Annotated in this window: 57 protein-coding genes and 1 pseudogene (2 of these 58 running past the window's edge); 29 read left to right on the forward strand and 29 right to left on the reverse strand. The window is 73.8% G+C overall.

Going from position 1 to position 55,587, the window contains the following annotated elements; all coding sequences use genetic code 11:
* The 8 genes from lepB to glgA form a co-directional block, all read right to left on the reverse strand.
* A protein-coding gene (lepB, locus tag BLW63_RS17615; protein WP_211517157.1) for a signal peptidase I crosses the window boundary here: on the reverse strand, positions 1–436 show its 5' portion. Its footprint begins 125 nt before the window's first position; 436 of the gene's 561 nt are visible here — the first part of the coding sequence; the start codon lies at positions 434–436; the stop codon falls past the left edge of the window.
* A 101-nt stretch (positions 437–537) separates the two neighbouring features.
* Complete coding sequence (locus BLW63_RS17620; protein ID WP_091159069.1) at positions 538–1,194, reverse strand: hypothetical protein; 657 nt, start codon at positions 1,192–1,194, stop codon at positions 538–540.
* Complete coding sequence (locus BLW63_RS17625) at positions 1,191–3,158, reverse strand: multicopper oxidase domain-containing protein (protein ID WP_091159072.1); 1,968 nt, start codon at positions 3,156–3,158, stop codon at positions 1,191–1,193. Before BLW63_RS17625 ends, BLW63_RS17620 begins: the two co-directional genes overlap by 4 nt.
* Positions 3,159–3,292: 134 nt before the next feature.
* Positions 3,293–4,630, reverse strand: coding sequence for a sensor histidine kinase (locus BLW63_RS17630; RefSeq protein ID WP_091159075.1), 1,338 nt, complete (start codon positions 4,628–4,630; stop codon positions 3,293–3,295).
* Positions 4,620–5,297: a response regulator transcription factor gene (locus BLW63_RS17635; protein WP_170856834.1), complete on the reverse strand. Its 678-nt coding sequence runs from the start codon at positions 5,295–5,297 to the stop codon at positions 4,620–4,622. The genes BLW63_RS17630 and BLW63_RS17635 overlap by 11 nt, the downstream gene beginning before the upstream one ends.
* A gap of 227 nt (positions 5,298–5,524) precedes the next feature.
* Positions 5,525–5,932 (reverse strand): response regulator, encoded by a 408-nt coding sequence (locus BLW63_RS26935; RefSeq protein WP_170856835.1) that lies wholly within the window; start codon positions 5,930–5,932, stop codon positions 5,525–5,527.
* A gap of 188 nt (positions 5,933–6,120) precedes the next feature.
* A complete protein-coding gene (locus BLW63_RS17645) occupies positions 6,121–6,867 on the reverse strand; it encodes an ANTAR domain-containing protein (protein WP_244522643.1) in 747 nt (248 codons plus the stop codon).
* A 166-nt stretch (positions 6,868–7,033) separates the two neighbouring features.
* Entirely contained in the window at positions 7,034–8,206 is a 1,173-nt protein-coding gene (gene glgA / locus BLW63_RS17650; protein ID WP_091159268.1) for a glycogen synthase, read from the reverse strand.
* A 120-nt stretch (positions 8,207–8,326) separates the two neighbouring features.
* Between glgA and glgC the strand changes: the two genes are divergently transcribed.
* Positions 8,327–9,547 (forward strand): glucose-1-phosphate adenylyltransferase, encoded by a 1,221-nt coding sequence (gene glgC, locus BLW63_RS17655; protein ID WP_091159084.1) that lies wholly within the window; start codon positions 8,327–8,329, stop codon positions 9,545–9,547.
* A gap of 21 nt (positions 9,548–9,568) precedes the next feature.
* Positions 9,569–10,171: a 2'-5' RNA ligase family protein gene (locus BLW63_RS17660; RefSeq protein ID WP_280140541.1), complete on the forward strand. Its 603-nt coding sequence runs from the start codon at positions 9,569–9,571 to the stop codon at positions 10,169–10,171.
* Between the two features lie 59 nt (positions 10,172–10,230).
* Here the strand turns inward: BLW63_RS17660 and BLW63_RS17665 are convergent, their stop codons facing one another.
* The gene (locus BLW63_RS17665; protein ID WP_091159088.1) at positions 10,231–10,875 is read right to left on the reverse strand and encodes an O-methyltransferase; all 645 of its coding nucleotides are present in this window, start codon (positions 10,873–10,875) and stop codon (positions 10,231–10,233) included.
* Positions 10,876–11,122: 247 nt separating this feature from the next.
* Here BLW63_RS17665 and sigE point away from each other — a divergent pair, with 247 nt between their 5' ends.
* The 4 genes from sigE to BLW63_RS17685 all read left to right on the forward strand — a co-directional run bounded on the left by sigE (position 11,123) and on the right by BLW63_RS17685 (position 14,496).
* Positions 11,123–11,716, forward strand: a complete 594-nt coding sequence (gene sigE / locus BLW63_RS17670) for an RNA polymerase sigma factor SigE (protein ID WP_091159090.1) — start codon at positions 11,123–11,125, stop codon at positions 11,714–11,716.
* Complete coding sequence (locus tag BLW63_RS28625; RefSeq protein WP_091159092.1) at positions 11,713–12,306, forward strand: anti-sigma factor family protein; 594 nt, start codon at positions 11,713–11,715, stop codon at positions 12,304–12,306. Before sigE ends, BLW63_RS28625 begins: the two co-directional genes overlap by 4 nt.
* A gap of 35 nt (positions 12,307–12,341) precedes the next feature.
* Positions 12,342–13,907 (forward strand): S1C family serine protease, encoded by a 1,566-nt coding sequence (locus BLW63_RS17680; protein ID WP_091159095.1) that lies wholly within the window; start codon positions 12,342–12,344, stop codon positions 13,905–13,907.
* Between the two features lie 223 nt (positions 13,908–14,130).
* A complete protein-coding gene (locus BLW63_RS17685; protein ID WP_091159098.1) occupies positions 14,131–14,496 on the forward strand; it encodes a twin-arginine translocase TatA/TatE family subunit in 366 nt (121 codons plus the stop codon).
* A gap of 129 nt (positions 14,497–14,625) precedes the next feature.
* On the opposite strand, the gene BLW63_RS17690 is transcribed toward BLW63_RS17685, so the two are convergent.
* Both BLW63_RS17690 and BLW63_RS17695 read right to left on the reverse strand, forming a co-directional pair.
* Positions 14,626–15,777 carry an Mrp/NBP35 family ATP-binding protein gene (locus tag BLW63_RS17690; protein ID WP_091159101.1) on the reverse strand — a complete coding sequence of 384 codons (1,152 nt, stop codon included), beginning with the start codon at positions 15,775–15,777 and terminating at the stop codon, positions 14,626–14,628.
* 147 nt (positions 15,778–15,924) lie between these two features.
* A complete protein-coding gene (locus BLW63_RS17695; RefSeq protein WP_091159104.1) occupies positions 15,925–17,088 on the reverse strand; it encodes a GGDEF domain-containing protein in 1,164 nt (387 codons plus the stop codon).
* A gap of 106 nt (positions 17,089–17,194) precedes the next feature.
* Here BLW63_RS17695 and BLW63_RS17700 point away from each other — a divergent pair, with 106 nt between their 5' ends.
* Positions 17,195–17,884: an AzlC family ABC transporter permease gene (locus tag BLW63_RS17700; RefSeq protein ID WP_091159107.1), complete on the forward strand. Its 690-nt coding sequence runs from the start codon at positions 17,195–17,197 to the stop codon at positions 17,882–17,884.
* The gene (locus BLW63_RS17705; protein ID WP_091159109.1) at positions 17,881–18,198 is read left to right on the forward strand and encodes an AzlD domain-containing protein; all 318 of its coding nucleotides are present in this window, start codon (positions 17,881–17,883) and stop codon (positions 18,196–18,198) included. Before BLW63_RS17700 ends, BLW63_RS17705 begins: the two co-directional genes overlap by 4 nt.
* A gap of 95 nt (positions 18,199–18,293) precedes the next feature.
* On the opposite strand, the gene BLW63_RS17710 is transcribed toward BLW63_RS17705, so the two are convergent.
* Positions 18,294–18,908, reverse strand: coding sequence for a MerR family transcriptional regulator (locus tag BLW63_RS17710; protein ID WP_091159112.1), 615 nt, complete (start codon positions 18,906–18,908; stop codon positions 18,294–18,296).
* 72 nt (positions 18,909–18,980) lie between these two features.
* Here BLW63_RS17710 and BLW63_RS17715 point away from each other — a divergent pair, with 72 nt between their 5' ends.
* Positions 18,981–19,451, forward strand: coding sequence for a DUF4188 domain-containing protein (locus BLW63_RS17715; protein ID WP_091159115.1), 471 nt, complete (start codon positions 18,981–18,983; stop codon positions 19,449–19,451).
* 85 nt (positions 19,452–19,536) lie between these two features.
* On the opposite strand, the gene BLW63_RS17720 is transcribed toward BLW63_RS17715, so the two are convergent.
* Both BLW63_RS17720 and BLW63_RS17725 read right to left on the reverse strand, forming a co-directional pair.
* Entirely contained in the window at positions 19,537–20,070 is a 534-nt protein-coding gene (locus BLW63_RS17720; RefSeq protein ID WP_091159117.1) for a DUF1003 domain-containing protein, read from the reverse strand.
* The gene (locus BLW63_RS17725) at positions 20,063–21,301 is read right to left on the reverse strand and encodes a magnesium transporter MgtE N-terminal domain-containing protein (RefSeq protein ID WP_091159120.1); all 1,239 of its coding nucleotides are present in this window, start codon (positions 21,299–21,301) and stop codon (positions 20,063–20,065) included. Before BLW63_RS17725 ends, BLW63_RS17720 begins: the two co-directional genes overlap by 8 nt.
* 24 nt (positions 21,302–21,325) lie before the next feature.
* Between BLW63_RS17725 and BLW63_RS17730 the strand changes: the two genes are divergently transcribed.
* From BLW63_RS17730 to BLW63_RS17740, 3 genes are all read left to right on the forward strand, one after another.
* Positions 21,326–22,231, forward strand: a complete 906-nt coding sequence (locus tag BLW63_RS17730; protein WP_091159123.1) for a PhzF family phenazine biosynthesis protein — start codon at positions 21,326–21,328, stop codon at positions 22,229–22,231.
* Between the two features lie 203 nt (positions 22,232–22,434).
* On the forward strand, positions 22,435–23,295 hold the full coding sequence (locus BLW63_RS17735) for a DMT family transporter (RefSeq protein WP_091159270.1): 861 nt from the start codon (positions 22,435–22,437) through the stop codon (positions 23,293–23,295).
* Between the two features lie 87 nt (positions 23,296–23,382).
* Entirely contained in the window at positions 23,383–24,336 is a 954-nt protein-coding gene (locus tag BLW63_RS17740) for an HpcH/HpaI aldolase/citrate lyase family protein (RefSeq protein WP_091159125.1), read from the forward strand.
* Positions 24,337–24,391: 55 nt separating this feature from the next.
* Here the strand turns inward: BLW63_RS17740 and BLW63_RS17745 are convergent, their stop codons facing one another.
* A complete protein-coding gene (locus tag BLW63_RS17745) occupies positions 24,392–24,979 on the reverse strand; it encodes a DUF4190 domain-containing protein (RefSeq protein WP_091159128.1) in 588 nt (195 codons plus the stop codon).
* Positions 24,980–25,125: 146 nt separating this feature from the next.
* On the opposite strand from BLW63_RS17745, the gene BLW63_RS17750 reads away from it, so the two are divergent.
* Complete coding sequence (locus tag BLW63_RS17750; protein WP_091159130.1) at positions 25,126–26,325, forward strand: acyl-CoA dehydrogenase family protein; 1,200 nt, start codon at positions 25,126–25,128, stop codon at positions 26,323–26,325.
* Positions 26,326–26,501: 176 nt separating this feature from the next.
* Here the strand turns inward: BLW63_RS17750 and BLW63_RS17755 are convergent, their stop codons facing one another.
* Positions 26,502–27,203 carry a DUF4230 domain-containing protein gene (locus BLW63_RS17755; protein WP_091159132.1) on the reverse strand — a complete coding sequence of 234 codons (702 nt, stop codon included), beginning with the start codon at positions 27,201–27,203 and terminating at the stop codon, positions 26,502–26,504.
* 131 nt (positions 27,204–27,334) lie between these two features.
* On the opposite strand from BLW63_RS17755, the gene BLW63_RS17760 reads away from it, so the two are divergent.
* The 4 genes from BLW63_RS17760 (at position 27,335) to BLW63_RS17775 (ending at position 31,067) form a co-directional block, all read left to right on the forward strand.
* A complete protein-coding gene (locus BLW63_RS17760; protein WP_091159273.1) occupies positions 27,335–28,273 on the forward strand; it encodes an NADP-dependent oxidoreductase in 939 nt (312 codons plus the stop codon).
* A 94-nt stretch (positions 28,274–28,367) separates the two neighbouring features.
* Positions 28,368–28,688 carry an EthD family reductase gene (locus BLW63_RS17765; protein ID WP_091159135.1) on the forward strand — a complete coding sequence of 107 codons (321 nt, stop codon included), beginning with the start codon at positions 28,368–28,370 and terminating at the stop codon, positions 28,686–28,688.
* Positions 28,685–30,235 (forward strand): acetolactate synthase large subunit, encoded by a 1,551-nt coding sequence (locus tag BLW63_RS17770; RefSeq protein ID WP_091159138.1) that lies wholly within the window; start codon positions 28,685–28,687, stop codon positions 30,233–30,235. The genes BLW63_RS17765 and BLW63_RS17770 overlap by 4 nt, the downstream gene beginning before the upstream one ends.
* 1 nt (position 30,236) lies before the next feature.
* The gene (locus BLW63_RS17775) at positions 30,237–31,067 is read left to right on the forward strand and encodes an alpha/beta hydrolase (RefSeq protein WP_091159141.1); all 831 of its coding nucleotides are present in this window, start codon (positions 30,237–30,239) and stop codon (positions 31,065–31,067) included.
* A gap of 13 nt (positions 31,068–31,080) precedes the next feature.
* Here the strand turns inward: BLW63_RS17775 and BLW63_RS17780 are convergent, their stop codons facing one another.
* Positions 31,081–31,740, reverse strand: coding sequence for a class I SAM-dependent methyltransferase (locus BLW63_RS17780; protein WP_091159142.1), 660 nt, complete (start codon positions 31,738–31,740; stop codon positions 31,081–31,083).
* A gap of 168 nt (positions 31,741–31,908) precedes the next feature.
* Between BLW63_RS17780 and BLW63_RS17785 the strand changes: the two genes are divergently transcribed.
* Entirely contained in the window at positions 31,909–32,412 is a 504-nt protein-coding gene (locus tag BLW63_RS17785; RefSeq protein ID WP_091159145.1) for an OsmC family protein, read from the forward strand.
* 102 nt (positions 32,413–32,514) lie between these two features.
* Here BLW63_RS17785 and BLW63_RS17790 read toward each other — a convergent pair whose 3' ends face one another.
* Positions 32,515–33,327 (reverse strand): glycoside hydrolase family 16 protein, encoded by an 813-nt coding sequence (locus BLW63_RS17790; RefSeq protein WP_211517158.1) that lies wholly within the window; start codon positions 33,325–33,327, stop codon positions 32,515–32,517.
* Complete coding sequence (locus BLW63_RS17795) at positions 33,324–33,722, reverse strand: MmcQ/YjbR family DNA-binding protein (protein ID WP_091159148.1); 399 nt, start codon at positions 33,720–33,722, stop codon at positions 33,324–33,326. Before BLW63_RS17795 ends, BLW63_RS17790 begins: the two co-directional genes overlap by 4 nt.
* Before the next feature lie 458 nt (positions 33,723–34,180).
* Here BLW63_RS17795 and BLW63_RS17800 point away from each other — a divergent pair, with 458 nt between their 5' ends.
* Positions 34,181–36,376 (forward strand): acyltransferase family protein, encoded by a 2,196-nt coding sequence (locus BLW63_RS17800; RefSeq protein WP_091159151.1) that lies wholly within the window; start codon positions 34,181–34,183, stop codon positions 36,374–36,376.
* 104 nt (positions 36,377–36,480) lie between these two features.
* A pseudogene (locus tag BLW63_RS29005) lies at positions 36,481–36,555 on the forward strand (twin-arginine translocation signal domain-containing protein); the annotation flags it as partial.
* On the opposite strand, the gene BLW63_RS28065 reads toward BLW63_RS29005, so the two are convergent.
* Both BLW63_RS28065 and BLW63_RS28070 read right to left on the reverse strand, forming a co-directional pair.
* Positions 36,555–37,625 (reverse strand): penicillin-binding transpeptidase domain-containing protein, encoded by a 1,071-nt coding sequence (locus BLW63_RS28065; RefSeq protein ID WP_244522645.1) that lies wholly within the window; start codon positions 37,623–37,625, stop codon positions 36,555–36,557. The pseudogene BLW63_RS29005 and the gene BLW63_RS28065 overlap by 1 nt on opposite strands.
* 26 nt (positions 37,626–37,651) lie before the next feature.
* Positions 37,652–38,608: a transglycosylase domain-containing protein gene (locus BLW63_RS28070; protein WP_244522646.1), complete on the reverse strand. Its 957-nt coding sequence runs from the start codon at positions 38,606–38,608 to the stop codon at positions 37,652–37,654.
* Between the two features lie 483 nt (positions 38,609–39,091).
* Here BLW63_RS28070 and BLW63_RS17815 point away from each other — a divergent pair, with 483 nt between their 5' ends.
* Both BLW63_RS17815 and BLW63_RS17820 read left to right on the forward strand, forming a co-directional pair.
* Entirely contained in the window at positions 39,092–40,702 is a 1,611-nt protein-coding gene (locus BLW63_RS17815; RefSeq protein ID WP_244522647.1) for a peroxidase family protein, read from the forward strand.
* On the forward strand, positions 40,699–41,805 hold the full coding sequence (locus BLW63_RS17820) for a catalase family protein (RefSeq protein ID WP_091159159.1): 1,107 nt from the start codon (positions 40,699–40,701) through the stop codon (positions 41,803–41,805). Before BLW63_RS17815 ends, BLW63_RS17820 begins: the two co-directional genes overlap by 4 nt.
* Before the next feature lie 69 nt (positions 41,806–41,874).
* On the opposite strand, the gene BLW63_RS17825 is transcribed toward BLW63_RS17820, so the two are convergent.
* Entirely contained in the window at positions 41,875–42,174 is a 300-nt protein-coding gene (locus tag BLW63_RS17825) for a hypothetical protein (RefSeq protein WP_139263635.1), read from the reverse strand.
* A 187-nt stretch (positions 42,175–42,361) separates the two neighbouring features.
* Here BLW63_RS17825 and BLW63_RS17830 point away from each other — a divergent pair, with 187 nt between their 5' ends.
* From BLW63_RS17830 to BLW63_RS17855, 6 genes are all read left to right on the forward strand, one after another.
* On the forward strand, positions 42,362–45,406 hold the full coding sequence (locus BLW63_RS17830) for a BTAD domain-containing putative transcriptional regulator (RefSeq protein ID WP_091159164.1): 3,045 nt from the start codon (positions 42,362–42,364) through the stop codon (positions 45,404–45,406).
* A gap of 117 nt (positions 45,407–45,523) precedes the next feature.
* Positions 45,524–46,114 (forward strand): RNA polymerase sigma factor, encoded by a 591-nt coding sequence (locus BLW63_RS17835; RefSeq protein ID WP_091159167.1) that lies wholly within the window; start codon positions 45,524–45,526, stop codon positions 46,112–46,114.
* Between the two features lie 141 nt (positions 46,115–46,255).
* Positions 46,256–46,987 carry a TadA family conjugal transfer-associated ATPase gene (locus BLW63_RS17840; RefSeq protein ID WP_244522648.1) on the forward strand — a complete coding sequence of 244 codons (732 nt, stop codon included), beginning with the start codon at positions 46,256–46,258 and terminating at the stop codon, positions 46,985–46,987.
* 35 nt (positions 46,988–47,022) lie between these two features.
* Entirely contained in the window at positions 47,023–47,256 is a 234-nt protein-coding gene (locus BLW63_RS17845) for a hypothetical protein (RefSeq protein ID WP_139263637.1), read from the forward strand.
* A gap of 43 nt (positions 47,257–47,299) precedes the next feature.
* A complete protein-coding gene (locus BLW63_RS17850; RefSeq protein ID WP_091159173.1) occupies positions 47,300–47,635 on the forward strand; it encodes a hypothetical protein in 336 nt (111 codons plus the stop codon).
* Positions 47,632–47,880, forward strand: coding sequence for a hypothetical protein (locus tag BLW63_RS17855; protein WP_091159176.1), 249 nt, complete (start codon positions 47,632–47,634; stop codon positions 47,878–47,880). The genes BLW63_RS17850 and BLW63_RS17855 overlap by 4 nt, the downstream gene beginning before the upstream one ends.
* Here the strand turns inward: BLW63_RS17855 and BLW63_RS17860 are convergent.
* From BLW63_RS17860 to BLW63_RS17870, 3 genes are all read right to left on the reverse strand, one after another.
* A complete protein-coding gene (locus BLW63_RS17860) occupies positions 47,877–48,104 on the reverse strand; it encodes a hypothetical protein (protein WP_091159179.1) in 228 nt (75 codons plus the stop codon). The genes BLW63_RS17855 and BLW63_RS17860 overlap by 4 nt on opposite strands.
* 17 nt (positions 48,105–48,121) lie before the next feature.
* Positions 48,122–48,568: a hypothetical protein gene (locus tag BLW63_RS17865; protein ID WP_139263639.1), complete on the reverse strand. Its 447-nt coding sequence runs from the start codon at positions 48,566–48,568 to the stop codon at positions 48,122–48,124.
* A gap of 249 nt (positions 48,569–48,817) precedes the next feature.
* Positions 48,818–49,684: a phage major capsid protein gene (locus tag BLW63_RS17870; protein ID WP_091159184.1), complete on the reverse strand. Its 867-nt coding sequence runs from the start codon at positions 49,682–49,684 to the stop codon at positions 48,818–48,820.
* A gap of 286 nt (positions 49,685–49,970) precedes the next feature.
* Between BLW63_RS17870 and BLW63_RS17875 the strand changes: the two genes are divergently transcribed.
* On the forward strand, positions 49,971–50,984 hold the full coding sequence (locus tag BLW63_RS17875) for a hypothetical protein (protein WP_091159186.1): 1,014 nt from the start codon (positions 49,971–49,973) through the stop codon (positions 50,982–50,984).
* Between the two features lie 31 nt (positions 50,985–51,015).
* On the opposite strand, the gene BLW63_RS17880 is transcribed toward BLW63_RS17875, so the two are convergent.
* The 4 genes from BLW63_RS17880 to BLW63_RS17890 form a co-directional block, all read right to left on the reverse strand.
* Entirely contained in the window at positions 51,016–51,417 is a 402-nt protein-coding gene (locus BLW63_RS17880; RefSeq protein WP_091159189.1) for a hypothetical protein, read from the reverse strand.
* A gap of 1,158 nt (positions 51,418–52,575) precedes the next feature.
* Positions 52,576–53,223 (reverse strand): HNH endonuclease, encoded by a 648-nt coding sequence (locus BLW63_RS26215; protein ID WP_139263641.1) that lies wholly within the window; start codon positions 53,221–53,223, stop codon positions 52,576–52,578.
* Between the two features lie 199 nt (positions 53,224–53,422).
* Positions 53,423–54,973, reverse strand: a complete 1,551-nt coding sequence (locus tag BLW63_RS17885) for an AAA family ATPase (protein WP_091159191.1) — start codon at positions 54,971–54,973, stop codon at positions 53,423–53,425.
* 522 nt (positions 54,974–55,495) lie between these two features.
* Positions 55,496–55,587, reverse strand: partial view of a phage integrase N-terminal SAM-like domain-containing protein gene (locus BLW63_RS17890; RefSeq protein ID WP_091159194.1) — the final stretch only. The gene runs 391 nt beyond the window's last position; 92 of the gene's 483 nt are visible here — the last part of the coding sequence; the start codon falls outside the window, past its right edge — the gene reads right to left on this strand; the stop codon is at positions 55,496–55,498.

Raw genomic sequence — 55,587 nt, forward strand, 5'->3', positions numbered from 1 at the left:
AGTCGCTGAGCAGGAACAGCTGGCCGTCGGGCACCGTCACCGGCCCGAACCAGACCCCGTCGAGACGGGCCGGGTCGATCGCCGGCTCGCAGACCGCCGTCCCGTCGACGACCAGGACGCCGTCCTCGATGGCCACCTCGTCGCCGCCCAGCGCGACCGCCCGCTTGACCAGCATCCCCTCGCCCAGCGGGTCGGTCACCGCGACGACGTCGCCGCGCTCCACCGGCCCCTGCCCGTGCCGCACGAGCAGCAGGTCACCGGGCGCGACGGTCGGCGTCATGCTGTCGGAGTGCACCCGCATCGGCTGCACCGGGAGCAGGCCGGAGGTCGCCGCCACCAGGAGCAGCGACGTCCCGGCGGCCAGCCACAGGGCGGCGTCGCGGAGCCGCCGCCAGTGCCGACCGCCGGAGCCGGAGCCGGCTCCGGCGGTCGGCACTGGGGCCGCCCCGGCACGGGGGGTCTCGTGCCGGGGGGAGCCGCCGCGGTCCCTGGTGCGGGGGTCACCGGGGACCGCGGCGGCAGTTCGGGGGGCGGTCCTCACCCGAGGACGCCGGTGAGCCAGAGCAGCCACGCCGCCCCGCCCAGGGCGAGCAGGCCGTTGAGTGCGCGGCCCCGCCAGGACGCCGGCAGCAGGGCCGCCAGCGCGGCGACGCTGAGCAGCTCGGCGGCGACCACGGCGGTGCCTACCGCCTCGGGGCCGTGCCCGCCGGCAGACGTCGGGAGCCCGTCCATCGCCACGGGCCCGGCGGCGCCCAGCGGCATGCCCTGGGCGAACTCGACGCCGGTCAGCGGGTCGATCGCGGTGGTCACCCGGCCGGGGACGTCGTGCTCGTGCCCGGCCGTTCCGGCGTCGTGCACCGCGAAGGCGTCCAGCAGCCCGGTCGTGTGCGCGAGGACGTAGAGAACGAGCAGCGCCACCGTGCCCAGCAGCGCTCCGGCGACCGGTACGCGACCCGGGCGGGTGCCGGCCCAGGCGCCGAGGACCAGCCAGGCGGCCAGCCCGGCCTGGGCCAGCGCCGTCAACAGGAAGAAGCCGACCGCCAGCTGACCCGCGGACAGGTGGTCGACCGCGGCGGCCACGTGCAGCCCGCCGGCCGCGGCCAGGCCCAGGGCCGCGGCCAGCTGCCATGTGGGGGTGCTGCGGCGGGACCGCAGCACCTCCCGGGGCGCCGGGGCGGGGGCGAGGGCGGTCACCGCGACCGCCGGCGGGGCGGAGTGGTCGAGGCCGAGGTCGGCGCCGGAGCCGGAGCCGGAGCAGTGGTGGTGCCACCGCCGCCGGCGGGAGCCGACGTGGTCGGTGCCGCCGGGGTGGGCGTCGTCGGCGCGGGGACCGTCGTGGTGCCGGTGCTGCCCGTGCCGGTGGTGCCGGTGGTCCCGGTGCTCGTGGTCCCGGTGGTCGCCGGCGGCGTGGACTCGACGAGCTCCTCCGCGAGCTCCTCGGCCTCCTCCGCCGCCTCCTCGAGCGCGTCCTCCATCTCGTCCGGGGTGCCGCCCTTGGGCGGCGCGGTGTTGATGGAGTCGCAGTCGATGTCGTGGTGACCCACCTGGTACTGGGTCATCATGTCGTGGTCCTCGTGGGAGAGGTTGTGGCAGTGGATCATGTACCGCCCCTCCTCGTGGTCGAAGCGCATGAGCAGCCGGACGGTCTCGCCCTCGCCGACGTAGACGACGTCCTTGGGGCCCAGCTCCTCCGGTCGCGGCGGCCGGCCGTTGCGGCTGAGGACCTGGAAGTCGATCAGGTGCACGTGCAGCGGGTGGAACCAGCCGCCGGAGGAGTTGTGGACCTCCCAGATCTCGGTGCTGTTCGGCGCGACGTTGGCGAAGACGTGCTCGTACTTGCTCTTCACGACGTCGTCCCAGGTCTCGCCGTTGATGACCCACAGGCCGTTGCTGCGCTCGAGCTCCATCCGCCGGGTGGCCACCGCCGCGGCGGGGTCGAGCGTCATCGTCGGGTGCACCGGGCCCAGCGCGCTGGGGATGCTGTTGCCCTCGGTGCTGGTGACCGTCGTCCCGACCTCGAACTGCATGACCTTGCCGGTGTGGTCGTAGTCCCGGGCGTTCTTCACGCCGCCGTTGAGCAGCTGGACCTTCGTGCCCTTGAGGTCGGCGAAGTCGATGACGATCTCGTAGCGCTCGGCCATGCCGATGGTCAGCGTGGTGACCGTCTGCGGCTTGGGCATGAAGCCGCCGTCGGTGGCGATGACCGTGAAAGGCTTGCCGTTGCTCAGCTTGAGCGTGTAGCCACGGGCCAGTGAGCCGTTGAGCACCCGGAACCGGTACTTGCGCGGCTCGACCTTCATCGTCGGCCACGGCACGCCGTTGACCAGGATGACGTCGCCGTAGAGGCCGGACTCCCCGTCGTCGTCCCACATCAGCTGGCCGTTCCGGGCGAACATGACGTCGCTGATGATCAGCGGGAACTCGTACTGCGGCCGGGTGGTGCCGACCTTGGCCCGGTCGTAGCGGGGGATGCCCAGGTCGCGCTCGAGCTGCTCGTCGACCACGTGGTACTGGGCGGCCAGGCCCATGTAGACGTTCTGGGCGGTGTGGTGCACGCCGTGGTCGTGGTACCAGAGCGTCCGCGGCGAGCAGTTGTTCGGGTACATGTAGTTCTTCCACTCGCCCGGCTGCGTGAGGTCGCCGGCGTAGCCGTCGAACTGCGGCTTGGACGGCGAGCCGTGCAGGTGGGTCGAGGTCCAGGGGACGTAGCCCAGGGTCGGGTGCTTCGCCGGCAGCTTGTTGATCTGCTGCATGACGACCCGGCGGGTCTGCGTGCCGTTCTGGTAGACGCGGATGGTGGGGCCGGGGACCAGGCCGTTGTAGCCCCACACCGTCGTCTTGACGCCCTTGATGAACTCGACCTGCGCCGGCCGGTGCTCGATCCGGTAGTAGTCGGTGCCGACGTACGCGCCACCGGTGACGGGGGTCGTCGTCCCCGGCACGGTGCCGTAGCTGTTGCCCGGCTTGTCGTCGGACCGGTACGGCGCCAGCACCGGCGGGGCGGTGAAGGCAGCGACGTAGGGCCGCGGCATCTTCTTCTGGTCGAGCTCCGAGGCGGTCCGGGCCGAGAGGACAGCCTGGTACGGCAGGGCCATGGCCGCAGTACCGGCCAGCGACACCTTCAGGACGTCGCGGCGGTTCAGGCTGGGCGACTGCATCGGGGGGCTCCTCACTCACCATTCGTGATCGATGGAGGAACGCTCCCGCGTCCGCCTCCCTCGTCACAGCCGCGTGGTGGGGGGCGGGGGGGCCCCGCAGTTGGGGGGTCCGTGCAGGTCAGCCGCTCGTGGCGTCACTGTGCGTGGTGCAGCGGCAGCACAGCGGTCAGCAGAGCGCCGCCACCGACGCGGTCACTGAGTGTCACGGTGCCCCCCAGGTCGACGACCCGGTCGCGGAGCAGCGACAGCCCCAGGTGGCCCTCGGCGCGCTTGTCGGTGGACGCCGGGAAGCCGACGCCGTCGTCGGCGACCTCGAGCCGGACGGCGGGCGCGCCGCGCAGCTCGGTCTCCTCGAGGGTGACCCACGCGCACTTGGCCTGCGCGTGGTGGGCGACGTTGGCCAACGCCTCCTTGGCGGTGCGGTAGAGCACCGCGGTGACCTCCGGCGACGTCTCCGGCAGCGGGGCGGCGTCGATGAGCACCTCGATGTCGGCCGCGCGCAGCGGCTCGGCGACGTCGGCGATGGCCACGCCCAGTCCCGGCCCGCTGAGGTCGGGCGGGTAGATGTCGACCATGAGCCGGCGCAGCGACTGGACGGCGTGCCGGACGGCGCCCACCAGCTTGTCGACGGTCGGCTGCCGCTCCTCGGGCAGGCTGCCGCGCAGCGCGGAGAGGGCGTAGCTCACGCCGGCGAGGTCCTGCACCGGCCCGTCGTGCACGTCGGCGGCGATCGCGCGCCGCTCCCGGTCGGAGGCCTCGATGGTGCGCTGCACCAGCGCCGTCCGCTCGGTCTCCTGGCGGCGCACGCGGCGGGCCAGCGACGTCGCGATCGGCACCTGAACCAGCTGCAGGACGACGAGCGCCCCGATGGCCATCGGGATGATCTGGCCGCGCAGCCGGGCCGCCTGGCGGTCGATGCCGTCGTAGGAGAAGTACGCCTCGAAGGCCAGCTGCTCACCGGCGACGGTCAGCGGGGTGTAGACCTCCAGCAGGGTCCGCGGCCCGTCGCCCGGCGTGGTCTCGGACGCCTCGTCGACCTCGGAGACGGTGGTCCCGCCGATCGCGGCCAGCAGCCCGTCCGAGGGCGCGATGACCCGGCCCTGCTGTCCGTCCTCGCTGGAGTAGACGATCTCGCCGTTGGCCCGCCAGACGACCATGCGGGTCACCGACCCGTCGCTCATCCGGTTCCGGACGTCCCGGTCGAGCTCCTCCCACCGCCCCGGGACACCCGCCAGCGCGTCGGCGAGGACGGGAGCGACCAGCAGCTCGGCCAGTCGCTCGGCCATGCCCTCGGCCTCGTCGAGCGCGTTGTCCCGCGCGATCCGCTCGCTCAGCCACACCGTGCCCGCCGAGACGGCGAGCAGGACCAGCAGCGCGACCGCGCAGAAGGCGGCCAGCTCGCGGCCCCAGGCCGTGCGGCGACGCGCGGGAGCGCTCAGCGGGGTGGGGGAGGAGCCGGGCTCAGCGCTCATCCGCGGTGCTGAGGAGCCCCAGCTGCTGGGCCTTGACGACCGCCTCCAGCTGGGAACGGACACCGAGCTTGGCGTGCAGCGACTTCACGTAGCCCCGGCAGGTCTCCAGCGTGATGCCGAGCACCCGGGCGATCGCCTTGACCTGCATGCCGCGACCGAGGCAGTCGAGGACCTCCTGCTCCCGACGGGTCAGCTGCGGCACCGCGCCCGGCGTGCCGGCCGACGGGGTGCGCGGGGCGCCGCCGGCGAAGGTCGAGGGTGCGACGAGCATCTGGCCCGGCTGGACCCGGGAGAGGACGTCGATCATCTCGGCCAGCGAGCCGTCCTTCGGGATGAACGCCGAGGCGCCGGCCTGCGCGGCCCGGACCACCCAGTCGGGGTCGCGGTGGGCGGTGACCACGGCGACGACGGCGTCCGGGGCGACCTCGCGGATGCGGCGGGTGGCCGCCAGCCCGTCCTGGCGGGGCATCTCGATGTCCATCACCACGATGTCGGGCTGCAGCTCCTGCGCCATCGCCACCGCCTGCGCCGCCGAGTGGGCGGTGCCGACCGCGTCCATCCCGGCCGAGGCCAGCGCCCCGGAAAGGAGCTCGGCGAAGGTGCGGTGGTCGTCGACCACCAGGACCCGCGCCAGGTCGGTCGGCCGCTCCACCTGGGCAAGCGTCATGAGAACCCCCGTTGTCATCCCGTGCCCCGGCCCGCCGCTGCGAGGGAGCGTGATCATGGGACCCGACGCGCGGCTGTCTGGCCAGGCCCGTTACCCCGAATCAGGACGAAGGTCCCGGGTGCTGCCGGGCACACCGCGCGCGTCACGACTCTCCGTGAGGCGGCTGGCGGCGTTCGGTACGGGGCTGTTCACTCCCAGGAGTGAGCCGCTGGCGCCCCGTAGGGGCCTCAGTTGCCGGTCGCGGAGGCGGCTGCGGCGCTCCAGGCGGTGCCGCCGGCCGCCACGGCCCGCACGTGGCCGGGCAGCGCCCCGGGGTCATCGTCCTTGAGCAGGTACCCCACGACGCCGATCTCCCGGGCCTCCCGCACCAGCGCCGGGGTCAGCGACCCGGTCAGGACGACGACGCGCGACTCCGGGCGCTCGTCGAGCAGTTCGCGGGCGGCCTGCAGGCCGGTCACCCGCGGCATGGCCAGGTCCAGCAGGACGACGTCGGGCCGGGTGCGCCTCGCGGCTTCGAGCACCTGGGCGCCGTCCTCGCACTCGGCGACCACGGTGAGGTCGTCGCTGGCGCTGAGCAGCTCGACCAGGGAGTCCCGGACGAACGCGTGGTCGTCCGCGAGCAGCACCGTGATCACGCGTCTCCTCTCCTGTCCGCAGCGTTGCGGTCGTGTCCCAGCCCGTCGGCGGCCCCGGTGCCGGTCCAGCGGCACGAGATGAGTCTGCCCACCGGCCCTGCCCGGGGACAGCCCGACCCCCGGGGGTGCCCGACCCCCAACCTCGGGGGCCGGACCGGAAGAGACCGGTGACCCAGCGTGAGGTCGGGTCAGTCGTGGGTGGTCGGCGTGTGCCCGTCCGGCTGCAGGAGCTCGTCGGGGTCGACCCGGCCGGCGACGACGTCCCCGGCGAGGTCGTCCACCGTGCGCCCGCTCGCGCGGGCCGCGGCGCGCAGCACGTCGAGGGCCGCGGACTCGCTCAGCTGACGGGTCAGGACGACGAAGCCGATCGCCGTCCACACCAGGCCGCGGTCGCGTGCCGCCGGGCCGTGCAGCCAGGCCGGGCCGCCCTCCGGTGACCACGGCGCCCAGACGGTGGCGTCGCCGAGCGCCGCGCTGGTGAGGTCGCCCACGGCCATGGCCTCGAAGACGTCGAGGTCGGGGACGGTGCTCTCGTCGGTGAAGAACAGGTCCATGGCCCCGGGGCCGGCCAGGGTCTCGCCGATCGGCAGGGCGACCACTGCGCGGTAGGGCGTGTGCTCGGCCAGCAGCCCGGCGAACGCCCCCCACCGTCGCTGCAGGTCGGAGAACGCCGCGAACACCGGCTCCTGATACCGCTGGGCGGCTTCGCAGGGGCCCTGCCCGGCGGTGAACTGCAGCCGCTCGGCGAGCGAGGCGGTGCCCGTGCTGGCCCCGAGGGGCACCCGCGCCTCCCCGGCGCTGCCCACGCTGAGCCCCACGCCCTCGACCCCGAGCGTCCGGGCGCAGGCGCGCGCGAGCCGCACGGGGAGCAGTTCGGGGTCGGCGGGCTCGGGGACCCCGTCCAGCGCGGCACGGAAGCGCGTGGCGATCGACACGCACCGATCATCCAGCATGTCCGCGGACCGCCGGGTCCGGGGGATCCGGTTCCGCATCAGGGGGCGAGCTGCTCCGACCGGTGGGTGTGGGCCGCCTCGCGCACCGCGTCGTCGGACTCCAGCCCTCCACCCACGGCGCCGCCCACGGTCGCCGGGGCGGCCGCCCTCAGCCCCGGGCCGCGATCACCGCGCGGTAGACGTCCACGGTCTGCTGGGCGATCGCCGGCCAGCCGAACTCGGCGAGCACCCGCTCACGACCCGCGGCGCCCATGCGGGCGGCCCGCTCCGGGTCGTGCAGCAGCTCGGTGACGCGTGCGGCCAGGCCCGACTCGAAGGCGGCGGCGTCGTCGGGGTCGTAGGGGACCAGCAGGCCGGTCCGCCCGTCGGCGACCACCTCGGGGATGCCGCCCACGGCGCTGGCGACGACGGCGGTGCCGCACGCCGCGGCCTCGAGGTTCACGATCCCGAGCGGCTCGTAGACCGAAGGGACGACGAACACCGTCGCGCCGGTGATCAGCGGCACGAGCTGCTCGCGCGGCAGCATCGCCTCGATCCACACCACGCCGTCCCGCCGGGACTGCAGCTCGGTCACCGCGTCGGCGACCTGCTGCCGCTCGGCCGGGGTGTCGGCGGCGCCGGCGCACAGCACCAGCCCGGCGTCCTCGGGCAGCTGCTCGGCGGCCCGCAGCAGGTGGGCGACGCCCTTCTGCCGGGTGATCCGGCCGACGAACAGCGCGTACGGCCGGTCGGGGTCCACCCCGAGCGAGCGGACGACGTCGGGGTCGGGCACCGGCCGGTAGGCCTCGGCGTCCACCCCGTTGCCGACGACGTGCACGCGGGCCGGATCGAGGTCGGGGTAGGCGTCGAGCACGTCGTCGCGCATGCCGTTGCTGACCGCGATGACGCCGTCGGCGGCCAGGTAGGCGGTGCGCTCCACCCAGGAGGACAGCCGGTAGCCCCCGCCGAGCTGGTCGGCCTTCCACGGCCGGCGCGGCTCGAGCGAGTGCGCCGTCACCACGTGCGGGGTGCCGTGCACCAGCGAGGCGAGCAGGCCGGCGCCGTTGGCGTACCAGGTGTGGCTGTGCACCAGGTCGGCCCCGGCCAGCGCCCCGGCGATCTCGACGTCCACCCCGAGCGCCTGCAGCGCGCCGTTGGCGCCCTGCAGCCCGGCCGGGACGTCGTGCCCGGTCGCGTCCGCCCGCGGTCCGCCGAAGCAGTGGACGTCGAGGTCGGGACCGTCGGGCAACGCGCGCAGTGCCGCCGCGAGGTGCTCCACGTGCACTCCTGCGCCGCCGTAGACGTCCGGCGGCCACTCCCGGGTCACGATGCCGATGCGCACCCGGGTCACCCTAGAAGGACCCCGTCCTCCCCGCCCCTCGCGAGCTCGCGGCGGTGCCCTGGACGGGGCCGGCGCACGATTCTGCAGCGCCTGCGCCGATCAACGGATACCTTGCGACCCATGCGTGGCGGTCCTCGGGTTCTCGGCATCGTCCTGGCCGGTGGTGAGGGCAAGCGGTTGGCCCCCCTGACGCAGGACCGGGCCAAGCCGGCCGTGCCCTTCGGCGGCAACTACCGGCTCATCGACTTCGTCCTGTCCAACCTGGTGAACGCCGACATCCGGCAGATCGCGGTGCTCACCCAGTACAAGAGCCACAGCCTCGACCGGCACATCACCACGACGTGGCGGCTCTCGCAGATGCTCGGGAACTACATCACCCCGGTGCCCGCGCAGCAGCGCCTCGGCCCCCGCTGGTACACCGGCAGCGCGGACGCGATCTTCCAGAGCCTCAACCTGATCTACGACGCGCGGCCGGACATCGTCGTCGTCTTCGGCGCCGACCACGTGTACCGGATGGACCCGGGGCAGATGATCGACCAGCACCTGCGCACCGGCGCCGGCGTCACGATCGCCGGGCTGCGCGTGCCCCGCCACGAGGCCACCGAGTTCGGCGTCATCGACGCCGACGGCGAGGGCCGGGTGCGCGGCTTCCTGGAGAAGCCGGCCGACCCGCCCGGGCTGCCGGACTCGCCCGAGGAGAGCTTCGCCTCCATGGGCAACTACGTGTTCACCACCGACGCCCTGCTCGAGGCGCTGCGCAAGGACGCCGAGGACGAGGACTCGGTGCACGACATGGGCGGCTCGATCATGCCCATGTTCGCCGACGCCGGTGACGCGTGGGTCTACGACTTCTCGACCAACATCGTCCCGGGCGCGACCGAGCGCGACCACGGCTACTGGCGCGACGTGGGGACCATCGACTCCTACTTCGACGCGCACCTCGACCTGGTCTCGGTCACCCCGGTCTTCAACCTCTACAACGACCGCTGGCCGATCCTCACCCTGCCGCCGCAGCAGCCGCCGGCGAAGTTCGTGCTCGGCGGGCGGGCCGAGGAGTCGATGGTCAGCGCCGGCGCGATCATCGGCGGCGGCTCGGTGCACAACTCGGTCGTCTCGCCCGGGGTGCGCGTCGAGCGGGGCGCACGGGTCGAGGACAGCGTGCTCATGGACGGGGTGTACGTCGGCGAGGGCGCCTACGTCCGGCGGGCCATCCTCGACAAGAACGTCGTCGTCCCGGACTGGACGCGCATCGGCGTCGACCTCGCCGCCGACCGCGAGCGCTACCACGTCAGCGCCGGCGGCGTGACGGTCCTCGGCAAGGGTGCCCGAGCCCTCCGCTGAACGGCCCCTGTGAGGACCGTCGTGCCCCCCGACCCTCGCTCCGCTCGGCCCGGGCCCCTGTACGAGGGCCGTTCCAGCGCGTCACCTCTGGTCGTCACGCTGCTGCTGGAGCCCGGGGCGCAGGAGCGGTTCGACCGGCTGCGGGCGGCGCACTTCCCGGCCCGGCCCCTTCCAGGGGCCCGCCCCGAGCGTGCGAGGGGTGGGGGGGAAGGGGTGTTTCGACTCGCCGCGCACGTCACGCTCTTCCACGCGCTGCCCGGCGAGCAGGTCGACGCGGTGTCGGCCGACCTCGCCGACGCGGCCCGCCGGCCCGCCTTCGACGTCGCCGTCACCGGCCTGCGGCTGTTGGGCCGGGGCGTGGCCTACACGCTGGACGCCCCGGAGCTGACCGCACTGCGCGGGGGGCTGGCGGCCGCCTGGGATCCCTGGCTCACCCCGCAGGACCGGCAGCGGCACGCGCCGCACGTGACGGTGCAGAACAAGGTCGACCCGGCGGTTGCCCGCGCGCTGCGGGACCGGCTCGCCGCGGAGTTCGTGCCGCACCGGGTCGGCGCACGCGGTCTGGGGCTGTGGCGCTACCTCGGCGGGCCGTGGGCACCGCTCGCGGAGCACGCGTTCGGCTGAGAAAGGACCCCGTCCTCCTCACGCCTCGCACGCTCGGCGCGAGCCTCGGGACGGAGCCGTCAGCGGCGGCGGGTGGCGACGAGCAGGCCGGCCCCGATCGGGAGGACCGCGGAGGTCAGGTGCTCGTGCTCGCGGACGGCGCGGGCGACGTCCCGCCAGGCCGCCGTCTGGTCGTCGCGAGCACGGGGGTCGGCGATCCGGTCCCCGTCCAGCAGCCCGTGGCAGACCACGGTGCCGCCGAGGCGGACCAGCTCGACCAGCGCGCCGAGGTGCGCGGCGTACTGGGTGGGCGCCCCGGCGCAGACCACCATGTCGTAGGCCCCCGGTGACAGGCGGGGGAGCACCTCACCGGTCGTGCCGAAGATCATCCGGGTGCGGCCGGGCGGGTGGCCGGCCTCGGCGAAGGCGCGACGGGTGGCCCGCAGCGCCTCGGCGTCGCCGTCCAGGACGGTGAGGACGCCGTCGGGGCGCATCCCCTCCAGCAGCCACAGCCCGGCCACGCCGCCGCCGCTGCCGATCGACACCACGGTGCGGGCCGCGGCCCCGGCCGCCAGGACGGCCAGGGTGGCGCCCACGGCCGGCGTCACGGCCGGAGCGCCGGCCAGCCCCGCCGCGCGGGCCCGGGCCGACACCAGCGCGGGGGTCTCGGCGGCGAAGCGGTCGGCGTACGCGGCGCCGTCCCGCCCGGGTGCCTCGGTGCTCACCGCCGGCCCCAGGCAGCTCGCTGCGATGCTCGCCGGCTCGTCGTCCCCGCGGCGATCGTCACCGGCCGAGGGTAGTGGCCGGGTGCCTCCCGGCCCGGCCGGCTGCGCAGCTGTGAGGTCCCTGTGAACGGGAACACCGCCCCTCCTCCGGCCCGTTGGACCGGTCGTGCGCCCCGAGAGAGCCGCCCCTGCCCGACCCACCGACGTCGGGGGGTCGACGACGGCTCCGGTCTGCGATCCTGGGACCGTGCCCGACCCCGTCGACACCACCCCCGCCAGGACCGAGGCCTGGGTCGCGCCGACCTGGGAGCAGGTCGTGCGCGACCACTCCGCGCGGGTGTACCGGCTGGCCTACCGGCTCTCGGGCAACCCGCAGGACGCCGAGGACCTGACCCAGGAGACCTTCGTCCGGGTCTTCCGCTCGCTCGCCGACTTCTCGCCGGGCACCTTCGAGGGCTGGCTGCACCGCATCACCACCAACCTCTTCCTCGACATGGTGCGGCGCCGGCAGCGGATCCGGTTCGACGCCCTGCCCGAGGACACCGAGCGGCTGCCCGGGACGGCGCCGAGCCCCGAGCAGGTCTACTCCGACACCCACCTCGACCCGCAGGTGCAGGCCGCGCTCGACGCGCTCTCCCCGGAGTTCCGCGTCGCCGTCGTCCTCTGTGACATCGAGGGGCTGACCTACGAGGAGATTGCGGCGACCCTGGGCATCAAGCTCGGCACGGTGCGCAGCCGCATCCACCGCGGCCGCGTCCAACTGCGCGAGGCGCTCGCGCACCTGGCCCCGCGCCGGCCCGGGAGCGCCCAGGACGCCGTCGCAGAGGGGAGCACGGGGTGAACATCCCGGAGAGCCACCTGGCCCAGGAGGCCATCGCCGCCCTCGTCGACGGCGAGCTCGGCGGCGGTCCCGCCGCCCGGGCGGCCCGCCACCTGACCGGCTGCGCCCAGTGCCGGATGGCCGTGCAGGCGCAGCGGGAGGCCAAGGAGGCGCTCCACGCCTCGTCGGACGTCGCCGTCCCCGGTGACCTGTTGTCCCGGCTGTGCGCCATCCCGTTCACCGCCGACGTCCCCGGCGCCGGGGGCGGGCTGGGCGCGCTGAGCGCCGGCCCCGGCCAGCTCACCATCAGCGGGAGCACCGGCTCGTGGTCGGTGCCGCTGGAGCCGGGCCCGGGGGGCAGCGACCGGCCCGGGTACGCCCGCTGGCTGCGCCGCGGCTTCACCGGGGCGCTGGGCGTCCTCGGCATCGGGGTCACGGCGCTGGCGCTCAACCTGCCGGCCGGCAGCTCCGACGGCGCCCGCCCGTCATCGGAGTCGGTGGCCCGCGGCTCGTTCGAGGAGCGCACCGAGATCGTCCCGCCGGTGGTGCGCGCGACCACCGTCGGCACCGGCGGCGTCGCGCCCACCGTGCACCCGGGCGGGACGCCCTGACCAGCCGAGCCGGCACCCGCTCGGGGGAGGACCCCGTGGACCCGCGGACACCTGACCCGTCCGGCGGCGACGGCCGCCCCGAGCCGACCGTGCCCGACGAGGCCTTCGCCCGGCCCCGGGACGGTGTCGGCGGCTTCGACCCGCCGTCCCGTCCGCAGCCCGAGCCGGCGCGGACCCCCGCGCCCAGCCCCGCCCAGCAGGCCGCCTTCGGGCGGCCCGCCGCCGTGCAGGGCGGCTTCGCCGGGGACCGGCCCGTCCCGCCGGCCCGCCCGCTGCCTCCGCCGCCGCCGGAGGCGGTGCTGCGCGCCTTCGCCCCCGGAGCCGGCCAGCGCGGCCTGCAGGAGCCGCCCGGCGGCCGGCCGGGCCGGCGGCGCACCGCCACCGGCCCGTGGTGGAAGGCCGACGCCCGCTCCGACCCCTGGCGCGACCCGCACGCCCCCGCCGGTCTCACCGGCCCGGCCGTCTTCGACGAGCCCGAGCAGCAGGCCGGCCCCGTCGTCGTCGACGCCAAGGGGCGCCGGCGGCTGCGGCTGGCCGACCTGTCGATCCGGCTGTCGGTGCTCGCCCTGCTCGCGGTGCTCCTCACCGGCCTGGTCGGCGGCGCCGCCGGCTACTGGCTGACCCGCACCGCCGACGAGTCGCCGCTGCTGGCCCCGGGCACGCAGCTGAGCCAGACCGAGGAGGGGACCGCCCGCGAGCCGGGCTCGGTCTCCGACATCGCCTCGCGGATCACCCCGGCCGTCGTCTCGGTCGAGGTCCGCATCGGCGAGGCCGGCGCCACCGGGTCGGGGGTCGTCGTCGACGGCGAGAACGGCTACATCGTCACCAACAACCACGTCATCTCCGGCGCCGACGGGGTCGAGGGCGCCGAGATCCGCGCGGTGTTCTCCGACGGCAGCGGGTCCGCGGCGCGCATCGTCGGCCGCGACCCGGCCAGCGACCTCGCCGTCCTCAAGGTGGAGAAGCCCGGGCTGCTCACCGCCGCGCTGGGCAGCTCCGGCGACGTCGTCGTCGGCGACCCCGTCGTCGCGATCGGCTCGCCGCTGGGCCTGGCCAGCACGGTCACCAGCGGCATCGTCAGCGCGCTGGACCGGCCGGTCCGGCTGGCCGGCGAGGGCAGCGACACCAACGCGGTGATCAGCGCGGTGCAGACCGACGCCCCGATCAACCCGGGCAACTCCGGCGGCGCGCTGGTCAACGGCGCCGGCGAGGTCATCGGCATCAACACCGCGATCGCCTCGGTCGGCGGCGGCAGCGTCGGCCTCGGCTTCGCCATCCCCGTCGACACCGTCCGCGACATCTCCGAGCAGCTCATCGGGACCGGGCGCGCGGTGCACGCCTCGCTCGGGGTCAGCGCCCGCTCGGTCACCGACGGCACCCGGGACGGCGCGCTGGTGGTCAACGTCGAGCCGGGCAGCGCGGCGGCCGACGCCGGCATCCGTGAGCAGGACGTCGTCATCGCCGTCGACGGCGAGCCGGTGGGCAGCTCGGAGGAGCTCGTCGTGGCCGTCGACTCCCACGAACCCGGCGAGACGATCGGCCTCGAGGTGGTGCGGGGCGGGTCCTCGACGACGGTCGAGGCGACCCTCGACGAGGCGTGAGAGGACCCCTCATCCCCACCCTCGCGGGCTCGGGGCGGTGCCCTGGAGGGGATCACCCTGCGCCCCGCCACTCGCAGGCTCGCGGTGGGACCCGGCAGGGGGCCAGCGGCCCCGGGCGGGCCGGCGGGACCCCTCACTTCGGGGCACTGACCGCGGCCGCCGCGCCGCCTACGCTGGACGACGCGCGCCGGCCGGACCGGGCGCACGAGGAGGGGAGCGGCGCGTGTTCGACTCGATCGGCTGGGGCGAGATCGTCGTCCTGGCGCTCGCCGCGCTGTTCATCTTCGGGCCCGACCGGCTCCCGGACCTCGCCAAGGACGCCGCCGCGGGGCTGAAGAAGGTGCGCTCGGCGGTCACCGGCGTGCGGGCCCAGGTCGACGAGTCCCTGGGCGACGACCTCGCCAAGCTGCGCGACCTCGACCTGCGCCAGTACCACCCGCGCACGTTCCTCCGGAACCAGCTGCTCGCCGACGACGAGGGCGCGCCGCGGCGGCCCTCCGGGGCCACGGCCGCGACCACGGTGGCGGCCGCCGCCGCCCGCACGCGGGACCACTCCGCCCCGCCCCCGTTCGACCCCGACGCGACGTAGTCCGGCGCTCCCGCGCTGTTCCTGACGCATCCGCGCCGTTGCACCGGCGCAAGGGTGGCAGCAACAGCGCCAGAGACGCAGCGCGGCCCGGCTCCCCATCGGGGAGCCGGGCCGCGCTGCCGGATCAGCTCAGTGGCGGACGGGCGTGAGCCCCAGCGACATGCCCGACAGGCCGCGCTGGCGGGTGGCCAGGCCGTCGGAGATCCTCGCCAGCGCCTGCGCGGCCGGGGACTCGGGGTCGGCCAGGACAACCGGCGCGCCGGCGTCCCCGGCCTCGCGGACCCGGGTGTCCAGCGGGATCTGGCCCAGCAGCGGCACTCGCGCACCGAGTGTGCGGGTCAGCGCGTCGGAGACCGCCTCGCCGCCACCGGAGCCGAAGACCTCCATGCGGGAGCCGTCGGGCAGGTCGAGCCACGACATGTTCTCGATGACGCCGACCACCTGCTGGTGGGTCTGGGTGGCGATGGCACCCGCCCGCTCGGCGACCTCGGCCGCGGCCAGCTGCGGCGTGGTCACCACCAGGATCTCGGCGTTGGGCAGCAGCTGGGCGATCGAGATCGCGACGTCGCCGGTGCCGGGCGGCAGGTCCAGCAGCAGGACGTCGAGGTCGCCCCACCACACGTCGGCGAGGAACTGCTGCAGCGCGCGGTGCAGCATCGGCCCGCGCCATACCACGGGGGTGTTGCCGGGGGTGAACATGCCGATCGAGATGACCTTCACGCCGTAGGCCTGCGGCGGCATGATCATGTTGTCGACCTGGGTCGGCTTGTCGTCGACCCCGAGCATGCGCGGCACCGAGTGGCCGTAGATGTCGGCGTCCACGACCCCGACCGACAGGCCGCGCTTGGCCAGCGCCGCCGCCAGGTTGACCGTCACCGACGACTTGCCGACGCCGCCCTTGCCGGAGGCGACGGCGTAGACGCGGGTCAGCGAGCCCGGCTGGGCGAAGGGGATGACCGGGTCGGGGGCGTCGGTGCCGCGCACCGTCTTGCGCAGCTCGGCGCGCTGCTCGTCGTTCATGACGTCCAGGCCCACCTGCACCGAGGTGACACCGGGGACGGCGGACACGGCCTGGGTGACGCGGTTGGTGATCGTCTCGCGCATCGGGCAGCCGGAGACGGTCAGGTAGACCTCGACCCGGACCGTGCCGTCGGCACCGATCTGCACGTCCTTGACCATGCCGAGCTCGGGGAGCGGGCGGTTGATCTCCGGGTCCTGGACGGTGGCCAGGGCGGCGTTGACGGCGTCGAGCGCCGGCGCGCCGGTCATCGGGGCGGACATGGTGTGCGTCTGTCTCCTTCGACGGGGGACCCGGTCCGGCCCGCCGGGGAACGGCGGTGACCTGCGTTCACGGGTCTCCTGCCACTGTACGGCTGTCGCGCGGACCGGCTGCCGTCCAGAGGGTGATCTGTTGCTCAGGCCGCCCGCTCAGCCCACCGGCAGGGACCGGGCGGGGGTCCGGGGGCCGGCGCAGACGGCGTTGCGGGTGGTCTTGGCGCGGTAGAGGTGCGCGTCGGCCTCGACGGTCAGCAGCTCGGGCACCGCGTCCCGTCCGGTGGCGACCGCGACCCCGAGGGACAGCGTCAGCGATCCCGGCCCGGCGTCGGGCAGGCCCAGCTCCAGGGCGGCGACGCGCAGCTGCTCGGCCAGCGCGACCGCCCGGCCGAGGTCGGTGCCGGGGAGCAGGACGGCGAGCTCGTCACCACCCAGGCGGGCGACGACGTCCCCGGCCCGGACCCGCGAGGTCAGCGCGCCGGCGATGAGCCGCAGTGCCTCGTCCCCGCCGCTGTGGCCGTACCGGTCGTTGATCTGCTTGAACCGGTCCACGTCGACCAGCACGACGGCCAGCGACGTCCCGGTCCGGCGGGTCGCGGCGCAGGCCTCGGCCAGCTCGGCGTCCCAGCGCCGGCGGTTGGCCAGGCCGGTGAGCGAGTCCTCGTGGCTGAGCCGCTCGAGGCGGGCCAGCAGGGTCCGGGTGCGCTCCCGTTCCTGCTCCAGCCGGACGCGGACCGTGGACTCCCGGTTCGTCAGCCGGTGTCGCTGGTCGTGGGCGACCACCCCGATGAGCGACGCGGTGGCGAGGTAGATGGCGGCTGCGAGCAGGTCGTCCGCCCGCATCGACGTGGGGGCGGTCAGGACGGCGACACCGAGCGCCGACCAGGACACCGCGACCAGGACGCCGGTCCACAGCGGCCGGGTGACCAGCAGACAGCCGCTGGCGTAGATCGCCAGGGTGAAGCCGAGCAGGTAGAACTCCGCGTGCTCGACCTGCGGGATCATCCAGGCGACCTCGACCTGCACGGTGGCCAGCGCGGAGCAGGCCAGCAGCTCGGGCCGGCGGCGACCCAGGGGACGGCGCCAGAGCAGCCAGAGCCCCACCAGCATGGGGACGACGCTGGCGAGCCGGACGACGAGGAACGTCTGCGCGAGCTGCGGCTCGAGCAGCAGGTCGAAGCCGGACCAAGCAGGGGCGATGACGACCGCCAGTCCGGACACCCACAGTGCCGACTCCTGCGCACGGGTCCGCCGGTCGTCGCCGAGGACCGGCCGGTGACGCCGCTGCGGGACGTCGGACGTGGGGCAGGGAAGCACGAGACCTCATCGGATCCCGGGCGTCCGGGCTGAGCCCGCGGGAGGCCGGTAGTCCCCCGTCGGGGGGATGCCGGGGGACGTCGGACCGGCTGGCTAGCCTCGCGGCGTGCCCGCCGCCCGCACCGCCACCCTGCGCGACGCCGTCGGGCTGGGGTTGGCAGTGGGCCTCTACGGGGTGGCCTTCGGCGCCGCCGCCGACGCGGCCGGCCTCGACGTCTGGCAGGCTCTCGCGCTGTCCGCGCTGATGTTCACCGGGGCTTCCCAGTTCGCCCTGGTCGGCGTCCTCGGCGCCGGCGGCAGCGGACTGGCGGCGATCGGCAGCGCGTTGCTGCTCGGCACCCGCAACACCGTTTACGGCGTCCGGCTGGCCCCGTTGCTGGCCCCTCGCGGCCCGCTCGACCGGGCCGGCGCCGCCCACTGGGTGATCGACGAGACCACCGCGATGGCCGTGGCCGCACCCGACCGCGAGCTGGGCCGCCTGGCTTTCTGGGCCACCGGGGCGACGATCTACGTGGGCTGGAACCTGACCACGGTGATCGGCGCGCTCGGGGCCTCCGGGCTGGGGGAGACGGCCCAGGCGGCGCTGGACGCTGTCGTCCCCGCGGCCTTCCTGGCGCTGCTGTGGCCGCGGCTGCAACGCGGCCGGCCGGAGGCGGCGGTGCAGCGGCGGGTCGCCGTCGGCGGGGCGGTCGTGGCGCTGCTGCTCACCCCGGTGGTGCCCGCGGGTGTGCAGGTGGTGGCCGCCGTCGTCGCCGTGGCGCTGGCCGGCCGGCCGCGCGGGGTGGGCGCCCGGTGAGCAGCGGCACGCTGTGGGCAGTCGTGCTGGTCGCGGCCCTGGGCTGCTACGCGCTCAAGCTGGCCGGGCTGTCGGTGCCGGCCGCGTGGGTCGAGCGGCCGTGGGTGACCCGGGTCGTGGAGTTCGTGCCGGCGGCACTGCTGGCCGCGCTGGTCGCTGTGCAGGCGGCCACCACCGGCCCGGAACTGGTGGTCGACGGGCGGCTGGCCGGCCTGGCGGTCGCGGCGCTGGCCCTGGCGCTGCGGGCGCCGTTCATCGTCGTCCTGGTGCTGGCCGGGGCCACCGGGGCGCTGGTGCACGTCCTCACCGGCTGAAGGAGGACCCGTTCTGCCCACCCCTCGCAGGCTCTGGGCGGGCCCGCAACGGGGCCACCTGCCGGGATCCTGACCCGCACTGCTCAGCTGGTCCCTCAGCAGTTATCCGGGAACCGGCGGCGGGAGGCGTCCTCCTGGGCCAGGCGGCGCAGCGCCAGCAGCACCGGCTCCAGCAGCACGGTGTTGACCACCACGAAGCGGACGGCCTCGGCCACCGACCCGGTCGGCACCGCCGCGACGTCCTGCTCGCCGATGCGGCCGGCGGCCTCGGCGTAGCGGTCCAGCAGCGCGTCGGTCGGGGCGGCACCGGCGGCGCGCAGCGCCTCGAGGGCGGCGGCCAGCGCGATCAGCGCGGGGGAGTCGCCGGCGACCCGCCACCCCCGCCGGCGCAGGAGGGCCCGGGCCCGGTCGAGGTCGGCCGGGCCCTCGGAGCCGACCCCGGGCAGGGCCCGGTGCGCGGCGCCCAGGGCCGCGTGCACCGAGGTGTCCGGGGAGTCGACGGCGGCCAGCACCGCGCGTGCCCGGGCGACCGACAGCCCGCCGGGCCCGAGCAGGGCGCGGACCAGCCGTAGCCGCTGCACGTGCTCCTCGCCGTATCGCGCGCGGGTCGCCCCGGTCAGCTCGCCCGGCGGCACGAGCCCCTCCCGCAGGTAGTACTTCACGGTCGCGACCGGGACGCCGGCCCGACGGGCGAGTTCAGAGATCTGCACGGATCCGCCTCGACATTGGGTAGTGCCACTCTCTAGTGTTGGGTATCGGCACTATCCAACCAGGAGGACGCCATGGCACGCATCGCCCCGGGCCGCTGGACCCACACGCACGAGGGGGACCTGACCGTCTTCCTGATCGGCATGCGCATCAACCGCCCGTGGCGGCCGGACGCGTGGTTCCCCGTCCTGGCCGCCATGGGTCCGATGCTCGCCGAGTTGGCGCGGGACCCCGGCTCCGGCTTCCTCGGCCACCGCATGACGCTGGGCTGGCGGGGGCCGGTGCTGGTCCAGTACTGGCGCACCGTCGAGGACGTCTACCGGTACGCCACCAACACCGGGGCCCGGCACCGCCCCGCGTGGTCCGCCTTCAACCGGCGCGTCCGCCGCGTCCCTGGAGCGGTCGGCATCTGGCACGAGACCTACGAGGTCGCCCGCGCCGAGAGCGTCTACGTCGACCTGCCGGTGCAGGGCCTGGCCGCCGCCACGGGCGCCCGCGAGGTGACCGGCCGGCTGGACCGGGCCGCCGCCCGCCTCTCCGCCTGATGAAGGACCCCCTGGACGCCGGTGGTGGCCCCTCTGCAGGGTCCCGCCGCGAGCTCCCGAGTGGTGGGGGCAGAGGGGTCCTTCGTCAGCCGGTCGCGTCGCGGGCCGCGGCCTCGCGCTTCTTGCGCGCCTTGCGCTCCCGCCGCTCGACGTCCTCCGCGCTCTCCTCGGTCAGCCGGCTCAGCTCGCCGCGGATGAAGTCGCGGGTCGCCAGCTCGCCGATGGCGACCCGCAGCGCGGCGAGCTCGCGGGCCAGGTACTCGGTGTCCGCGCGGGTCTGCGCCGCCCTGGCCCGGTCCTCCTCGGCCTGCACCCGGTCGCGGTCGGCCTGCCGGTTCTGCGCCAGCAGGATCAGCGGCGCGGCGTAGGCGGCCTGGGTGGAGAAGGCGAGGTTGAGCAGGATGAACGGGTAGGGGTCCCACTGCAGCCGGACGGCGAGGACGTTGAGGGCGATCCAGACGATGACGACCACCGTCTGGACGGCGAGGAAGCGCCCGGTGCCCAGGAAGCGGGCGATGCCCTCGGCGAACCGGCCGACCGCGTCGGGGTCCAGCCGGAGGTAGCTGCCCAGGGAGCGTGCCGAGCCGCGGGGGACGTCGAGCCGGCGGCCGTCAGCCACGGCGGGCCCGCTCGCGCCAGTCCTCGGGCAGCAGGTGGTCCAGGATGTCGTCCACGCTCACCGCGCCGACCAGCCGGCCCTGGGCGTCGACCACCGGCGCGGCGACCAGGTTGTAGGTGGCGAAGTAGCGGGTGACCTCGGCCAGCGGCGCCTCGGGCCGCAGCGGCTCCAGGTCGTCGAGCGCCCCGCTGACCAGGCGCGAGGGTGGCTCCCGCAGCAGCCGCTGGATGTGCGCGAGGCCCAGGTAGCGGCCGGTCGGGGTGGCCGACGGCGGTCGGCACACGTACACCTGGCTGGCCAGCGCCGGGGACAGCTCGGGCTCGCGCACCCGGGCCAGCGCCTCGGCGATCGTGGCGTCGGGGGTGAGGATCACCGGCTCGCTGGTCATGATGCCGCCGGCGGTGTCCTCGGAGTACTGCAGCAGCTGGCGCACCGGCTCGGCCTCGTCGGGCTCCATGAGCTCCAGCAGCCGGTTGCGGTCGACGTTGGACAGCTCGGCGAGCAGGTCGGCGGCGTCGTCGGGGTCCATCACCTCGAGCACGTCGGCGGCCCGGGCCTCGTCGAGCGTGCCGAGGATGGTGATCTGGTCGGCCTCGGGCAGCTCGCCGAGCACGTCGGCCAGCCGCTCGTCGTCGAGGGCCTCGGCGACCTCGTGCCGCCGCTTGATCGGCAGGTCCTGCAGTGCGTGGGCGACGTCGGCGGCGTTGAGCTCGCGGTAGGTGGCGATGAGCGTCTCGGCGCCCTGCCCGGTCTGCGGCAGCGCCAGCCCGGTGACCTCGTCCCAGGCCAGCTGGTGCAGCTGCCCGCGCCGGCCGAGCCGGCCCGGCTCCTGGACGGCGACCCGGGAGAGCACCCAGTCGCCGGTGCGGGTCTGCTCGATGCCGGCGTCGACGACGGTCGCCGGACGGCCGGTCTCCGCGACCTGCACCCGGCGGTCGAGCAGCTCGCCGAGGACGAGGGTCTCGCCGCGCCGCTGTTCGAAGCGCTTGAGGTTCAGCGTGCCGGTGGAGAGCACGACCGACCCCGGGTCCAGCGAGGTCACCCGGCCCATCGGCACGAAGATGCGGCGGCGGGCGACCACCTCGACGACCAGGCCCAGCACGCGCGGCGCAGCCGTCCCCACCCGCAGCGCCACCACCACGTCCCGGACCTTGCCGACGCGGTCGCCGTTGGGGTCGAAGACGGGCAGCCCGGCGAGCCGGGAGACGTACGCCCTCGTCGCCGTGGTCACGAGCCGTGAGGCTACCTTCGGGCCGTGGCCGCCCCGGGGGAGCTGGAATACGAGGTCGTCGACGTCTTCGCGCCGCGGGCCTTCGCGGGCAACCCGCTGGCGGTGGTCTTCGACGCCGACGGGTTGAGCACCGAGCAGTGCCAGGCGATCGCCGACGAGTTCCACCTGTCGGAGACGTCGTTCCTCTCCGCGCCGACCGCGCCCGGCGCGGACCACCCTGGGTCGGCCGGCGGTCCGAAGGCCGACTACCGCGTGCGGATCTTCACCCCCTACGCCGAGCTGCCCTTCGCCGGGCACCCGAGCGTCGGCGCGGCGTCCGTGCTGGTCCGGGCCGGCCGGCTGCCCGCGGGGCGGCTGCGCCAGGAGTGCGGCGTCGGCGTCCTCGATGTGGTCGTCGACGGGGACGGCGCGACGCTGTCCGGAGGCCGCCCCACCCTGGAGGACGGGCCCGACCCCGCGGCGCTGGCCGAGGCGCTCGGGCTCTCGGCGGCCGACACGGTGGGGCTCCCCGCGCACGTCGCCGGCTGCGGCCTGCCCTTCGCGTTCCTCGCCGTCCGTCCCGAGGTGGTGGACGACGCCGCGCCGGTCCCCGCGCTGCTCGGCGCGCACGGCGTGGGGGAGGGCGTCTCGGTGCTCTCCTGGGACGGCGCGACCGCCACCGCCCGCGCGCGGGTGTTCGCCGCCGACCTGGCGTGGGGCGAGGACCCGGCGACCGGCTCCGCCGCGCTGGGCACCGGCGTGTGGCTCGTCGCCACCGGCCTGCTCGCACCCGATGGGAGGTCGTCCTACGTCGTGCACCAGGGCGAGGCGATGGGCCGGCCCTCGGTGCTCTCCTGCACGGTCACCGCCTCCGGCGGGCGCGCGGTCGCGGCCACCGTCCGCGGCGCGGTCGTGCCGGTCGCCCGCGGCCGCATCCGGGTGCCCGAGTGAGAGAGGACCCTCCTGGTCCCCGTGAAGGACCCCCCTGCCCCCACGGCCTCCCTGCAGGGGCCCGGCGCGAGCTTGCGAGCGGTGGGGGGCAGGGAGGTCCTTCTGTTACAGGGGGGCCGATCGACGCTCGCGGCGGGCCCCTGCAGGAGGGCCGATCCGACGCCTGGGCGGTGCACCGGCCCGGCGGGCGGGACGTCGGGATCATGGCGGTCGCCGTCATCGGCGTCTCGCTGTCCGCGCCGCTGACCACGATGCTGGCCGCGCCGATGCTCGCCCTGGCGTTCTGGCGCAACCTCGGCGGGGCGGCGGTCCTGCTGCCGCTGCTCCTGCTGCGGGAGCGCCGGACCCTCGCCGGCCTGCGGCCGCGCGACCTGGCCAGTTCCGTCGTCGCGGGACTGTTCCTCGCCGCGCACTTCGCCGCCTGGCTGCCCAGCCTGTCGATGACGACGGTCGCCGCCTCCACCGCCCTGGTGACCACCACCCCGATCTGGACGGCGTTGGTCGCCCGGGCCGGTGGCGTGCGGCTGTCCGCGTCGACCTGGTGGGGCCTGGTGCTGGCCGTGGTCGGCGCGGCGCTGATCGCGGGGGTCGACGTCACCGTCAGCCTGCGAGCGCTCGCCGGCGACGGGCTGGCGCTGCTCGGCGCGATCTGCGCCGGCGGCTACGTGCTGGCCGGCGCCCGGGCCCGGAAGCGGCTGTCCACCTCGGCGTACGCGGTGGTCTGCTACTCGGTGTGCGCCGCGGTGATCGCCGTCGCCGCCGCCGTGGTCGGCAACCCGCTGACCGGCTTCGCGGTGCGGGACTGGCTGCTCATCGCCGCCATCACCGGCTGCGCCCAGCTGCTCGGGCACACTCTGTTCAACCTGGTGCTGTCCTCGGTCGGCCCGACGATGGTGAGCCTGGTGATCCTGCTCGAGGTGCCCGGCGCGCTGCTGTTCGCGCTGGTGCTGCTGCAGCAGTTGCCGCCGCTGCTGGCGCTGCCCGGGGTCGCGTTGGTCGTCCTCGGCGTCGGGCTGGTCGTGCGGGCGAGCCGTCCCGCGGGCCTGGCCGAGCCGGGCACCTGAGGGCGGCCGGAACCCGTCGCTACCCTCCGGTAGCAGACCGACCCCGAGCTGCGTGCTCACCCACCCCACCACCCCGCCGGAGGCACCGTGGCCGAGCTCCGATCCCGCCGTTCCAACCTCGCCGTCCCCGGCAGCAACCCGCGCTTCCTGGAGAAGGCCAAGGGGCTGGGCGCCGACCAGGTGTTCCTCGACCTGGAGGACGCGTGCGCGCCGCTGGCCAAGCCCGGTGCCCGCAAGAACATCGTCGCGGCGCTGAACGAGGGCGGCTGGGGCGAGAAGATCCGCACCGTCCGGGTCAACGACTGGACGACGGAGTGGACCTTCACCGACGTGCTCGAGGTCGTCGGCGGAGCCGGGGCGAACCTCGACTGCATCATGCTGCCCAAGGTCGCCGACGCCGCCCAGGTGCAGGCGCTGGACCTGCTGCTGACGCAGATCGAGAAGGCGAACGGCCTGGAGGTCGGCCGGATCGGCATCGAGGCGCAGATCGAGACCGCGCAGGGCCTGATCAACGTCAACCAGATCGCGTTCGCCAGCCCGCGGATCGAGACGATCATCTTCGGCCCGGCCGACTTCATGGCCAGCATCAACATGAAGTCCCTCGTGGTCGGCGCCCTGCACCCGGACTACGCCGGCGACCCGTTCCACTACATCCTCATGCAGATCCTCATGGCCGCCCGTGCTCGCGGCGTGCAGGCCATCGACGGCCCCTTCCTGCAGGTCCGCGACGTCGATGCCTTCCGCGAGGTCGCCAAGCGCTCGGCCGTGCTGGGGTTCGACGGCAAGTGGGTGCTGCACCCGGGCCAGGTGGACGCGGCCAACGAGATCTACTCGCCGTCCCAGGAGGACTACGACCACGCCGAGCTCATCCTCGACGCCTACGACTGGGCGACCTCGGAGGCCGGTGGCAAGAAGGGCTCGGCGATGCTCGGCGACGAGATGATCGACGAGGCCAGCCGCAAGATGGCGCTGGTCATCGCCGGCAAGGGCCGCGCCGCGGGCATGCAGCGCAGCTCGACGTTCACCCCGCCGGAAGGCTGAGCCCGGCACGACGACGGCCCGCCGGGGGAGCGCCCGGGCGGGCCGTCGTCGTCTCTCACGGGGCGAAGGCGCCCGACGAGCCGGCCGCGACCAGGGCGAGGAAGAAGAACACGAGGGTGAGCACGGCCAGCGCGGTGGCGATGCCGCCGATGATGATCCCGGCCAGCGCCAGGCCGTCGCCCTGCTCCCCGGTCTGCCGGATCTGCCGGCGCGCCACGATGCCGAGCACCAGCCCGACCGGGCTGAACACGAAGGCCATTACCAGCGACAGGATCGCCAGCGTGTTGGTCGGTCGTGGGTAGCCGTAGCCGGGCGGGGGCCCGTAACCGGGCGGGCCGTAGCCCGGCGGGGGCCCGTAGCCCGGCGCGCCGTACCCGGCCTGACCGCCGTACGCGGGCTGGCTGCCGTACCCCGGCGGGGGGCCGTAGCCCGGCTGCTGGCCGTAGCCGGGCTGGTCGCCGTACCCCGGCTGGCCGGCGGCGCCGGCCCCCTGGCTCCCGGCACTGGCCGGCTGGCTCCCGGCGGTGGACCCGTGCGCGCCGTAGGAGGGCAGCGGCGGGTGGTCCGGGAGCCGCTGGGTGTCGCCGCCAGGGGGCGGCGGCGGGGAGTCGGGGGTGCCGCGGTGGGCGTCGTCCTGCGTCATCGTCGTCCTCCGGCGGTCGGTTCCTGCTCGTGCGCACGCTAGACGGACGAGGCCCCGGAGGGTGAGCAGGCGCACACGGACGCCGCCCGCCGGTGCTCCATACTCACCGGTAACCCGGACACCGGAGTCCCTGGAGGAGCGACGCGATGACCCGTCTGGCGCAGACCGCCGACCTGACCGACATCCAGCAGGAGATCCTGTCGACGGTCAGGACGTTCGTCGACAAGGAGATCATCCCGCACGCGCAGGAGCTCGAGCACGCCGACGCCTACCCGACCGAGATCGTCGAGGGCTTGAAGGAGCTGGGCATCTTCGGGCTGATGATCCCCGAGGAGTACGGCGGGCTCGGGGAGTCGCTGCTGACCTACGCGCTGGTGGTCGAGGAGATCGCCCGCGGCTGGATGAGCGTCTCCGGGGTCATCAACACCCACTTCATCGTCGCCTACATGGTGCTGCAGCACGGCACGGCCGAGCAGAAGGAGCGCCTCCTCCCGCGCATGGCCACCGGCGAGGTGCGTGGCGCGTTCTCGATGTCCGAGCCGGGCCTGGGCTCCGACGTCGCCGGCATCCGCACCAAGGCGGTGAGGCAGGCCGACGGCGACTACGTCATCGACGGCCAGAAGATGTGGCTGACCAACGGCGGGTCCTCCACCCTGGTCGCCGCGCTGGTGCGCACCGACGAGGGTGCGGAGAAGGCGCACCAGAACCTGACGACCTTCCTGGTCGAGAAGCCGGCCGGGTTCGGCGAGGTCGTCCCCGGGCTCACCATCCCCGGCAAGATCGACAAGATGGGCTACAAGGGCGTCGACACCACCGAGCTGGTGTTCGACGGTTACCGGATCGGCGCGGACGCGATCCTCGGCGGGGTGCCCGGGCGGGGCTTCGCGCAGATGATGGACGGCGTCGAGGTCGGCCGGGTCAACGTCGCCGCGCGGGCCTGCGGCATCTCGATCCGGGCCTTCGAGCTGGCGATCCAGTACGCCCAGCAGCGGGAGACCTTCGGCAAGCCGATCGCCCAGCACCAGGCGATCGCCTTCCAGCTCGCCGAGATGGCGACCAAGGTCGAGGCCGCGCACGCGCTGATGGTCAAGGCCGCCCGGCTCAAGGACGCCGGCCGGCGCAACGACGTCGAGGCCGGCATGGCCAAGCTGCTGGCCAGCGAGTACTGCGCCGAGGTGACCACCCAGTCCTTCCGGATCCACGGCGGCTACGGCTACTCCAAGGAGTACGAGATCGAGCGGCTCATGCGCGAGGCGCCGTTCCTGCTCATCGGCGAGGGCACCAGCGAGATCCAGAAGACGATCGTCAGCCGGGGCCTGCTCAAGGAGTACGCGCTCAAGCGCTGAAGAAGGACCCCCTGCCCCCCACCACTCGCACGCTCGCGGCGGGACCCTGCAGGGGCCGTGGTGTCTGCCGGCCTCGTCCAGAGGCTCGCCGCGGCCCCGTTCCGGGCACCGCCCTGAGCCTGCGAAGGGTGGGGAGGACGGGGTCCTTCCACGGTGAGGGGGACGAGGTCCTTCTCCTAGCTCCCGCCGTCGGCGGGCTCGTCGAAGGTCACCTCGACCTGCTGGACGCCGAGCGAGCGGGCCAGGCCGGTGAGCATGTCGCGGGTGTTGACCTCCGCGCGCTCGCGCAGGTCGCTCGCCGCGGCCGCGGCCGCCAGCCGGTCCTCGGCCAGCGCGTACAGCGCGCTGTCATCGACCGGGTTGTCGCCGAGCGCGTCGCCGACCCGCTCGACGAGCCCGCGGTCACGGTCGAGCACGCGGCTCTCCGCCGGGTCGATGCGCACCTCGCCCAGCCGCGGGGCGGGCAGCGCGATGGTGGCCGACGTGCCGTCGGGGGACAGGGTGACCCGGCCGGCGTCCAGGCCCGTGAAGTCGACGTAGGCGTCGGCGGAGCCGGTGGCCAGGAAGCTCGCCGACTCGCCGCTGATCACCGACGGCACGTAGCGGGTGTCCACCTCGCGCTCGACGACGACCTGGAAGGTGCCGGTCGCAGCGTGGTACTCGGCCAGGTCCTCGAGCGCCAGCAGCAGCGGAGGGGTGCTGGTGTCGACGACGTCCTGGCCGAACGGCCGGTCGGGCAGCCAGTCGGCCACCTGGAACCCGGCGGGCACGAGCAGCGCCAGGCCGATCCCCGCGGCCACCAGCCTGGGGCGCAGGCGACGCCGCCGGTGCGGGACCGGGTCCAGCGAGACGGGGCGGGACGACAGCAGCGTGGGCATGCTCGGCCTCTCAGGTCGGGGCGGGCGTGCGGTGCTCTGGATGTCCAGCGAACGGGAGGCGCACACCATTCCCGACACGCCGCTGCTGTCCCGCGGGACGGCGCCGGCCGGTGTCCGCGAGGCTGCCGGTCATGAGAGCCGTCGGAGTGACCGCATTCGGTGGGCCGGAGGCCCTGCACGTCATCGACGTCCCGCCCGAGCCGCTGGGGCCGGGCCGGGTGCGGGTGCGGGTGACCGCGGCGGCGGTCAGCCCGACCGACACGCACCTGCGCGAGGGCGCCTACGCCGGGCGCGACCCGGCGCAGGAGTTCCCGTACGTGCCGGGGATGGACGCTGCCGGTGTGCTCGCCGAGATCGGACCGGACACCGACACCGACCTCCGGGTGGGCGACCGGGTGATGGCGATCGTCGTCCCCACGGGGGCGCACGGCGCCTACCGCGAGGACCTGGTGCTGCCGGCCGGCTCGGTGACCCGCTCGCCCGCCGGCAGCACCGATGCCGAGGCCGCGACCCTGCCGATGAACGGGCTCACCGCACGGCTCGCGCTCGACTACATGGGGCTGCGGCCGGGCCAGGTGCTCGCGGTGACCGGCGCGGCCGGCGCCTTCGGCGGCTACGTCGTCCAGCTGGGCAAGGCCGACGGGCTGACCGTCGTCGCCGACGCCTCCGAGGCCGACGAGCGGCTGGTGCGCGAGCTGGGCGCCGACGTCGTCGTCCGCCGCGGGGACGACGTCGCCGCGCGGATCCGCGAGCACGTCCCCGAGGGCGTCGACGGGCTGGCCGACGGCGCGGTGCAGGACGCGCTGGTGCTGCCCGCGGTGCGCGACGGCGGCGCGGTGGCGACCGTGCGCGGCTACCGGGGCGACGGCTCGGGCCGGGTCCAGGTGCACCCGACGCTGGTGCGGCGGGTGGCGGAGGACCGGGCGGCACTGGACCGGCTGCGCCAGCAGGCCGAGGACGGCGTGCTCACCCTGCGCGTGGCCGACGTGCTGCCCGCCGAGCAGGCCGCCGAGGCGCACCGGCGGCTGGCGCGCGGCGCCGTCCGCGGTCGGCTGGTGCTCACCTTCTGAGGTCTGGTCCCGCGGTGGCGGCAGGTCGTCCCGTCCTGACAGGGTGGAGGTGGTGCCGGGCAGTGGAGCCCGGCGGAGTGCGGAGGTGCGGCACATGGTGCACAGGCTCGTCGTCAGCTACGGGCAGCCCGAGGACCCGGCGGCGTTCGACGCGTACTACCGCGACACGCACACGCCGCTCGCCACGAGCCTGCCCGGCCTGGTCCGGCTGACCACCGGGGCCCCGCAGGCGATGGACCCGTCGCACGCCACGCCGTACCTGGTGGCGGAGCTGGACTTCGAGTCCGAGAAGGAGATGGGTGCGGCCTTCAGCTCCTCGGAGGGCAAGGCGGCCGCCGACGACATCGCCAACTTCGCCACCGGCGGCGCGACCATGACGCACTACGAGCTGACCGAGGTGCACGCCGCCCGGTGAACGGCGCCCAGGCACTCATCCGGACCCTCGTCGGCGCAGGTGTCGACGTCTGCTTCGCCAACCCCGGCACGTCGGAGATGCACTTCGTCGCCGCGCTCGACGAGGTCCCGGAGATGCGCGGCGTCCTGACGCTGTTCGAGGGCGTCGCGACCGGCGCCGCCGACGGCTACGCGCGGATGGCCGGGCGGCCGGCGGCCACGCTGCTGCACCTCGGCCCGGGGCTGGCCAACGGCCTGGCCAACCTGCACAACGCCCGCCGGGGCGGCGCGCCGGTGGTGAACGTCGTCGGCGACCACGCCCGCTCGCACAAGCGGCTGGACGCGCCCCTGGAGTCCGACCTCGACGCCCTGGCCGGCGCGGTGTCGGGCTGGCTGCGCCGCTCGCTGTCCCCGGCCGACGTCGCTGCCGACGCCGCCGAGGCAGTCGCCGAGTCCGCGCGACGTGGCATCGCCACGCTGGTGCTGCCCGCCGACGTCTCGTGGGAGGACGGCGCGCAGCCGGTCGCGCCCCGGCCGGCGCGCCCGGCGCCGCAGGTGCCGCCGTCGGTGGTGGACGACGTGGCCGCGGTGCTGCGCCGGGGCGAGCCGACCGTGCTGTTCCTCGGCGGGGACGTCGTCGCCCGCGAGGACGCGCTGCTGGCCGCCGGGCAGGTAGCCGCGGGCACCGGTGCCCGGTTGATGGCCGAGACGTTCTCCCCGCGGACGGTGCGCGGCGCCGGCCTGCCCGACCTCGCCAAGTTGCCCTACCCGCCGGAGATGGCGATCGCCGCGCTCGCCGGCACCCGGCACCTGGTGCTGGCCGGGGCCACGTCGCCGGTGCACTTCTTCGGCTACCCGGACGTGCCCGGCACGCCGGTGCCCGAGGACTGCACCGTGCACGTGCTGTCCGCGCCCGGGGAGGACGGCGTCGCCGCGCTGCGGGCACTGGCCGCGACCGCGGCGCCGGACGCGCGCGCGGAGCTGCTGGAGGCCTCGCGGCCCGAGCTGCCGAGCGGGGAGCTCACGCCGCGGGCCCTGTCGGCCGTGGTCGGGGCGCTGCTGCCGGAGCGGGCGGTCGTGGTCGACGAGGTGCTGACCTCCGGTGTCGGCCTGGCCGAGCTGACCGCCGGGGCGCCGCGGCACGACTGGCTGGCGCTGACCGGCGGGGCCATCGGCGACGGGCTGCCGATGGCCGTGGGGGCCGCGGTCGCCTGTCCGGACCGGCCGGTGCTCGCGCTGCAGGCCGACGGCAGCGCGATGTACACGATCCAGGCGCTGTGGACGATGGCCCGCGAGCAGCTCGACGTCACCGTCGTCGTCTGCGACAACGGCTCGTACGCGATCCTCGAGCACGAGCTGTCCCGGGTGGGCGCGGCCGAGGACGGCAAGCGCGCCGGCGAGCTGCTGCACCTGGGCGGGCCGTCGCTGGACTTCGTCGCGCTGGCCACCGGCATGGGCGTGCCCGCGACCCGGGCCACGACCGCCGGAGAGCTGGCCCAGCAGGTCCGCGCTGCCCTCGCCGCGCCCGGCCCCCACCTGGTCGACGCGGTGCTGCCCGGCCGCAGGTGAGATGGCTGCACCGGGCCCGGTCCGGCGCCTGCTCCGCGGCCTGGTCGTCGTCGCCGTCGTCCTCGCCGTGCTGACCGGCCTGCTCTGGGGGCTGCAGCGGCGCCTGGTCTACCTGCCCCACGACGGCCCGGTGCCCGCGGCCGCCACGGTGCTGCCCGGCGCCCGGGACGTCGTCCTGGAGACCTCCGACGGGCTGCGGCTGGACGCCTGGTTCGTGCCCGGCCGGGACGCGGGGGCACCCGCCGTGCTGGTGGCCAACGGCAACGGCGGACACCGCGGGCTCCGGGCGCCACTGGCCGCGGCGCTGGCCCGGCGGGGGCTGGCCGTGCTGCTGTTCGACTACCGCGGCTACGGCGGCAACCCCGGCAGTCCCAGCGAGGAGGGCCTGGCGCGGGACGTGCGGGCCGCCCGCGCCCACCTGCTCGAGGAGGCCGGGGTGCCGCCGGACCGGGTGCTCTACCTCGGCGAGAGCCTGGGCGCCGCCGTCGTCACCGAGCTCGCGACCGAGCACCCGCCGGCCGCGCTGGTGCTGCGCTCGCCGTTCGTCGACCTCGCCTCGGTCGGCGCCGAGCACTACCCGTTCCTGCCGGTCCGCGCGCTGCTGCGCGACCGCTACCCGGTGGCGGAGCGGGTCGCGATGATCCGGGTGCCGACCACGGTGGTGCTGGGGGACGCCGACTCGATCGTGCCGCCGGCGCAGAGCCGCGCCGTCGCCGCGGCGGCGGCCGCCCTGCACCGGCTGGTGGAGGTCCCCGGCGCCGACCACAACGACCGCGTGCTGCTGGACGGCGACGCGCTCGTCGACGCGGTCGTGGAGCTGGCCGGGCCCTGACCGGGTGTCCGGCTCAGGCGGTCGCGCGGTAGCTGGTGTACCGGCCGACCCAGCGGTGCACGGCGGAGCCGGTCTGCGCGACCTCGGCGAAGCCGGCCCGGCGGAGCAGGTCGGGGACATCGTCGGCGGCGTGCTCGTGGGCCAGCCGGTGCCGGTGCCCCCGGCCGCCGTCCGTGCCGTCGTCCCTGCCGACGTCCACCAGGTGCAGCGCACCCCCGGGCCGCAGCACCCGGCGCACCTCGCGCACCGCCTGCTCGCGCTCACCGGCCGGCACGTGGTGGAGCATGAACGAGGAGAGGACGACGTCCACGCTGCCGTCGGCGTAGGGCAGGTCGTCGGCGTGACCGCGGTCGAGCTGGACGGTCAGGCCGCGGCGGCGCGCCTTGCGGTCGGCGCGGGCCAGTGCGGCGAGGTCGGGGTCGAGCCCGACGACGACCGCCTCGGGCTGCGCCCGCTTGGCCGCGAGCAGCAGGTTGCCGGTGCCGCAGCCGATCTCCAGGACGCGTTGACCGGGTCGGAGGCCGGCCTGGTCGAGCAGTCTCCGGTGGACCGCGCTGACGCCGAGCAGCCGGTTCAGCGGGTCGTAGAGCGGCAGCAGCCACGCGTGCCGCATCCCGGGGAGGAAGCCGCGCCCGCCGCCGGTCACCGCCGTCCGCGCGCCCGTGCTCCCCATGTCGATCCCCTCCGTCGTGGACCGTCCCCGGTGACCACCGCCACCCTCGACCGTCCTGCACGGGACGGCAAGGCGGCGGCGGCCGCCGCGGCCGGGGTGACCCTCTCCCTTGGCGCGCCCTGGGGCGCCCGGCGAGCATGGGGGCCTCGACGACACGGGGAGGCCCGGATGGACGCCGCAGCGCTGCGGGACCTGCAGGCACCGCTCAAGCAGCAGTACCGCGACGACCCGGCGTCGGCCTGCGTGACGATGCACGCCGAGGCGGCCTTCGCCGCCCCGGGGATCACCTGCACCGTGCAGACCTGGGCCGGCCCCGCCCGCGCCGGGCTGCACCCCTCGACGGGTGGCGACGGCGGCGACGCCTGCTCCGGCGACATGCTGCTGCAGGCGCTGCTCGCCTGCGCCGGGGTGACGATGCGCAGCGTGGCCACGGCGATGGGCCTCGAGATCCGCTCGGCCCGGCTGACCGCGCGCGGCGATATGGACGCCCGCGGCACGCTCGGCGTCTCGAAGGAGACCCCGGTCGGGCTGGGCACGATCACCGTGGACGCCGAGCTGGACACCGACGCCGACGACGCCGCGCTCGACCGGCTGGCGCAGCTCACCGAGCGCTACTGCGTGGTCGCCCAGACCCTGGCGCAGCCGCCGCACCTCACCGTCCGCCGCGCCTGACCGCGGGCCGCGCGCGTCCTCGGCCCTGCCCACCGTGCGGGGCAGGGGCCGACGGTCGGCGACGTCCTCGAGTCGGCGTCCCGGCCGGGGAGCCCGTCGTCCCTACCGGTCGGCGGTCGGTCGGTACCCGCGGATCGGGCCGACCTCGGCGGCCTTCGGATAGGCCGCCGGGTCCCGGTCGGCCTCCGCGGGGAACTCGAACAGGTCGACCATCAGCACCAGCGGGTAGGCGAGGCTCTGCGGGACCACCCGGACGAGCTCGTCGTCGACGTAGAAGCGCGTCCCACCGGCGTCCCACGCCGCGGCGTAGGAGTGCCAGTCGGTCGCGTCGAGGTCGAGGACGACGTCGGCCATGTCCGTCCCGAGCCGCGGGTCGTGGTGGGCCTTGACGCCCAGGCGCACCGTCGAGCCACCGGGGCCGACGGCGGAGCCGTACAGCTCGGCGATGCAGACCTCCCCCGACTGGTCCGGTGCGGCCTCCTCCAGACCGACGAGCCACACCGCGAGCATGCACGTCGGGTCGGGAGTCGCCCGCAGTCGTGCCTCGACCAGCCCGCTGCGGGGCGTGTACAGCCGGCGGGTCGGGACGGCGGTCGCGACCCGGAGATCGGATCGGTGGCGGTGTGTCCCGCGGTCGGACCCCACCCCGCCGGAGAAGGACCCGGTCTGGAGGTTCGACACCCGCAGCTCGCCGTCGTCGGGGCGCCAGGCGGGCTGGTCGGCGTCGATCCGGAGCCGGAGCACCCCGGGGAGCAGGTCGTACCGGGCCGCCGACCGCTGGGGAGTGGTCCACTGAGGGAGGTAGTGGGTCACCCAGCGGCTCGGGTCGACCTCCGTGCCGGTGAAGTCCTCGGCGAACTCCAGGTCGTACCGGGAGCGGTCCAGCCGACCGGCGCCCACCGTCGGCGCGTTCACGGGGCCGGCGGGGCGTCGTCGAGCCACGTGCGCGCCAGCCGTCGGGGTGCCCGGGCCAGCCACGCCTCGGTGACCAGCTCCTCGAGTTCGCCGGGGTCGATGCGGTCGAGTCGGGCGAGCACGATCGGGTGGCCGTCGAAGTGCGGCGTCGTCAGGTAGGTGTCCGGGTCGTCGGTCAGGAGCGCCTCCTTCGCGCCGAGGTCGGGCACCCACGCGCCCAACGGCGGTGCGTCCGGTGCCCGGTTCCCGAGGTGGGCGAGGTCGGCCCGGCGCAGCGGCCGCTCCCAGACGAACAGCCGGTCGCGCACCCGCCACTCGAGGTGACCGCGCGAGGTCCGCTCGCCGACCTCGGGGAGCGCGAGGGCGAGTGCGCGGACGTCCTCCCAGCCGGGCACGCCGGCAGGCTAACCCGTCGCCGGTGCCCCAGGACCCGCCCTCGGCCCTGCACCCGTGCGAGGCAGCGGGTGGGCGTCGCGACGCCCCGCCGAGTGGTGACGCACGCGCCTCCGCGCGGGAGGCGACGTGGTCCCCGGACGCTCCACCGCTGCTTCCTCCTGGGAGCAGGGGTGGAGGTCGCCAGGAGTCACTCGTCAGGCGGCCGGGGACCGGGGATGACACCCGACCGGGCGGGCCACCGAGCGCTGCTGCGTGGTCGCCCGGACCCCGGCGGAGCCGCCGCACCTCGCCGTCCGCCGCGCCTGACCCGGCCGCCTCGGGCCCTCCCCCTCGCGGGTCAGGGCGCCCGCCCGGACCCTTCCCGGCCGGTGACCGGCTTGGTCGACTGCGCTGCAGGGCCTGCCGCGCGCGGCGCGCGGGCTGCCGCCGGGACGGCGGGACGACACGGGGGAGTGGTATGACGGCGACAGCTGTGCCGGTCGAGCGGACGGTCGTCCGCCGGAGCGTGGAACGCGCCGCGGCTCCGGAGCACCGCTCCCGGGGCCTGGAGCGCCGCTCCCGGGGCCCGGAGCACCGCTTCCGGCGGGACATCGAGGGCCTGCGGGCCGTGGCGGTCGGCCTCGTCCTGCTCGACCACGTGGTCGGCTGGCCCTCGGGCGGGTTCGTCGGCGTCGACGTCTTCTTCGTGATCTCCGGCTTCCTCATCACCGGCCTGCTGGTCCGGGAGCGGCAGCGCACCGGCCGCATCTCGTTCCGCGCCTTCTACGTGCGCCGGGCCCGCCGGCTGCTGCCCGCGGCGGTGTCGACGCTGGTCGTCACCACGCTGGCCGCCTGGGTGCTCTTCGTAGACGGCCGGTTCCGGAACACCGTCACCGACGGTCTGTGGGCGCTGTTCTTCGGCGCCAACGTCAACTTCGCGCAGCAGGGCACCGACTACTTCCAGACGGACGCGGCGCCCTCGCCGTTCCAGCACTTCTGGTCCCTCGCGGTCGAGGAGCAGTTCTACCTGCTGTGGCCGGTGCTGGTCCTCGCCGTCTTCGCGGTCACGGTCGGCCGGCGGGGCCGCACCGCCGTCCTCGGCCTGGCGGTGCTGGCGGTGACGGCGGCGTCGTTCGCGTGGTCGCTGCACGCCACGAGCACCTCGCCGGAGACCGCCTACTTCTCCACGTTCACCCGCGCCTGGGAGCTCGGGGTCGGCGCGCTGGTCGCCGTCACGGCCGCGGGCCTGCACCGGCTCCCGGGGCGGCTGCAGGCCGTGCTCGCGTGGGCGGGCCTGGCCGGCGTCGTCGCGTCGGCGTTCCTCATCACCGCGACCACGCCGTTCCCGGGCTCCGCCGCGGCGCTGCCGGTCCTCTCGACGGCGCTGCTCGTCGCGTTCGGCGCGGCGCCTCGCGGGCCGGGGGTGCGGTGGGCGCTGGGCAGCGCGCCGGCGCGCTTCCTCGGCCGGATCTCCTACTCGCTGTACCTGTGGCACTGGCCGGTGGTCGTCGTCCTCGCGGCCGTGCTGGACCCGGGGTCACCGGCCTACCCCGCCGTCGCGCTGGCCCTGTCGCTGGCCCTGGCGACGGTCTCTTACCACGTCGTCGAGCAGCCGGTGCTGCACTCGCGGTGGCTGCTGCCGCGGGCGCAGCGGCGGACGCCGCACCCGGCGGCGCCGCGGGTGTTCCGGCGCGCGCGGGCGGTGGCCGGTGCGTCGGTGGGCACGGCGATCGTCGTCGCCGCCGGACTGCTGGCCGTGCAGCCGCCGGGCCAGCTGGACGCCCGGGCGGCGGCCGCGGCCGACGCGGCTCTGCGCGTCGACGCGGAGGCGCGTGCGGCCGCGGCGGACGGCGGAGCGGCCGAGGACCCGCTGACCCGTGAGATCCGCGCGGCGACGGTGGCCCTGACCTGGCCGGCCGACCTCTCGCCGAGCCTCGACGACCTGCCCGACTACCTGCGCGGGCAGTGGTCGGAGGGCTGCTTCGACGTGCGTCCGGACAACGTGGCCGACTGCGGCTACGGCGACTCGGCCGCGGCCCAGCGGGCGGTCGTGCTCGGCGACTCCGTCGCGGGCGCCTGGCTGCCGGGCATCGTCTCGGGCCTGACGCCGCGGGGCTGGTCGGTGCAGACGCTGTCGATGGGCCGCTGCCCCAACGTGCTGGAGATGACGCTGGCCGGCGGGCAGCCGTTCACCGAGTGCGCCGAGCACCGGCAGTGGGCCCTGGGCTGGATCGCCGAGAACGGCCCGGACCTGGTCGTGCTCAGCAACGCCTACGACGTCGAGCTCGCCGACCCCGCACTGGACCGGACGGCGGTCTTCCGGGACGGGCTGACCTCGATGGTCGAGCGGATCCAGGCCTCCGGCGCCCGGGTCGTCGTCCTCGGGGCGCCGCCGGAGACCGGGAACCTGCAGTCGTGCGCGAGCGGGCTCAGCGAGCCCGCCGACTGCGCCGAGGCGCCGAGCCGGTCGTACCTGGCGTCGCTGGCGATCGAGGCCGAGGTGGCCGGGGCGACCGGCGCGACAGCCGTCGACCCGCAGCGCTGGTTCTGCGCCGACGACCTCTGCCCGGCCTTCGTGGGCAGCACGCCGGTGTTCGCCGACGGGGTGCACATGACGGCGGAGTACTCCGAGCGGATCGGGTCCGCCGTCGCCGCCGCCCTGCTGGAGCCCTGACGCCCTCAACGGTTCTCCGAGGTGGCCGCGTCGCCGTCCTGAGGTCGGTCCGCGTTCACCAGGTCACCAGCCGGACGTCGTCGTGACCGGTCAGGGTCTCGGCCATGACGACCCCCCGTGCGATCTCACGCCGTTCCGTGCTCCAGGGAGCCGGGGCCGCCGTGGCGCTGCTCGCCGGTCAGTCGCCGTCCTCCCGGGACGCGCGATCGGCCGCGCTGTCCTGCGAGCCGGTCAGAGCCGGATCGGCCGGCGGGAAGGGGACCATCGGGTCGCCGGTGAGGACCGGCGCCATGGCGTCGTGCCAGATGGTGGCGCCCTTGTCGCCGCCGCCTCCGCTGACCTCCTGGTTCCGCTTGGGGTTGAACACCATGACGCTGGCGGAGTACTCGGGTGTGAAGCCGGCGAAGGCGACCGAGAAGCCCCCCTGCGACGTCCCGGTCTTCCCGGCGATCTGGTGGCCGGGGACGTAGGCCGCGGCGCCGGTCTGCGTGGGGTCCGGTCCGGGTTCGACGTCCTTGCGGAGCACCTGGGCGAGGGTGTCGGCCACACCGGGCGCCACGGCCTCCGGGGTGCAGTCCGGGTCGACGGCGAGCGGCCGGCCGTCGGGGCCGGCCAGCGGCTCCCCGCCCCGGTCGAGCACCGCGACGACGGGGGTCGGTTCGCAGCGGGTGCCGCTGGCCGCGAGGGTCGCGTAGGCGTTCGCCAGGTCCAGCGGGCTGGTCGGCTCCGCGCCCAGGGTGAAGGACCCGCGGTTCTGCCCGACGAGCGCGTCGGCCGAGGTCGCGGTGAAGTGCATCCCCATCCGCTCGGCCACGCGCACCGGCCCCTCGACGCTGCCGAGCTGGTCCTGCAGCGCCATGAAGTAGGTGTTCGAGGAGCGGTACAGCGCCTGCTCCATGGTCATCGTCCGGATGTCCGCGGCGGCGTACGCCCGGACCGTGTACGGCTCGCTGCCGTTGCGGTACACGCGCGAGGTGTAGGGGTTGTCGGCGGTGATCGTGTGGGACGTCGGGATGCCCCGCTCGAGCGCGGCGGCGGCGGTGAAGACCTTGTAGGTCGACCCGGACCCCTGGCTCCGGGCGGTGGGCAGCAGCACCGACTCGCAGTCGGCCTCGGTGCAGCCGTAGCGGCGGTTGACGCTCATCGCCAGGACGTGCCCGGTGCCGGGCTGGACGGCGGTGTACACGCCGGCCAGTGGGTCGCCCATCGGGACGGTCCGGCGCAGCGCCCGGTCACCGGCGACCTGCACGTCCGGCTGCAGCGTCGTCCGGACGGTCAGGCCGCCCTGGTCCAGCTCGGTCCGGCCGATGCCCAGCTCCCGCGACAGGTACTGCTCCAGGTACGCGCAGAAGAAGCCGCCGACCGTGGCGTCGGCGCAGCCGTGGGCGACCCCGGGCCTGGGCGGATCGAGAGCGGCCGGTCCTGGGCGTGGGCCAGCTGCCGGGCGTTGATGGCACCGACGGCGTGCATCCGCTCCAGCACCTCGTTGCGGCGGGCGAGGGCAGCCGCCGGGGCGGTCACCGGGTCGTGGACGGTCGGGCTCTGCACGAGGCCGGCCAGCAGCGCCGCCTGCGGCAGGGTGAGGTCGTCGGCGTCCACGCTGAACCAGCGCTGCGCGGCGGCCTGGACGCCGTGGGCCCCGGCGCCGAAGTAGACGGTGTTGAGGTACCGGGTGAGGATTTCGTCCTTGGAGGCGGTCCGTTCCAGCGCGATGGCGAGCCGGGCCTCCCGCAGTTTGCGCTCGACGCTCCGCTCGGTGGCCGAGTCGCGCTGACCGGAGGTCTCGGCGCCCAGGAGCAGGCGCTGCTTGACCAGCTGCTGGGTGATCGTCGACCCGCCCTGCTCGACCGAGCCCGCCGCGACGTTGGCGGCCAGCGCGCGCAGCATGCCCTGCAGGTCCAGGCCGCTGTGCTCGAGGAACCGCGCGTCCTCGATCGCCATGACGGCCTGCTTGACGACCGGCGCGATCTGCCGGCTGGTCACCGGCACGCGGTCGGCGGCGTAGAAGGTGGTGATCAGCGACCCGTCGGCGGCCAGCACGCGGGTGTTGCCCGGGACGCTGCCGGTCAGTTCGGCGGGCAGCTGTCCGGCCGACGGCACGGAGTCGCGGGCCAGCAGGCCTGCCCCGCCCACCCAGGGCAGCACGAGACCGGCCACCAGGACCCCGGCGACGAGCACCGCCGAGAGCAGCTTCTTCAGGACGACGGACCGCGGCTGTGTCTCCGGGAGCACCGGCCGGAAGCTAGGCGGCACACCCCGCCCCGGAGGTTGCCGTCCGGTTGCCACGGCGGTAACTGCTGGAGTCGCTACACCCGGCCTCGCGGGGCGACGGCGGTGAGTCCCCGGCCGGTCACGGCCCGGTGACCGGTCCGCCCGTCGTTGCCGCAGGATGACACCCGACCGATTGGCTGCCGCGGGACCTGGACGGCGGTCGGCAGCCCGCCGATCCGCATCGCACCGCGGTCACCAGGTCCGACGAGGACGGCCGGCCGGCGGCCGTCGAGGTGGCTCCGGCCCGGGGTGCTCCCATGCCCCCGGTGCGCCCCGGCGGACACGGTGACGGCGCGGTGACGGCGCGGTGACGCCTCCTCCGAAGACTCCGTGGCCCCGCGTGCGCAGGGCGGTCCCGTCCGGGACCAGGAGTCGACAGGAGCGGCCGTGACAACGACAACCCGAGCAGCCGTGGCAACGGGTGGAGGCGCTGAGGCGACGAGCGTGCCGGCCGTTCCCGCGACCGCAGCGCACTGGTCGTACTGGCGCAGGAACGGCTGGCGCAACGGCGCCGAACTCTGGGCGGTCACCCACCTGGAGCCCGTCTGGACGCTGCTGCGACGGCTGCCCGGCGTCCGGTCGGCGACCAACCGGCTGCTCATCACCCGGTTCGTCTCCAAGCTCGAGACGCGGCCGAACGTCCTGAGCACGAAGACCCCGTACACGTCGTGGGAGTCGCTCACCGACCGCACGTACAGCGCCCGGCACCTGCCGCCGGACGACGAGCTGCAGCAGCGGCTGCAGCCGGCGGCGTCGGTCGCGGAGCTGTTCCGCCGGGAGCAGCCGCGGGTGTCGGCGAAGTCGACCCTGCTGTTCTCCCACTTCGCCCAGTGGTTCGTCGACGGCTTCCTCCGCACGGACCCCGAGGACCCGACGCGCAACACCTCCACCCACGACATCGACCTGAGCCAGCTCTACGGCCAGACCGAGGACGTGACCGCACTGCTGCGGACCCGCTCCGGCGGCCGGCTCAAGAGCCAGCAGATCAACGGCGGCGAGTTCCCGCCCTACTACTTCGGCCCGGACGGGCAGGTCCAGCCGGAGTTCGAGGACCTCCCGCTCAGCTACCCCGGCGCCGACCGGAAGGCCGTGGAGCTGGGCAAGCTGACCGACGCCCAGAAGCGGAGCCTGTTCGCCCTCGGCATCCCGCGGGGCAACATCCACTACGGCTTCGTGATGCTCAGCACGCTCTTCCTCCGCGAGCACAACCGCCTCGCCGGCCTCATCGCGGAGGAACACCCCGAGTGGGACGACGAGCACGTCTTCCAGGCGGCCCGCAACACACTGATCGTCATCCTGCTCAAGATCGTCATCGAGGACTACATCAACCACATCACGCCGTTCCACTTCAAGCTGTTCGTCGAGCCGGGGATCGGCGTCGGGGAGAAGTGGTACCGGCAGAACTGGATGTCCATCGAGTTCGACCTGCTCTACCGCTGGCACCCCCTCGTCCCCACCGAGCTGGTCGTCGGCGGCGTGCGACGGTCGGCCGGGGACGTCCTGTGGGAGACCGACGTCGTCCCCGAGCAGGGCCTCGCCGCGCTGTTCGACGAGGCGTCCCGGCAGCCGAGCACCGAGATCGCGATCCGGAACACCGCGGAGTTCCTGCGGGAGGTCGAGGAGCGCACGATCGCCATCGGCCGGACGGCGGCACTGGCCGGCTTCAACGCGTACCGCCAGGCCTGCGGCTACCCGCGGCTGCGGTCCTTCCGCGACTTCTCCGCCGACCCCGAGGTGGGCCGGGCGCTGGCCGCCCGGTACCGGTCGGTGGACGACGTCGAGCTGTACGTCGGACTCTTCGCCGAGGACGTCCGGCGGAACTCCGCGCTGCCCCCGGTGATGGGCACGATGGTGGCGGTGGACGCCTTCTCGCAGGCGCTCACCAACCCGCTGCTCGCGCCCGGCGTCTACGGTGCCGAGACCTTCTCCGGAGCGGGGGAGCGCGAGATCGAGCGGACCAGTCGGCTGCAGGACCTCGTCGACCGGAACACCCCCGGCGAGGGCACCGCGCCGCTGGTCACCTTCACCCGCACCGGCTCGGCGGCGACACGATGACCCCCGTGACCACGACACCCGGCTTCGTGCGGTACCGGCCGGACCTGGAGCAGCCGTTCCCGGACGAGCAGGAACTCGTCCGCCAGATCGTCGGGGCGATGGAGCGCGCCAACCGCCAGGTCGCCGCCAAACACCGGCACGGCCTGCGCGACGCGCACGCGAAGAGCCACGGCGTCCTCGCCGGCGAGCTGCGCATCGAGCCGGACCTGCCGGCGCACCTCGCCCAGGGCCTGTTCGCCGGCCCCCGCAGCTACCCGGTCATCGTGCGCTTCTCCACCTCGCCCGGTGACCTCCGCTCCGACCGGGTGCCCGCCCCGCGCGGGATGGCCATCAAGGTGATCGGGGTGGACGGTCCCCGGGCCCTCGACGACGGCGCCACCACGCAGGACTTCCTCCTGGTCAACCACCCGACCCTGCCCTTCGGCACGGTCGGCGAGTACGCCGAGCTGCAGGAGCTGCTCGAGCGGCAGCCCCGCGAGAGCGACCTGTGGCAGCAGTCGACCAGGCTGGGCGCCCGCATCGCCGTCCGGGTGTCCGCCCGCCTCGGGCTCCGGCCCCCGCGGGCCCTCGAGGCGCTGGCCGCGCCGAACCACCACATCCTCGGCGAGACCTTCCACTCGATGGCGGCCCTGCGCTACGGCGACCACGTCGCCAAGATCTCGGCCGCCCCGCGGTCCGAGGACGTGCGGGCGCTCACCGGCAGGCCCGTGGGCAGGCGCGCCGGGGACTCAGCGCTGCGCGACCTGGTCGCGGGCTTCTTCGCCCACCACAGCGCCGAGTACGACCTGCGGGCCCAACTGTGCGTCGACGTCGGCCGGATGCCGATCGAGGACGCCTCGAAGCGCTGGCCCGAGGAGCTGTCACCGCACCAGCGGGTCGCGGTCCTGCACCTGCCGGCCCAGGACCCGTACAGCGACGCCCGTCGCCGCTACGCCGACGACGTCCTGTCGTTCAGTCCGTGGCACGCGCTGGAGGCCCACCGACCCCTGGGCTCGATCATGCGCATCCGTCGCGAGGCGTACGCGCGGTCCAGCGACTTCCGGCACACGGTGAACGGGGTGCGGGAGCGGGAGCCGTCGAGCATCGACGAGCTCCCGGCCTGACCGCGCTCGCCCCGAACGGCCCACTCCGCGCCGTGCGCCGCACGTCGGGGCGGGGACGGCCCCGCGCCCTCAGGTCGTCGTCGATCCGGTACGGGAGCGGCCGAGCCGGGAGCCGGGCTCGCAGGCGGTCGAGGCCCCGGCGGCCGGCCCGAGGTGCCGGGCGAGGTCTCGCACCGTGACGACCACGTCGAGCCAGCAGAACGCGGCCCGCCCCGCGGCGACGACGTCCTCCAGGGAGAGCTCGGCGGGCCGGTCGCCCCCCGCGGCGGACGTCGGCGCCTCCGCACGGTCGGCCTCCGGACCCGGCACCTCGGCCAGGAGCGTCATCAGCCGGCGGTCGTCCCCCCGGTACCCGTCGCGCTCGTCCACGACCGCCTCCCTCCGGCACCCGGCCGCACACCCGCAGACCGCCAGGCCGGGGTCCGAGGTGGTCCGCACTCTCCAGAGGCGCGAGCTCCCCGTGCTGATACACCCCCGGCCGGATTCGTCGCTAGCGGCGCATCAGCCGGAACGAATCCGGGTGTGCCGACGGTGGCACCGTCCCTACAGTCGGCACATGAGTCGGGCGCTCCGCTACGCACCGCCCCTCGCCAATCGGGACCTCATCGTGCGTCCCCGGCTGCTCGACGTCCTGCGCAGCCGCTTCGAGCGCCCCCTCACCGCGGTCGTCGCACCGGCCGGCTTCGGGAAGACCTCGCTGCTGGGGCAGGCCGTCAGCGAGAACGCCCTCTCGCCCGCGGGGGAGGACCGCTGGCTGACCTGCCAGCAGGACGACACCACGCTGTCGGTCCTGGCCTCCGGCGCGTTCGCCGCCGTCGGGCTCTCCGCCCCGGTGCCGGAGGAGCCGCGGCAGGCCGCGGCCGCGGTGGCCGAGGCGCTGTGGAGCGCGGCCCCGCGCCACGTGGCCCTGGTCCTCGACGACGTGCACCTGGTGCTGCCGGGGTCACCGGCCGCGGACTTCCTCCGCCACCTGGTCGGGGAGCTGCCGAGGAACGGGCACCTGGTCCTCGCCTCCCGCCCGCCGCTGCCGCTGTCGGTCTCCCGGCTGGTGGCCAGCGGCGACGCCGTGGTCCTCCGCGAGACCGACCTGCAGTTCCGCGAGGACGAGGTGGCCGCGTTCGCCGAGTCCCGCGGCGTGCCGCCGGAGCTGCTCGACGACGTCGGTGGCTGGCCGGCGCTCGCCGAGCTGACGGCCACGGCGGGGCCCTTCGCCGTCAGCGGGTACGTGTGGGAGGAGCTGCTCACCCAGCTGTCACCGGAGCGCCGCCACGCGCTCGCGCTGCTGGTCGCCGTGGGCGGCGCGGACGAGGAGATCGCCGCGGCGCTGCTGGGTGAGGACGTGGACCTGCGGTCCCTGCTCGAGGGGCTCCCGCTGGTCGTGCGGTCGCCCTCGGGGTGGTGGTCGCTGCACGGGCTGTGGGCCGCCGCCCTGCAGCACCACCTGGACTCCGGGCAGGTGGCGGAGGCGCGACGGACCGCGGCGGCCGTCCTGAGCGGCCGCGGGCAGTACCAGGAGGCGATGGGCCTGCTGCTCGACGCCCGGGCGTGGGAGGACGTCCGCCGGCTCGTCGTCGAGGTCTGCGAGTGCTGCACCGCGCTGGTGCCGACCGACGTCCTCGAGGGGTGGCTGCACCGACTGCCGCCCGAGGTGCGGCGGAGCCCCGAGGGGCTGCTGCTGGCCGCCATGGCGGCGGAGCAGGCCAGCCCGGCCGCGGCCGAGGAGTTCCTGGTGCAGGCGCTCGAGGCCGCGCGAGGAGTCCCCGGTGTGCGCTACGCGTGCCTGAACGCGCTGGTGCACCTGGCGTTCTGGGGCAACGACCGGCGGCGGATGGAGTTCCTGCTGGAGGAGCTGGCAGAGCTGGCCCGGGAGGGGCACCCCGGCGCCCCGGCGTTCGTCGCGCTGCTCCAGGGCGTGCTGGCGCACTCGGTCGACGAGGTCCGCTCGGCGCTGGCGGCCCCCGGACTGTCGTCCCGGCCACCGCCGAACCCGGTGCAGGACTGGCTGCACGCCCACCTCGTCCTGCTGAGGCTGGGCGACGCCGCGGCCGGCGAGGTGCTCGCCCGCCGGTCGCTGTCCCACCCGGCGACCCCGGTGCACGGCATCTCGCGGTGCCTCCTCCTCGAGTCCTTCCGCCTGCGGGGGCGGCTGGAGGAGGCCGAGCGGCTGCTGCCCTACCTGCTCGCCGACATGCAGCCGGCCAAGGTGCTGACCTCGCCGGAGCTGGTGGCCTGTGCGGTCTCCGTGCTCGACGTCCTGGGGCGGCACGGGGAGGCAGGGGAGCTGCTCGGGAGGTACCGGCCCGTCCTGAGCGCCTCCCTGGTCGCCTGGGCCCCTCTTGCGCGGACGCTGGCCGAGGCCTTCCACGCCCTGGCGACGGGGGACGAGCAGCAGGCGGCGGCCGCCCTGCGGTCGATCGTCCCGTCGAACGGTGGGCGCCTCTCGGGTGCGCTGCGGACCTCCCCGGTCGCGCTGCCGCTGCTCTACGTGCTGGTGCCCGAGGTCCGGGGACGCTGGGACGCCGACCCGCCGCCCGGCGCCCTCGCCGACCTGCACGCCGGGGCCCGGGCGCTCGTCGAGCTGCGCGAACGCGGGTCGGCGACTGCGGCCGGCGCCGTCCCGCCCAGCGCCTGGCCGGTCCTGCGCGCCCTTCTGCCGGTGCCGTGGACGGCACAGTTGGCCCTGGGGCTGGTCGCCGCCGGTCAGGACGGTGCACGGGCGATCGTCGAGGACCTCGGTCCCCCCGCCCGGGCGACCCTGCGGGCCCAGGCCGCGGCGGCACCCCCCGCCCTCGCGGCCACCGCCCGCTCGCTGCTGCGCGCGATCCCGGCGGTGCCGACCGCACGGTTGCACCTGCGCGTCCTCGGCCCGCTCGAGCTCCGCCGCGACGGCGGAGTCGTCACCGCGCCCGAGCTGCGCCGGGAGCGGGTGCGCCAGCTCCTCGGCTACCTGCTCACCCACGACCGGCCGACCCGGACCGCCATCACCTCGGAGCTGTGGCCCGACCTCGACGACGCCGCGGCCGGCCGGAACCTGCGCGTGACCCTCGCCTACCTGCAGAACGTCCTCGAACCCGACCGCGGTGAGCTCGACCCGCCGTACTTCCTCCGGAGCGCCGGCCCGGTGCTGCACCTGGTCACCGGCGGCGCGCTGGAGATCGACGTGCTGCAGTTCGAGCGGGCCCTGGACGAGGCCGCCCGGCTGGAGCGCCAGGGCGCCCCCTCGGCGGCACTCCCGGCCTACCTGCAGGCGGCGGAGCTGTGGGGCGGGGACCTCCTCGCCGACGTGGCCGGCGGGACCTGGCTGGAGTGGGAGCGCGACCGCCTGCGGGGCAGGTTCGTCTCGAGCGCCGTCCGGGCCGGCAACCTGCTGCTGGCGCGGGGGGACACCGCGACCGCCCGGACCCTCGCCGAGCGTGCCCTCCGGGCCGACGACTGCTCGGAGGACGCCCACCAGCTGCTCGTCGCCGTCCACCTCGCGGACGGCGACCTCGTCGACGCGCACCGCGCGATGCGGCGCTGCCTGCAGATGCTCCGCGAGCTGGGGGTGCCACCCCAGCCGCGCACCCGCGCGCTCGCGCAGCGGCTGACCCCCCGCGGCTGAGGCCCGCTCCTCCTGGCGCTGACCAGCGTCTTCGTCCGGCTGGCGCTCCGCTAGCGCGGCCTCCCGAACCTCTCCCGTGTCGGCGCGATGCGCCGAGCCGAGGAGAGGAACAGGAACATGGAGCCTGCCGAGGTCACCGTGCTGGTCCGCCGCGCTGCCGAGGGCGACCCGGCGGCCTGGGACGCGATCGTCGACGAGTACGCCGGCCTGCTGTGGTCGGTCGTCCGCGGGTTCCGGCTCAACGAGGCGCAGGCCGCGGACGCGGTGCAGACGACGTGGCTGAAGCTGGTCGAGCACATCGCCGACCTCAGGGAACCCGGGCACGTGGCGGGCTGGCTGAAGACGACCGCCCAGCGGGTGTGCCTGCAGGTCATCCGCCAGGGCGGCCGTGAACAGCTCACCGACTGGGACGAGGACCGCGGCCCCGGCAGCGGGATCCGGTTCGACGGCCCCGACGAGGACGGGCCCGAGGCGGCTGCGCTGCGACGGGAGCAGCAGGTACTGGTCCGTCGCGCGCTGGCCGACCTCCCCGACCGGCACCGGCAGCTGATGGAGCTGCTCATCGCGTCCCCACCGATCAGCTACCAGGACATCAGCGCCCGCCTGGGCATGCCGGTCGGCAGCATCGGTCCGACCCGCGCCCGGATCCTCGCCCGCCTGCGGGAGTCACTGGCGACGGCCGGGCTCCGAGACCTCGCCCTGAGGTGACCGCCCCCGGCGGCGGGTGACACCCGACCGGGTGGGCCGGTCGGGTCCGTCGTCCACAGATCGTGGCGACCGGCGCCCGCGGACCGCTGCGTTCTCCTACTGTCCGTCGTCGTCCTGACCGGGTGGAACGACGGGGGTGCCGTGCCGACCAGTGCGCTGGAGGTCGTCGACGGCGAGGTGCGCGAGCTGATCCGCCGGCGCGGGCTGGACCCGTTCACCGACCCCGGTCCGGTGCGGCTGCTGGTGCGCGACGTGGTGGCCGACTACACCGAGCGGTCGCTGACCTCGGCGCTGCCGCCGATCGGTGATGCCGACGCGGTGGTGCGCGACGTGCTCGACCGGGTGGCCGGGTTCGGGCCGCTGCAGCGGTGGCTTGACGACCCGGAGGTCGAGGAGATCTGGGTCAACGAGCCCGGCCGGGTGTTCGCGGCCCGGCGGGGTCGCAGCGAGCTGACCACGACGATCCTGGCGCCCGGTGAGCTGGCCGACCTGGTGGAGCGGATGCTGCGCACCTCGGGACGGCGGATCGACATGTCGACGCCGTTCGTGGACGCGACGATGCCCGACGGGTCGCGGCTGCACGTGGTGATCCCGGACATCACGCGGCGGCACATGGCGGTCAACATCCGCAAGTTCGTGCTGCAGGCGCACTCCCTCGACGAGCTGGTCGCGCTGGGCACGCTCACCCCGCAGGCGGCGCGCTTCCTCGAGGCCGCGGTGGTCTCGGGCCTCAACGTGCTCGTCGCCGGCGGCACCCAGGCCGGCAAGACCACGCTGCTCAACTGCCTGAGCGCGGCCATCCCGGCACGGGAACGGGTGATCACCTGCGAGGAGGTCTTCAAGCTTGCGAAGTCAACCCAACTGCACACGTAAGGGGACCGTCGGGACCGGACTCTACGGTGCCCGACATGGCCTCTGACCTGCGCCGCATCGATCCGCCGCGCGTGGTCCAGGTGCAGCTTGACGACGGTCGATGGGTTGAGGGCTTTCAGGATGCGTGGGTCCGGCAGTCGGACGGATCCTGGCGGGCGTCGGTCAGCTACCGGCTTGATCACGAGTGGGGGCGGGGGACCCACTTGGCGGCCCTGCCGCCGGAGCGGGTCCGGCTCGCGGCGATCTTGGACTCCGTCAAGGAACTCTGACTCAGGGTAGCGATCCTGTGTACGTACGGTTAGCTTGACCCGTATGCCGCACATCACCACCTGCTCCCGCTGCCCTCGTGCCGTCCAGGACGAGATCCCCGATGACTGGGAGGTCATCGAGGACGAGGACGGCCAGCCGCACGAGGTCTGCCCCGACTGCGTCACCCCCGCCGAACGGCAGGCGTTCGATGAGGACGCCATGGACATGGTCGTGGAGATGACGAACCCCAAGGAGGAGTGGCTGACGTTCATCGCTGAGCGCCAGGGACTCCAGCTCGGGAAGTCACCGCAGCCCGACCCGGCAGCGGTCGACTACGGCACCTACGGCATCTCTCACGTCCAGACAAACGGACTCGTGGCCGGAGACAGGACCGGATGACGCGCCGCATTGAGATCCAGGACGAGACGGTCGTTGGTACGCCGTCATTGAGTGAGTACGACCCACCGTTCCTCGCCCCCGAGATGCGCCCGGAGACCGGCTGGGGCTGGTCGCTGTACCTCCGGAATGCCTCGGGCGAGGTCGTAAGCCCTCTGCACGTCCACGGCCCGATGGCACGCAGCGCCGAGGAGGCCATGTTCCCGGCGCTTGACTACATGTACCGGAACCACTGGACCAAGATCTAGACGACAGCGGAGCCCCCTGGGCGGACCTGCCCAGGGGCCTCCGTCATGTCCTGGCTCCGGCGCTGGTGAGCCGGGTGTGTGAAGGCCACCGTGGCCCGCAGGGTGCCCTTGACTGCGACCCGGTCGCTGGTGAAGAGCGAGTGCGAGGAGACCTCCACGCGGGCGTCCGAGCGGACGACGGTGCGGATCCGGTCGGCGGCGAGGGCGTACGTCGTCCCGGCCACCTTCCTGTCGGGCGGACTCAGCTCAAGCCCGCGACCGCCGTTCGCAGATCCGTGCGAGCCCTCACCACGTCCAAGCCAGCTCCGTAGCCCATTTCGCTCAGGGGCAGGCTGGCCACCTCCGCAGAGGCATCGGCTACGGCGCGGGCCTGGGAGGTCAGTTGGCGGTGTCGCAGTTCCTGACCCTCAGGCGGCGTCAGTGTCTCCCAATGGGCGGCCAGCGCTTCGTATGAGGTGACGATGGTTCCCCAGCCGTAGTCGTTGGAGGCGGATTCCGGCGTGGCGTCAATCTGTTGCTCGGTTTCGTCCAACGACTGGAGCATGTCGCGGGCGTAGGCGTCTGGGTCGACGGTGGCGGATGTCTCTGCAGCCTGGGTAGGCGAAGCGGCGGGAGCACCGCCCTCTCCACCGCAGCCAGTCACGAGCAGGAGCGCGGCCACCACGGGGCCAATCAGACGGCACTTCACGTCGCCGGATGGTGCCCTGTCTCGGCTCGCAGACCCAGCATCTCTCGGCCAGATTCACCGGTTCGGGCCTGTTGCCGCCCGAACGGAGCCCGCCGGAAGGATCCTCCCGCGGGCTCCGTCATGTCCTGGCGTCCGGCGCTGGTGAGCCACCCCAGGGACCGGGCGTCGGGCTCCCATCGTTCCGGCGTGCGGCCCGCCGGTTCTCAGGCGGCAGGCCCCGGTGACGTTGACGCCGGGCCAGGTGGTCGGTCAGCTCGCTGCCAGCCGGATGCGGACCAGCGCGGCGGTGTGCGGGAACCCGAAGCCGACCCGGCAGGTGGCCCGCACGGCGACTCGGTCGGAGGTGAAGAACACCGACCGGTCGGCCTGCACGTCGGCGTCGCGCCGGACGGCGGTGACCAACCGCTCGGCGGGCAGGCCCCACACCGTCCCGACCGGGGCCTCCGGGGAGGTCAGCAGCGGCACCCCGAAGATCACCCGGCGGGTCGGCTGGGTCGGGTCCGGCTGGAGCAGCGGCTTGCCCGAGCCGGTGGCCTCCTTCATATTGGCCAGCACCAGCGCGGTCGCCGGGTTGGTGACAAAGGCGGTGAGCTGCGCGCCCACGTTCGCGGCAAGCATCTGGCCCTCGGCGAAGGCGTCCAGGTCGGTCGGGGCGGTCCCGGCGGCGATGTCCTGCACGCCACCCGCGCCAACGGTGAGGGCGGCCAGCCCGTCTGGCTGCTCCCCGCCGTTGGCGGTTCCGTCACCGAAGAACGCGGCGTCGACCTTGCGGGCGATGTCCCGGGCCAGGCCACGCCCGACCTCGGCGGTGGCCTCCGGGTTGGAGTCCTCGGCCAGCTCACTGGTGACGACGGACAGCCCGGCCACCTTCTTGGTGACCACGTCGACCTCGGCCATGGTCAGGTCCGAAACCGGCAGCTCAGCGCCTTCGGAAACCCACGCGGCGGTGGGATCGGCCGTCACGCTCGGCAGCCGGACCGACGGTGCGGTCGGCCGCAGCACCCGTGAGCACAACGGGTTGAGCGCCACGGACGCGGCCAGGACGGGCTTGATGAGCAGGCTCTCGACCTGCTCAGGGGTGAGGAGGGGTCCGGCGGTGCCGGTGGTCAGGGTCATGCGTGCTGGCTCCGAGAGTCAGCCCCGGTGTGGATGGGGGTGATCCCTCGGGCCACGGACCCTTGGGTGCGCCGCTGGCGCGATGCTGGCCCGGCACCGGGTCGCTGACCACAGCGCCGGACTACCTACCTACCTACCTACTGATCATGACACCGTCGCGGGAGACCTCTCATGCATCCCCCGGTCAGCGCGCCCGGCGCATTCGCTGCGGCCGGTCCATGCTTGTGCCGTGGAGGGGGAGCGGGGCCCTGAGGACGGTGAGCGACGACAGTCACGGCGTCGGCAGGTGGGTGGCTTCCTGCTGCAGGGGGTCGCCCTTGGCCTCGGCGTCAATGCGCTGAGCACGGATGTTGGCTATCGCGGCGCGGCTGGCGTGGCGGCACTGGCTGCGGTCTTGTACGCCTCTGACTGGCTTCGGCGGCTCGAACCGGGGGCACCGCTGATCCGCATCGCGACGTGGGGCCTCGTGGCCTCTGCGGCGCTCGCTTCCGTTGTGGCAGTCGTCGTCTCGGAAAGGGACTGGGCAGGCTACGCCACCGTGACGGCGTCCCTCCTAACGACTGCCGCGGTGCTCATACCCAGCAGGGCCGAGGATCGCATGGACTTGCTCCTTGGGGTGGCGGCCATCGGCGGCGGGGTGGCGAGCATCGGCCTCGCGGCGGCCAACCTGCGCGCGAGCAGCCTGCTCCTCGGGGTGGCGCTCATCGGCGGCGGGGTGGCGTTCATCGGCCTCGGGGCGGCCAAGCTGCGCGCGAGCAGCCGGCATATCGGGGTGGCGCTCATCGGCGCCGGGGTGGCGGTCATCGGCGCCGGGGTGGCCGTCCTGCGCGACAGTGACCTGCTCCTCGGGGTGGCGCTCATCGGCGGCGGGGTGGCGTTGATCGGAATTGGGGTGGCCGTCCTGCGCGACAGCGACCTGGGCGGCGGGGTGGCGCTCATCGGCGGCGGGGTGGCGTTCATCGGCCTCGGGGCGGCCGTCCTGCGCGAGGGCAACCTGGTTTACGGGGTGGCGTCCATCGGCGGCGGGGTGGCGTTCATCGGCATCGGGGTGGCCGTCCTGCGCGCGAGCAGCCTGCTTTTCGGGGTGGCGTCCATCGGCGGCGGGGTGGCGTTGATCGGCATTGGGGTGGCCGTTCTGCGCGCGGGCCTCCTGGTTTTCGGGGTGGCGGGCATCGGCGGTGGGGTGGCGAGCATCGGCTTTGGGGTGGTTGAGCTGCAGAAGGCCGGCGCGTGGAAGCGGATCTCCTCCTACCTCAGGTCACTCACCACAGCACCACCCAGTCAGGGACCCGAACCCTGAAATCCTGGTTTCCCCCTTCCATGCAGCTCTGCTACTCGTGTCCGCGCAGCACCGAACTCCAGGTGACGCCACTGCCCTGGTCGACGGCCGCCCGGCGGCCCTGACCGAACCCGGGCGTTGGCACCCGCGCGCCCTTGGCGAGACCGGGCTTCCACTGCACGAGCTGTTGGGCGTACTCGGTCACCTTCTCGGCATCGACCGCGCCGTTCTTGTCGACCATGTCGTTGTAGTCGCCGGGCATGAAGACGATCAGGTCGAAGCCGTCCTCCAGGGTGTCGGAGGCGATCCGGGCCACCTCCCGGGTCACCAGGTTCTCCATCCGCTGCTCCAGGGCCTTGAGCTGGGCGCGGGCCTCGTTGCGCTCCCGGCGGTACCGGGCCTCGCGCCTCGTCGTCGGCGAGGTGCGGCAGGAGGAGTGCCTCGACCTGCTCATCGCGCTGTTAGGTGAACGTCATGGTCGTCAGGCGCCGCTCCGCCGATGCCGATCACGTTGGTGACGTAACGGCGGCTTGTGAGGGTCTAGGTCGATAGGACTTCGTCGGGACCACACGAGGGCCGGTGGTGGTTGTCCGTAGTGGTCGGGCTCTTCCGATCTCGCGGAGCGGACGAGAAGCCGCGGCAGGGTTGAAGCGTGGGCGGCGGGGGCGGTGGTGCAAGGCGCTGCACCACCGGCCCCGCGCTTACTCAGCGATTTGCCGTGTTGCGTGCAAGCAACTTGGCAACTGGGCTTTCTGCTCCTGCTTGTAGTCGGCGTGGCCTCTCGCCACGCGCTCGACCAAGGGCAAGGAATGACCCGTTGGCAGGGCTAGGCATGCCTGCTGGGCATTGAGTCGAATTGTCCTCCACCACAAGTCACGCTGCATAGCGGCCGCCATCGCTATCGCCTTGATGTTCAACATCTGGTATCACCCCCTTCTCATTGTTCCCTTCTACCAATCTCAGCATTATGAGTCAAAAAGCGGGAGACAGCATCGCAGGTTTCCCGTGGCTAGGGAGCCTTCACGGATGTGCAACTCTCGGGGCGCCCCAGGCATCGACGTCGACGTTCGCTGCGTCGACTGCCTGACACCCTTGCCGCCGGACCGCGGTCGCAGCCACTACTGCGAAGGCTGTCGACGGGCACCGTTTAGAAGCGTGGAGGAAGCGGACCGGGACTTGCCGGTCCGCCGCCGTACGCCGCTGCGAGTTGCGCCAGGAGCCTAACCGGCAAGGATTTGGATAAGCCCACGGCCGCTCGGGGTTTTACATTGACGCCGCCCTGCGCAACGGTTCACCCGAGAATCTGGTCGGCGGCGCGCATCTGCTCAAGTTGGCCGCTAAGCCTAGCGTCGATGTGCTTCCAGCCCCCGCAATCCAACGGAAAGACCTACTGCTGCGCTGCACGGAGCCGCTTGAGGACTCCAGACTCGGATAGCCCCGCCCGCCTAATAATCTCCGCCAGCGTGAATCCGGCGCCGCGCATTCCCATTCTTTGCTGGGTCGTCAAGGCTGTCGTCTTATGGCGTCGTCGTGGTCGACGGGTGAAGACATCAAGCACGCGCAGCACCACTGTCCGGCCGACCTTATAGGACGCTGTCGGGGTGAACTGCCGTTACTGAAAGCCGCCGGAACAGAACCATGCATCGCTGGCCATGGCGCTGTACATGGCTGTCTGCCAACTATTGACGCGTGCGGAGTGCCTGCTAGCCGCTTCTCGTTGTAGATGAACGACGACTCGGGCCGTCCCTTCGGCTCCACCTGCGCCGAAGTGATCTATAAGCGAACCCCTAATGCCGATCAGTTCATCGGCGGCTAGCGCGCCGTAGAAGAAGTCCAGTTCGAAGTCGAAGAAGTGGTTTCGAACGCGCGCGGCTAGTGTCGGGCTCCACGCATCTGGCGCACTGACGAAGAAGACGAATGTCGCGGGGGACAGTGGCTCCACCCTCGCATGTAGCCATAGGTCCGCTTCCAGATCCTCAAAGTATGGATGAATGGGCTCTTCTGTAGCGGTTGCGGGAGTCCTAGTGCCCTTAATCTTGTTGCAGTCTTTACAAGCGGGGACGAGGTTGCTTGGCACAACGGTGAGTGCCGAGTAGACCGTCTTTGGCAGGTGGTGGTCAAGTGTGCTGACTGTGCGATGACCGCAGAAGGAGCACCGTTGCGTGGGGTGTGCCGTCATGAGGTCGTCGTAGATGGCGCGCCCGTCTCTCCGACGGACCATTCCGTTGTCGTAGAGCGCGACCATCTCCTTATTGGTCATGCCCGGGACGTTGAATGACGCGCCATTGAGAGTATGAAGGGTTTGTGTCCTAGCGGCTGCGTCGAACTTGGCGGCTGCGGCCGCAACGTCACTCTCGACCGCTAGATACTTGGCCTTCTGCGCATCATCTGATATGCCATTTGCACATGCACGTACACTAGCCCGACTCGTCACCGTCGGAAGGGGGAGCGGCCACACGTTACAGGCGGCCTCTCGCTCGTCGGGCAGCGACGAGCGCCTGAGCGAGACCGCGCGCCTCGCTCCCAAGCGCGCCACCAAACTTAGCAAGGACCTCGTCGTAGGTTCCCTCATCCTCGATCACTGCTTCACGCAACAATCGATGAAAGCCCGACTGGGAAACCTCTAGTCCGAATACTTCGCGTGTGAGCACACCGACGTTCTCTCCAAAGGTTTCTACCTCTGGCCGGTCGACCGTGACGATTCGGCCAGTGCGGCGCAAAGTCCAGGCGCAGTGTTTAGGCACCTCTTGGAGAACCACCGGTGAGTGGGTGGCGATGATCGCCACTCCGTTACGGTTGATCAACAGGTCGGACAGGGCGCGCACGAATGCGGAAAGCAACGGAGGGTGCAGGTGCGCCTCTGGTTCATCGAGCAACACCAGCGTTCGCTCCTCAACTCGTTCGACGAGGCGGGTGATGGTCAGTAGAACGATCTTGTGCCCAGAACTCAGCCCCCGAAAGAGAGCTTGGGCCGACTCCTTGACCGCCTCACTGGGTCCTTCGCTAGCGAGTTCGGTGACTCGCAATGCCTCGAACAGTGGATCGCCGGTAAGTGCTTCTAGTGCTCGGCGCCAACGGGTGAGGCGTGCAGGGCTGCTTGCACAGAGCAGGACACTGTCCCCGAACTCCCTAGTTAGGGTCGCAGGACTCTTTGGAGGAAGTGGCTTATCGTCCGCGTTCCGGCGGGTCCGCTTGAGCCCGACATAGGTATAGCCTACGTCAGTCTTAGAGGAGTTCCGCGGAGTCGATAGTGGCTCGAAAGCGTCGAAAGCACTGAAGGTTACCGACACGAGATTGGCGAAGACATCTTGCCCGTCGGAGTCCTGAAGGTTGAAGGTTCCGACGTCCTTCGAGTCGGATTGCCTGTCGATCAGTGCCCGCGTCATCATGTTGAGGAGGCGCGTCTTGCCGACGCCGTTTCGACCGATAACGACATGAATGTTTGTCGGAGGGTTCGATTCGGCCACCACGTCAAAGTCAAGCGAGACGGGTTCCCGTCTTTCCCGGCCCGCCGCTGGCATTGTGTAGCGGAATCGGTAGTCGGAGAGGCGAGCACCACCGCGAGCCAGTCGACTGAACTGGCCCTCGATGGTGGTCGCGGGCACCCCTCGCATCAATGAGATCCCGGTGACGTCCTCGTTCAAGGCCCTGGCGTAGAGGTCGCCGCTCAAGGCGATGTCTCGGAGTGATTGAAGGACGTCTTCACGTACGTCATCACCTATGGCAGACAAGCCTTCGTAGTAACTGGCGTCCTGACCGAGGGAGAAGAACTCGTCGGTCAGTTGTTCAAAGTTCTCGGGTATAGACGGCCGACGTTGGTCCTTCGTCATGCCGAACTGCCCAATCTTGACTTGGCCGATGTCGTGTGCGATGCCATCCGCGTCGACATAGGTTAGGTAATACTGAGTGCTGAACCGAAACCAATCATCCCAGTTGTCAGTGTGCAGGTACGCGCCTTGGCTGGCATCGCGCGGAATGCGGCCAGCGGCGGGCAAAACCGTGAACCGCATGTCACCTCCAGGTAGGGCAGGGCCGATATAGCCCAGCGCTCGCGTACAGCGCAGCACGCGAGCGCTGCCTTGCTTTGTACCAGCGGCCGGTCACAGAACGATGCAGGAGGGCCGCCCTCCACCACGTACCAGCGCTCGACGGGGTCCCTGAAGCCTTGGCCGGAGTCCTACCCGGCCCCTTGGCTCTTCAGCAGTGGCCCGTCCTCCTTCGGGTGAGGCGACAGTTCCCCTAGGGCGAGCCGGCCCGTGGCACTGCCGTCGGCCAGTGCCACGGGCTGACTCGTTCTAGGGAGGCCACCGCATGCGCCTCAACAGACGACTCATTGCCACAACCGCCGCTCCAGAGGTGATCCTCTCGTAGCGACCGTCCCTGCGTCGAGTAACTGCGGGGCCGGGCGAAGGTGGCCACGCCCGGCGCGGTCTTGCTCTCCCAGAAGCACGCGGCGTCGAATACCAGAATCGCCGCCGCCACGGCATAGACGCCAAAGGTGTGCGGAAGGAGGACTACGTCCCGGAGGCTGTTCACCGAGCACTTCGTCGGCCCGAGCCCAGGTCTCGTAGGCCATCCGCCAAAGCAGCCGGTCGCGGCCGGTCACGTCGTCGAGCGCCCCAAC

Origin of the sequence: Geodermatophilus africanus, from assembly GCF_900107105.1 — a bacterium.
Lineage (GTDB): Bacteria > Actinomycetota > Actinomycetes > Mycobacteriales > Geodermatophilaceae > Geodermatophilus > Geodermatophilus africanus.

Excerpts from the sequence above, each read along its gene's own strand:
- BLW63_RS17880 (WP_091159189.1), bottom strand. The coding sequence starts at position 51,417 with ATGAGCAGGTCGAGGCACTCCTCCTGCCGCACCTCGCCGACGACGAGG.
- BLW63_RS17870 (WP_091159184.1), bottom strand. The coding sequence starts at position 49,684 with ATGACCCTGACCACCGGCACCGCCGGACCCCTCCTCACCCCTGAGCAG.
- BLW63_RS17780 (WP_091159142.1), bottom strand. The coding sequence starts at position 31,740 with ATGGGGAGCACGGGCGCGCGGACGGCGGTGACCGGCGGCGGGCGCGGC.
- BLW63_RS17745 (WP_091159128.1), bottom strand. The coding sequence starts at position 24,979 with ATGACGCAGGACGACGCCCACCGCGGCACCCCCGACTCCCCGCCGCCG.
- BLW63_RS17765 (WP_091159135.1), top strand. The coding sequence starts at position 28,368 with ATGGTGCACAGGCTCGTCGTCAGCTACGGGCAGCCCGAGGACCCGGCG.
- glgC (WP_091159084.1), top strand. The coding sequence starts at position 8,327 with ATGCGTGGCGGTCCTCGGGTTCTCGGCATCGTCCTGGCCGGTGGTGAG.
- BLW63_RS17625 (WP_091159072.1), bottom strand. The coding sequence starts at position 3,158 with ATGCAGTCGCCCAGCCTGAACCGCCGCGACGTCCTGAAGGTGTCGCTG.
- BLW63_RS17855 (WP_091159176.1), top strand. The coding sequence starts at position 47,632 with ATGACGCGCCGCATTGAGATCCAGGACGAGACGGTCGTTGGTACGCCG.
- BLW63_RS17850 (WP_091159173.1), top strand. The coding sequence starts at position 47,300 with ATGCCGCACATCACCACCTGCTCCCGCTGCCCTCGTGCCGTCCAGGAC.
- BLW63_RS17690 (WP_091159101.1), bottom strand. The coding sequence starts at position 15,777 with ATGTCCGCCCCGATGACCGGCGCGCCGGCGCTCGACGCCGTCAACGCC.
- BLW63_RS17635 (WP_170856834.1), bottom strand. The coding sequence starts at position 5,297 with ATGACGCTTGCCCAGGTGGAGCGGCCGACCGACCTGGCGCGGGTCCTG.
- BLW63_RS17775 (WP_091159141.1), top strand. The coding sequence starts at position 30,237 with ATGGCTGCACCGGGCCCGGTCCGGCGCCTGCTCCGCGGCCTGGTCGTC.
- BLW63_RS17830 (WP_091159164.1), top strand. The coding sequence starts at position 42,362 with ATGAGTCGGGCGCTCCGCTACGCACCGCCCCTCGCCAATCGGGACCTC.
- BLW63_RS17885 (WP_091159191.1), bottom strand. The coding sequence starts at position 54,973 with ATGCGGTTCACGGTTTTGCCCGCCGCTGGCCGCATTCCGCGCGATGCC.
- BLW63_RS17760 (WP_091159273.1), top strand. The coding sequence starts at position 27,335 with ATGAGAGCCGTCGGAGTGACCGCATTCGGTGGGCCGGAGGCCCTGCAC.
- BLW63_RS17820 (WP_091159159.1), top strand. The coding sequence starts at position 40,699 with ATGACCCCCGTGACCACGACACCCGGCTTCGTGCGGTACCGGCCGGAC.
- BLW63_RS17755 (WP_091159132.1), bottom strand. The coding sequence starts at position 27,203 with ATGCCCACGCTGCTGTCGTCCCGCCCCGTCTCGCTGGACCCGGTCCCG.
- BLW63_RS17715 (WP_091159115.1), top strand. The coding sequence starts at position 18,981 with ATGGCACGCATCGCCCCGGGCCGCTGGACCCACACGCACGAGGGGGAC.
- BLW63_RS17845 (WP_139263637.1), top strand. The coding sequence starts at position 47,023 with ATGGCCTCTGACCTGCGCCGCATCGATCCGCCGCGCGTGGTCCAGGTG.
- BLW63_RS26215 (WP_139263641.1), bottom strand. The coding sequence starts at position 53,223 with ATGACCAATAAGGAGATGGTCGCGCTCTACGACAACGGAATGGTCCGT.
- BLW63_RS17630 (WP_091159075.1), bottom strand. The coding sequence starts at position 4,630 with ATGAGCGCTGAGCCCGGCTCCTCCCCCACCCCGCTGAGCGCTCCCGCG.
- BLW63_RS17735 (WP_091159270.1), top strand. The coding sequence starts at position 22,435 with ATGGCGGTCGCCGTCATCGGCGTCTCGCTGTCCGCGCCGCTGACCACG.
- BLW63_RS17835 (WP_091159167.1), top strand. The coding sequence starts at position 45,524 with ATGGAGCCTGCCGAGGTCACCGTGCTGGTCCGCCGCGCTGCCGAGGGC.
- BLW63_RS17785 (WP_091159145.1), top strand. The coding sequence starts at position 31,909 with ATGGACGCCGCAGCGCTGCGGGACCTGCAGGCACCGCTCAAGCAGCAG.
- BLW63_RS17800 (WP_091159151.1), top strand. The coding sequence starts at position 34,181 with ATGACGGCGACAGCTGTGCCGGTCGAGCGGACGGTCGTCCGCCGGAGC.
- BLW63_RS17750 (WP_091159130.1), top strand. The coding sequence starts at position 25,126 with ATGACCCGTCTGGCGCAGACCGCCGACCTGACCGACATCCAGCAGGAG.